Source organism: Rhodococcus sp. EPR-157 (assembly GCF_001647195.1).
Taxonomy (GTDB): Bacteria; Actinomycetota; Actinomycetes; order Mycobacteriales; family Mycobacteriaceae; genus Rhodococcoides.
The window spans coordinates 1-48,729 of record NZ_LVCV01000318.1 but is presented as its reverse complement, the minus strand read 5'-3'; the positions used below and the strand labels follow the sequence as shown (position 1 = coordinate 48,729).

The window sequence follows — 48,729 nt, the reverse complement described above, 5'->3', positions numbered from 1 at the left end:
CGGCGACCTCGAACTGGACGATCCGGCACGATTCACCGAATCCACCCCGTACAACCCGTCGAGCCCGTACTCCTCGACCAAGGCGTCGAGTGATCTGCTGGTGCGGGCGTGGGCGCGATCGTTCGGTGTGCGCGCGACAATCTCCAACTGCTCCAACAACTATGGCCCGTATCAGCACGTCGAGAAGTTCATTCCACGGCAGATCACCAACATCCTGTCGGGCCGTCGCCCCAAGCTCTACGGTGCCGGGCAGAACGTTCGTGACTGGATCCATGTCGACGACCACAACGGTGCCGTCTGGACCATCATCGACAAGGGTGCGCTCGGTGAGACCTACCTCATCGGCGCCGACGGCGAAAAGAACAACCGTGAGGTGCTCGAGACCATCCTCGAGGAGACCGGTCAGGCGGCCGACGCCTTCGACTTCGTCACCGACCGCCCCGGCCACGACCTTCGCTATGCGATCGACTCCACCAAGCTGCGCACCGAACTGGGCTGGACCCCGCAGTACGTCGACTTCCGCAGCGGAATGAAAGCGACCGTCGACTGGTACCGGGACAACGAGAATTGGTGGCGCCCGCAGAAGGATGCGACCGAAAGTGGTTACGCCCGAACGGAATCAGTGCTTTCCTAGTTCTTCGACATGCCTAGTTCTTCGACATTCGGTGACGTAGTAGCAGGTAGACTGCGCGGCGCATGAACGAGGTGGCGAGGGCCTTGCCGTTGCCGAGTCGAATGTCTGTCGCGGACAGGAGACCTGGCTCCAGAGCTCCGAGTGAACGATGGAAGTCGGCCGCTTGTCGCGCCTGCTGGGTCGCCAGTTCGACGCTCCACTGACCGGAGTTGATACGGAACGTGGCAAGCGGCCGTTCGATGGCGACGACGTCACCCTGTAGTGCGACGCCGATGAACGTAGCCTGGTCGATGAGGTACGGGTGGTTGTTGTCCCACAGACCGATCTCCCGTAGCGCCGACAACTTCATCATGACGCAGCCTGGTTCGCCGAAGATGTTGGCGCCCGCGCGTACTGCAGTCCGGGCAGCGACGCGCCCCGATACTAGTCCGGACAGTCCACCGAGTCCGCGGGCGGCGATCACCGTCTTGCCGTTCGCGTCGATCAAGGTGCGTTGTGACGCAACGAGAACGGCCGACGGGTGCTCGTCGAACGCTGCGACCTGAGCTTCGAGGGAGCTGGGAAAGATCGTGTCGTCCCCGCAGACGAGCTTGACCAATTCGCCTGTCGCCTCAGCGGTGACCCGATCCCAGTTCCGTTTCGCACCGCCGCCTGTCTCGGTCGTGAGCACTCGAATCCGCGAATCGTCGTACTTCTCCACTACGGCAAGCGTCTCGTCGGTCGAGGAGTGATCGGCGATGATGAGTTCGAAGTCCGTGAACGTCTGATCGAGAATGGATTCGATTGTCTCACCGATGTATTCCGCGTTGTTGTACGCGGGTACGACGACTGATACGCGAGGGCTCATGTGGTTGTCTTTCTACGAAACGAAAAATCCCGATAGCCGAAGAAGCTGGCGACTGCCATGATCGCGGTGACGACCAATTGCGATGGGATCGGTGGGAAGTGCAGAAGCGACACCGCGACGGTCATCAAGGAGATGTTCGCGACGAAGGCGCCGAAGTTGACGATGAAGAATCGCACCAGGTCTTTGAAGAAATGCCCTCGAACTCGGAATACCAGATACCGGTACAGTGCGAAGGCGCACAGCACATTACAGAGGTAGCCGAGCACGATTGCAGCGTGATAGCCGTACTGTTCACCGATCAGGAGCTGGAATACGATGAACCATCCGGTACCCAGCGCGGTATTGACGCCGCCTACGAGCAGAAACGCAAGTGCCTGATTCTTGACGATGCGCATCAGCGGGCCGGGCGAACCGGTCATCCCCGCCGGCGGCGGGGGAGTGTGCGATTCGGTCACCGCCCCGCCGCCAATGCCTGTCGAGTCGCGTGCAACGTCGACGCGATGCCAGCGGGCAATGTCCTGTGGGTTCGTCGATCGATGTCGGTCAACACAGTCGACCGCAGACGGAGATCGCGGCCCTGAAACGCGGCGAGGGGTGATGCGGCGAGGACGACGTTCGGGCGTCGACGAAACACGGTGCGGCAAGCCCCGAGGATCGATCCGATGGTGACGGCCGATCCCGAGGCGTAGATCTTCGTCGTCGGCGGCGATGATCGTCTGGATGATAATTCCAGTGTGTCAGCGACCATTTCGGCGGCGTCCGTGACGAAGAGATAGTCGCGGAGAGTGTCCATCGGCACGTAGATCGACACCGGTGATGCCATCAGATACCCGCGGCACAGATGCGAGATGAGTCCCTGCGGTTTCCCGAGATTCTGTCCCGGACCGTACAGGTTCGCGAAGCGTCCGATGACGACGTCGGTTCCTGTTCTGACGCCGAATTCCTGTGCGATCGACTCGGAGTCGAGCTTTGCACGGCCATAGTCACCGAGCGGAACCGGTTGCGTCGCTTCGTTGTGTGGCGCACCCGTCGAGCCTGCATAGACGCCGCCAGCCGACGATGCGAGAAAGAAGGTGCCGTTGCCGCGGCGTTCACCTGCCACGGCGCTTACCTTGGCCAGAATGTCGGCGACGAGTTCGTTCTCGAGTGCGAATTGGTCGGCCGTCGTTCCGTTGACGCCGGCGCCAGCGGCCCATACGATGTTCCACGTGTCGTCGCCGGTGGCGTCGAAGAAGTCGGTACATTCCCGCAGCAGAAGCGATTTCGCTGATCCGTGATCTGCCCACGGGACGATGCTCGTGCGGACTCGGTGACCCCGGCGGCGGAGTTCACGGGACACCGAGGAGCCGAGAAGCCCTCCGCTTCCGATGACCCAGGTGCAGTTCGTGCTCACGCGGGCGTCGTGGGTTCTGGTGGCCCGTCCCGAGTGTCTGTCCGACCGAGCGGCCCGTCGGCCGGGTCGGCGACGATGAGGTAGGGCGGCTTCCCCATGGCTGTCTTGACGTTGACGCCGACGTATTCCGCGACGACTCCCAGAGAGAACAGGGTTGCTCCGAAGCCGAACAGCAAGATGACCATCGTCGATGCCCAGCCTTGTACTTCCGTGCCGACGTCGAACACGAGATACGACGCAAGCACCCACAGCACGAGCACGAGACCGAGGATTGCGAATGCGACACCGATGAAGCTGACCAGTCGAAGACCTTTGGTGCCACTGGAGAGCACCATGCGCCAGAAGTGCGAGAGCAGTGTGCGTACGTTGTAGCCGGAGCGTCGGCCATGCTCCTCACGCAGTTCGACCGGACTCGTGGTGACCTCGCCCGCGATCCACCCGAGGGCGACGTCGAGGTAGGCCTCGGAACCCGCGTAGGCGGCGACGGATCGGCCTACCTCACCGAGGACGAGTCGGTAGCTCTGGTAACTGACTGTGCTGTCGGCGCCCATTGCCGTGGCGATGAGCCATTTCGATCCCCGTGATGCGGCGTTGCGCCATATGCCGTGCGGTGCGGCGTTGGTCGGCTTCGCGTAGACCACTGAGGACTGACGATCGAGGGCTGTGTCGAGCAGCCCGCCGATGTCGGCCGGGTCGTGCTGCCCGTCCTCGTCCATCGTGACGATCCACTCGCCGCCGCTCGATGCCATACCTGCGAGGGTCGCGGGATGCTGCCCGAAGTTTCGGCTCAGCCACACTCCCCGCACGAACGAGTGGTCACGCACGAGTTCGCGAATGACGTCGGCCGAGCCGTCGGGACCGTGATCGAACACGAGGAGTACTTCCTCGACGACGAGCGGCCGGCCGGACGGTGAGTACGTGCGTGTCGTCAGCGGAAGGATTTCGTCGATGAGGGCCCGCAGTGTCCGCTCACCCTGGTAGACCGGCACCACGATGGAGATGCGGTGCGCGGCGGGGACAGCGTCGGACGGGTGGGTCACGGGTTGCAAGCCTATCTGTTCGCTGCGGAACTACTCGATTCCATGGTCACATCTACGGCAGTGTCCTCGGCCGGAGGTGATTGTGCCGGGCGACGGCGTCGTACATCCAGAACCACCAATGCGAGCAGCAGCAGAACGCCGCCGGCCATCCCTGCCAATCCAAGCTTCTGGCCGGGGGGCCGGAACTCGATCGCCAGGTCTGCGTCCGTCGTGCCCGGCGGGAGGTCGACGTAGAGAAAGATGTCTGCCAGCCCCTTGGTCTGGAGCGGCTCACCGTTCAGAGTAGCGGTGTATCCAGGCCACGCCAGGCGGGCGAAGACGACGCTTCCACCGTCCACCGAGGTGACGCGAACGTGCTCGGAATCGGCGCTCGACGACTCCGGAACGGCCGTTGCGTCGACCGTCGCGACAACGCGGCCGATGTCGGCCGGTATCAGTCCGTCGACGCGTTCGAGGACGTAGGTCTGACGCGCGGAGTCGGCGGTCGGTGGGGTCACCCACTCCCAACCTGCGGGAGCCTCACGCGCGTCGGCCAGCGGGTACTGGTTCTTCTGGAGTACGACGCGGTCCAACCGCATCAGGTCGGCGAATGTCTTGCCGGTGTACGGCTCGATCAGGAACAGACGTCGGAACGCGTCGGAGCACGTCGAACCCTCGTGCTCGAAACAGAGCAGGTTGGAGAAGTCTTCGTAGCCGACCGGGGTGTAGGCGTTGACGTAGTCGAGGCCCATGATCTTTGCGGAATTTCCGTACACCTGGGAGTGCCAGGGGAGCCTGGGATCATCGGCGGTGTCTGCGCTGGTCTCCGTCAGTGTGCGATCACCGAGTTGGAGCGTCGCTCCCTGCCACTGAGGGAAGCCGGCGTCGGCTTGCGACTGCGAGGTCGGGAGCCACCACTTGTCGAACGGCGGATCGTAGGAGGCCACCTGGTACATCGCGACGGGGGCGATCGTGGCAATGAGAAGTGCGGCCGCAGCCCTCGTCGAGAAGCGGTAGGCAAGGAAGACCACGAGGCCGCCGACGGCGACGATCAGGAGTCCCGACACGACGTGACGACCGAACAGTTCGGGACCGGACGATCCGGCTCGAAGCACCAGAACGAACGTCAAGAGCGATGCGGCAAGTAGTCGCGGGCGAAGTCGATCGAGCGTCCCGTAGCGACTGAGAAGGACCACTACGAGTATCAGTGCCACGATCGCAACGAACGGCAGGATGCGTGCAGGCCATCGGATGGGCCCGATGTCGCTCGGCCCTGCAGTGAACACGAGCGCGAAAACGAGCAGGATCAGCGGCGCGGTGAGCTCACGCAGCGAATCGGGAACCCGCCGCCACGCGATGAACGCAAGCGCAGGGATCAGAAACCATGCGATGTACGTGACCGGGGAGGCAGTCGTCTCGCCCGTCCACGACTCGATGCTGGTCACGGACGACGGGATGCTGGCGGTCAGGGTCTCGGACCAGGGAGCCGTCAGGAAGTTGTCGTTGAAGGTGCCTTCGTCACCACTGCGCCAGGTGACCGACGAGGTCAGCACGCCGGGAAGGAACGTGATGGCGCCGCATGCGGCCGCTGCGATACCGACTGCCGCGACGCGGGCAGCTGGGCGCCACCTCCGCTGGTGAACGAATTCACCGATCACCACGGCCCCGATCATCACTCCCGCCATGACCGCGGCGTGCACGTAGCCGACGCTGATGGCCAGGTAGAGGAAAACGAAGGGCACGATCGGACCCGATCGACTGCGCGCGTAAGAGACCGAACTGGCCCACGCGTTCATGATCCACGCGGTGCCCATCAGCGCAGTGACCCACGAGGTGTTCTCGAAGAACAACGTGAAGCCGACGAAGGGAGCCGAGGCCGCGGCGACCGCCGCCCATGCTGGCCGGGCGCCGTAGACGAGTGCCACTCGGTAGACACCCCACGCGAGCGCGATCGAAAATGCCAGTTTGACGACTGTCGCGAGTAGGGCGAGGTTGTCGATCGACGGCGAGATGTAGTTGATCGCCATCTGAACCGGATTCCACAGACCCCCCTGGCCCTCCACCGGGTAGTTACCTGCCATCCACTGGTCGAGGACCAGCGACGGAAACTGACCCTCGCGCATGATCCGACCCAGCTGCAGCCAGTTGGGGACTGCGCCGGATTCTGTGTCGTCGATGTAGAAGAACCGCGGATCGACGGCGAGGACGAGGCCGTAACCGATCACTACGACGACGGCAATCAGGGCGCCCCACGCGAGACGCTCCCTGCGGCTGCCGAGCACGAAACCGTGCGTGCGCTCTGTTCGGCTGAGGGTCACTTCTGCTCCGTGAGTATGGATGAAGACACACGACTGTATCCCGCAGTGCCGTACAGATCCGAAACGACGCGGCGCTGCGTGCGTTGGGGCGTCTCGACGGCGGCCTGTGCGACCATGGATGGTGGCACGGAGTTCGCATGGGTTCGGCGCCACACTGCACACGGCTCGATTCGAGAAGAGACTCGAGCTCGAAAGATGGGGTATCTCCAAGTATGGACGGCACTGCACTCAATCGTCGGAACGCGCCGCAGAACGGGCTGACAGGTAGCGGTGCAGCCGGTTCCGACGCATTGACGGCTCAGCGCCTGCTGTTCGACGGGCCATCTCCGCTGGTCAGTGCCGATATGTACGCAAACGTTGTCAAGGGCAATGCGGAGCGGGCTCGGTATTTCGCAAAGCTCGCCAAGCGGACCGTGGTCGAGACCAACAGCTATTTCGGTCGTTTTCCGGCCAGCTATTGGCAGCGATGGACCGAGGTCACCGAGGTTCGGTTCGGCGCAACCGTCACCGGTTCTGCACGCATCGACATCGTTGCCACCGACTTCAAGGGTCGAAAGCGCACGGTCGCGAGCACCACCGTCGACACCGAGGGCCAGGCCAGCCGGATCGTCGTGCCCGCCAAGGTCCAGCAGTTCCTCGATGGTGGCGCACTGTTCGTGCGATTCACCACCGGTTCGGGTGAGCTGACGGTCGAGGATGCGGATTGGACCGTCGACGCGCCCGAGAAGCTACGTCCCACCTCTGTCGTCATCTGCACGTTCAATCGTGCCGACGACTGCGCCAACACTGTCGCGGCAATGGCCGACGATCCGATTGCACTGCACGGCGTCGACAACGTGTACGTCGTCGACCAGGGCACCGACCAGGTTCAGACGCGGCCGCTGTTCCAGCGCGTAGCCGCCGAACTCGGCACCAAGCTTGTCTACATCACCCAGCCCAACCTCGGTGGCGCAGGTGGCTTCACGCGCGGGTTGTTCGAGGTCCAGGGCAAGGGCGGAGATCCAGCCAACGTCGTGTTCATGGACGACGACGTCCTGTGCGAACCGGAAGCCATCGTCCGGATGAATGCCTTCGCCAACAAGACCGTCGAGCCTGCGATCGTCGGCGCGCAGATGCTGTATCTGCTGCATCCTGATCGCGTGCACGTCGGAGCAGAGGTAGCGAACCTGCAGAAGCTCGAAGCAGGCCTGCACGTCAAGAACGCGATCTCCGACAAGAGTGCATTCAAGAAGAAGCAGGACATCCGCGTCGACGCCGGCTACAACGGATGGTGGTCCTGCCTGATCCCGTCCGAAATCGTCGCGCAGATCGGGTATCCACTACCGCTGTTCTTCCAGTGGGACGACATCGAGTACGGCTATCGGGCTCGCGCCAACGGCTTTGCGACCGTCACGTTGCCGGGTGCTGCGGTGTGGCACGCGGACTTCGCGTGGAAGGACTGGGACGAATGGCACCGGTACTTCAACCTGCGCAACGGAATGATCACGGCGGCACTGCATGCCGGTCTCGACGGTAGGAAGCTGGCGCGCCAGCTGAGTACCGATCTGTTCCGCTACCTGGTGTCGATGCAGTACGGGATGGCGTTCACGTTGATCAAGGCCATCGAGGACTTCCTGGTCGGGCCGAGCAAATTGACCGACGGCGGTATGGATGCGGCGTCGTCGATTCGGCGTGACCGGGCTGCATACAACGAGACCAAGCGCTACAACGCGAACGCGGTGCCCGACATTCGGCCGGCGGACATGGTCATCACTACTGCGGGCCCGAATCCGAAGAAGAGTCTCGAATGGGCCGTGCTTGCCAAGCGGGTAGTCAATCAGTGGCGAGGCAGGCTGCATCCAGGTCCTGTTGCGATCTCTGCCGACGACGCGCACTGGTGGCATGTCTCGCTGTTCGCGCATGCCGTCGTTACCGATCGGTCACAAGAGGGTGTGCGAGTTCGTAAGCGCGACAAGGATGCTGCGATCGTTCTGCTCAAGCGCGGCTTGACTGCTCTGCGACGACTGCGCAACGAAACCGAGGTTGTCGCGGAGTCCTACCGGTTGGCGACGCCGGAGCTGACGAGTCGGGAGAACTGGGCGCGCCTGTACTCCGTCGACGAGTAACGTCTCGGTGGGTAGCGGTCGCGTAGGTACGGTCGGGGCGGCGAGTTCGGTCGGAGTGTTCGCTTTCGTCCTCGGTGTGCTGGGCAGTTGGGTTCCGTCCCTCTGGTACGACGAGGTCGCGACGGTGTATTCCAGCCGGAGGTCCATCGGCGAGCTCATCGACTTTCTGCGGTCCACCGACGCCGTTCACGGCGGCTACTACTTCGGTATCCATCTGTGGGGCAGTGTTTTCGGGTTTTCCGAGTTTTCGGTTCGATTGCCGAGTGCGATCGCCGTCGGGGTGGCCGCTGCGGGAGTGGTGACGCTCGCCGCCCGCTTTTCCGATCTCGATGTCGCGGTGTTCTCCGGCGTGGTCTTCGCGCTGCTCCCGAGGGTGACGTGGGCTGCGGTCGAAGCGCGTAGTTCCGCGCTCACGGCCGCGGCGGCGGTGTGGGCGACTGTTCTTCTGCTCGTGGCGTTGTCGTCACGAGCGCGCCTGTGGTGGGTTGCGTACGCGGTCGTGCTGACGGCGTCGATCGTATTGTTCGTCTATCTGGCGACGGTCGTCGTGGTTCATTTCGCAATTCTGCTCATCTGCAGGCGCTTTCGCGTGTCGGCACTGCCCTGGGCCTTGGCGGTTCTCGCTGCGCTGGTCGTTGCTCTGCCATTTCTGCGTGTGGTGCAACGCCAGGCGGGCCAGGTCGGGTGGATACCGCCGCTGGATGCGAACTTTGCGCGCATCGTGTTCGAGTACCAGTGGTTTCTCGATTCACCGGTGTTCGGTGTGGTGTTCGGGGTCGTTCTCGTCGTTGCATTGGTGTTCACCGTGCGCAGTCGTGAGCGGTTCCGGTCCGATGGTGGCGCATGCATCGCGATCGCACTCGTGTGGATAGCCGTACCGATGGCGGTCATGGTTGCGTACTCGCTCGTGAAGTCGCCGATATATCTGGACAGGTATCTGACGTTCACCACTCCCGCGGTTGCACTCCTGGGTGGGGTTGCCCTGGGACAACTTCGGGCGGTGCGCTGGCTGCCGTACGTCGCAATCGCCGCACTTGCACTCGCGCTGGTCCCTGGATACGCGAGTCAACGTCTGCCCGGGGCGAAGCCGCTCGGAATGGACTTCAGCGAGGTGAACGACTACGCGAGGGCGAGCATCGGACGGGGTGACTGCGTGCTCTTCGGCCGAGCCGCATGGAATCCGTCGTCTCAGCGACTGGTGGAAGACGTAGACCCGAGCGCATTCGCGAACGCGCGGGATATCGGGCTCGCAACCGACGCGGCCGAATCCGGCCAGCTCTGGGACGTCGAGAAGCCGTTGTCGGACGTGGACCTCGATATGTGCACCGTGCTCTGGTACTTCACCGATCGTGAACGCGACGAGGTCGAGAACCTCAGGTTGACGTCGAACGACAAATGGGCGCTGCAGCCCTATCACTTCGAAGACTCCAGTGAATACGCGCTGCTGTCCTCGCGTGGCCTACGAATCGACAGCCGAGTGACCTTCGATGGGACCCAGGTGGTTCGGCTGGTGCGGTAGGGGGCTCCGCCCCCAGTGGCCTGGTTGAGTGCACGCAGGTGCACTCAACCATGCCACTACAGCGACGGCGCTTTCCGAATCCGAACCACGACCTGCTCGTTGTCCGCGGTGTATCCGAGGTAATCGAACTCCGTTCCGGTGCGACCGACGAACTCGGTCCACGCGCGGTACTCGTGGTTTCGCCAACCCGGGAAATTGAAGTACTCGTCGAACACGATGACCGTACCCACGGCCAGACGATCCGCGACGAGGTCCAGGACCGTCACCGTCGACGAGTAGAGGTCGGCATCGAGGTGAAGAAACGCCAACTTGTCCTTGCGGCTCTTCAGGAACTGCGGCAGCGACTCCTCGAACATCCCCGGGACTATCTCAGCCCCAGGCACCTTCGGGACGCTCTCCTGCTCGAACAGACCCTTGGGAAACCCGGTACGCCATGTCTCCGGTAGCCCGGAGAAGACGTCGAACCCTGCGACGACCGTGATGTCCTTCTTCGACGCCATCTCCTCGGCGATGATCTCGAGAGTCGTGCCGCTGGCGACGCCGAACTCGAGGGCCATTCCAGGGACGGACACCTCGCCGAGCGCGAAGCGCAGCGTTGCGTGCGGGCGGAGAAATGTCGGGGCCTTGGGCATGACCTCTTCCGCGAACTCGGCGCTCTGCGCGGCAGCCTCGACATCCGACGCGTACGGGATGTCCCGACGCATACGCATTTCGAGTCCTCGAATGAACGCGTGCAGGTCATCGATCTCGCGTCGTTGGCGTTCGAGGATCTCGAGTAGCTTTTCCTGCTGGTGTCCGGTCTGCTCGGCGAGCTGCGCCGTTTGCTTGTCCAGAACCTCACCGATTGCGCGTTGCAACTTCTCCCGCGCCGAATGCCGAATTCGATCCGTCAGCTTCCGAGGTTCCGTCATGCGCACACGGTAGCCGAGGAGTCCGGTGCGCGTCTTGACGGCTCGTTGCGAGGGCTCGAACGGCAGGGTGCGCCTCCGGCGCACTGGCACGGTTGAGCGCACCAGAGGAACCTCAACCGCGCCACTGGGTGCGGAGCGCCCACCTCAGCCCTCGGTGCAAAGCCCACCTCAGCGGCGAAAGTGCTCCCGACGCCCGAGCCGGCGAAGCCGAAACCACTCCGCCAGACCCTTGGGGTTGTGAGTGGTCACAAGGAAGAACCAGCCGAACCGAATCCACTCCTGCGGGAGGAGCTTTCGCATCCCGGGCTGAGACATGAGATAGCCACGGTTGCGGTACGTGAAGTAGCGCTTGGTCGGATCGTCCGGATACTGGGTGTGCATCCGACCACCTAGGATCGGCTTGAACTCGTCGGCGCCGTTCGGGTGCACGTACGCCGCGGTCAGGCAGGTACCGAATTTAAGCCCCGAACGCTGCAGCCGGCGATGAACCTCGACCTCGTCGCCGCGCACGAACAGCCGCAGATCCGGCACCCCGACCGCATCGATAGTCGACGCCTTGAACAGGGCACCGTTGAACAACGACGCGATGCCTTCGAGTAGATCGTCGTCCGGATTGCGCGGATCGATCAGCTCGGATCGCAGCCGACGCCACTCGACGCCGCGGCGCAACGGAAACGCGAGTCGATCCGGGTCGTCGATGTCACAGACGACGGGGGACACCTCGTCGAGGCCGTGCTTCAGGGCGCAGGCATACAGCGTCGCAAGCACATCGGGACCTTCGGGACGCCCGTCGTCGTCGGCGAGAAAGACCCAGTCCGCACCGAGCGAGAGCGCATACAGAATGCCGAGCGCGAATCCGCCGGCGCCCCCGAGATTGTGATGCGACCCAAGATAAGTGGTCGGAAGGTCAGCCGATTCGACGAGGTCGCGAACGTCGTCCTCGTGCGCGTTGTCGACGACGACGAGGTGGTCGAGCGGGCGGCTCTGGTGCGTGATGACGTCGAGCGATCGAGCCAGCAATTCGCGACGCTTGTGCGTCACGATCACCCCGATTATTTTCTCACTCACCCGCGTCATCGCCCGGTCGTGCCGCATCCCGGGCGAGCTCTTTCAGAATCGTCGCCACATGATCGCCCGCATCGTCGCCCTCGTACGCGCGCACGACGTCTTCGATGCCGCCTTCCTGACGGATCTGGCCGTGGTCGATCCACATCGCACGGTCACACAGCTGTGCGAGGAACTCGTTGGAATGACTGGCGAAGACGAGGATGCCGGAACGCTTGACCAGCTCCTGCAGGCGAATACGCGCCTTCTTCATGAATTCGGCGTCGACCGCCCCGATGCCCTCGTCGAGAAGCAGGATCTCCGGATCGATGCTGGTGACGACGCCCATCGCGACGCGTACGCGCATACCCGTCGAGTAGGTCCGTAGCGGCATGTCGAGGTAGTCGCCGAGTTCGGTGAAGTCGGCGATCTCGTCCATCTTCGCGAGCATCTGCTTGCGGGTCTGCCCGAGGAACAAGCCGCGGATGATGATGTTCTCGTAGCCGGAGATCTCGGGGTCCATGCCGACGCCCAGATCGAACACCGGCGCGACGCGACCGCGAACCGAGGCACTGCCACGGGTCGGCTCGTAGATGCCCGACAGCAGACGCAGGAGCGTCGACTTGCCTGCGCCGTTGTGCCCGACGAGTCCGATGCGGTCGCCGTCCTTCAGGTTCATCGTGATGTCGCGGAGGGCTTCGACGACGACGACGTCGGAGCTGTTCCGGTCGATCGCTCCACCCGCTTTGCCGAGGAAAGCCTTCTTGAGCGAGCGCGTCTTGGCGTCGAAGATCGGGAAGTCGACGCACGCGTTGTGGGTGCTGATGCTGACGGACATGAGATGAGCCCCTAAACCCAGTAGGGCACGCGGGCCCGGTACTTCTTGAGAGCGAGAATTGTCAGCACCCATCCGACAACAGTGCAGCCGATGACGATGTACCAGTGATACAGCTGCTGCGGTTCACCGATCATCGGTGCGCGCACGATGTCCAGGTAGTGGAACAGTGGGTTGATCTCGACGAGCCTGGCCCGCTCGGCAGCCTGCCCGCCCTGATTGATCAGACCCTGAGTGGTCCAGACGATCGGCGTCATGAAGAACAGCAGCGTGACCATCGATCCAAGGATCGGCGCGATGTCGCGGTAACGGGTGGCGACGATGCCGAACAGCAGGGCGACCCACACCGCGTTGACGATGAGCAGCGCGAACGCCGGTATCGCGGACAAATCGGACCAGTGGAACGACGGCCGGAAGATCGCGATGATGATGACGTAGACGATCAGGTTGTGCGCAAACAGCAACACTTGACGCCACACCAGCCGGTACACGTGCACCGACAGCGCCGACGGCAGCTGCTTGATCAGACCCTCGTTGGCGACGAAGACGTCTCCACCTTCGAGGATCGCGGCACTGATGAAGTTCCAGATGATCAAGCCGACGGCAACGTGCGGCAGGAACGTCTTCAGGTCCATGTCCAGCAGGACGGAGTACAGCAGACCCATCGCCGTGGCCTGGACGGCTGTGGCGATGGTGATCCAGAACGGTCCGATCACCGACCGGCGGTAGCGCTGCTTGATGTCCTGCCAACCCAGGTGCAGCCACAACTCGCGCTGCGTGAAACCCGTCTTCAGGTCGCCGAATGCACGTTTGAAGGTGTACGAGTCCGAAACGGGAACGGTCACACGCTCTCCTGCTTCGTTCTCGGGATTCTTTGCTGGGGCCGACACGACGATCGACCTTACCCGCACCCAACACGTCGTTCCGCAGGCTCCACTCCAGAGCCGTCTGGGTCATTCCGCAGGCTCCGCTCCCGGCGCTACAGATACTGCCCGGTGCCGCTGCCGCCAGTGTGGCCCACACCACCGGGATTGAACGTGACGCCGGGAGGGAGAGCGCCCTGCCTCATCTGCTCCAGCTGGGCGCGGGCGGCCATCTGCTGGGCGAACAGCGCGGTTTGGATTCCGTGGAACACGCCTTCGAGCCAGCCGACGAGCTGGGCCTGCGCGATCCGAAGCTCGGCGTCCGACGGGATGGAGTCCTCGCCGAACGGAAGCGCGAGACGTTCCAACTCCTCCCGCAGCTCAGGTGCGAGCCCCTGCTCGAGTTCGCGGATCGAGGACTCATGGATGTTCTTCAACCGCGTCCGGCTCGCGTCGTCGAGCGGAGCTGCGCGCACCTCTTCGAGAAGCTGCTTGATCATCGTCCCGATGCGCATGACCTTCGCCGGCTGCTCGACCATGTCCGAAAGGGGAGTTTCGCCGCTTTCTTCTCCCTCGCTGGCCGTCGCACGTGCCGCGGCGGCGGTTGCCTCTTCACGGCTCAGTGCGAGAGGCTGTCCGTTCGGGCCGATCACAACGACATGGTCACCGGCTTCGGGATTCGACTGCGAGTCCGATTGCGTCATACCGCCATCCTTACGTGTTGTGCGGGATTGCGCGACGAGCGGGGCCGATTATCCTGTTCAGGGCCGGGTATGGAGGGAAGTTTCGCGTGCTAGACAGCAATACAGTCGAGCCCAATAGGGGATGTGGAACACACGCTTACGAAATCGGCGCTTAGAGTGTCCGGCATGGGGTACGACGTCGCACGGGTCCGAGGGTCTATTCCCTCTCTTGGCGACGGCTGGATCCACCTCGATCCGCAGAACGGGATGCAGATTCCCGATCGTGTGTCGACTGCCGTGTCCACAGCGTTTCGCGGAAGTGCGCCGACTCACACGTCGGGCCACATGTCTTCTCGACGCAGCGCAGGGCTACTCGACGCGGCGCGGGCAGCCATCGCCGATCTCGTCGGTGGAGATCCTGCCGGTGTGGTACTCGGCCCCGACCGCGGGACGTTGCTCGCATGGCTTGCGGAGTCGCTGTCATCGCGTCTCGGCCTCGGAACCGGCCTCGTGCTGTCGAGGCTCGACGAGGAAGCGAACGTGGCCCCGTGGCTTCGCATCGCCAGCCGCTACGGCGCACAGGTCCGGTGGGCCGAAGTCGAGATCGATACGTGTGAACTTCCGAGCTGGCAGTTCGAGGAACTGATCACCGCCACGACGCGGCTCGTCGCCATGACTGCCGCGTCCTCGATCGTCGGCTCGGCCCCCGATGTGCGCGTGGCGGCAGATCGAGTGCACGCGGTCGGCGGCCTCATCGTCGTCGACGCTGCGGGCGCGGCGCCGTACGCGCATGTCGACATCGAAGAACTGGCTGCCGACGTCGTGGCCGTCCAGGCATCGGCATGGGGTGGGCCCCAGGTGGGTGCATTGGTCTTCCGCGATCCGAGCCTGCTCAACCGGATTCCGTCGATGTCGCTCAATCCGCTCGCCAAGGGCGCCGAGAGGCTGGAGATGGCGGGGCACCAGTACGCGTTGCTGGCCGGGGTCGTGTCATCGATCGACTATCTTGCCAATCTGGACGACGCCGCGACGGGCACGCGACGCGAGCGTCTGCAGCTGTCCATCGGGTCGCTGCAGGATTACCACGATCGACTGTTCGACTACCTGCTGCGTTCGCTCGGCAAGCTCGACCACGTCATGGTCCTCGGTGACGCGCCGAGTCGAATTCCGACCCTCAGCTTCACCGTCGCCGACACGTCGGCCGAGAAGGTCGCCGAGCATCTCGCACAGAACCGTATCGGCGTAGTCAGCGGAATTCACAGTGGCAGCAGGCTTCTCGACGCCTTGGGCGTCAACGAGGAGGGCGGTGCCGTCACCATCGGACTTGCTCCGTCCACGACGCGGTACGAAATCGATCAGCTGGTGAAGTGCCTCGCTTCTCTGACGTAGCGGCTACTGCACCCTCAGGATGACCTTGCCGATTGCATCGGCGTCGAGCATTCGATGTGCCTCTGCCGCTTCGGTTATCGGAAGTTCGGCGTGAACGATCGGGCTCACGACGCCTTCCTCGATCATCGGCCAGAGCCGCGCCGTCATGTCCGCGACGATGTCCGCTTTGCTCGACGGTCCCGTCTCGGGGCGTCCGCGTAGACCCGCGGCATGGATGGTTCCGCGTTTGCCGAGCAGTGCGCCGAAGTCCAATTCACCCTTCAATCCACCCTGCATACCGATGGTGATGAGGGTGCCGTCCATCGCCAATGCTTCGACGTTGCGCGGCAGGTACTTTGCGCCCATGTTGTCCAGAATCAGGTCTGCGCCGTGGGTGCTGTCGCGCAGAACTTCGACGAAGTCCTGCTCCTTGTAGCCGATCAGAATGTCGGCTCCGAGCGACGCGCAGAAGTCGAGCTTGGCTTTCGAGCCCGCGGTGACGGCAACGGTTGCCCCGAGTGCTTTCGCGACCTGGATTGCGTGCGTGCCGATTCCGCTTCCGCCGCCGTGCAGCAGCACTACATGCCCGGAGCGAAGGCCGCCGTACATGACGAGGTTGGACCATACCGTCGATGCGACCTCCGGAAGTGCTGCTGCCGCATGGAGATCCAGGGCGCCCGGAATCGGAAAGAGCTGTGTTGCCGGGACGGCCACTTGCTCGGCGTAGCCGCCTCCGGAGAGTAGTGCGCACACTCGATCGCCGACTTTCCAGTCGTACACACCCTCACCGAGTTCGGAGATGATGCCGGAGCATTCGAGCCCGAGGGTCTCGCTTGCTCCAGGCGGTGGGGGATAGAAGCCCTGACGCTGCATCAGGTCGGCTCGGTTGACCCCCGCGGCGGCGACGTCGACGATGACCTGTCCACGTTCAGGGCGCAGATCCGGCACCTGGGTCCACTGCATCACGTCGGGGGATCCAAACTCGGTCAAAGTGATTGCGTGCATACGACCACCCTATGCGGCGCAGCGGTTAGATATCCCAGAGGTTGATCCCGAAGTCCCTGGCGTGCTCGTCGATGGCCGTGAGCTCTTCGGCGGTGAAGTCGAGGTTCTCCAGCGCACCGACGTTGTTCTCGAGCTGCCGGACGCTCGACGCACCGATCAGCACCGAGGTCACCCGTGGATCGCGCAGCGCCCAGCTGAGGGCGAGTTGTGCGAGCGACTGGCCGCGGGCGGAGGCAATGGAGTTCAATTCCCGCAGGTGCTCGACGTGCTCGTCGGTGAACCAGTCGGGGTTCAAGGACTTGCCCTGCGTGGCGCGTGAGCCTTCGGGGATTCCGTCGAGGTACTTGTCGGTGAGCATTCCCTGCGCCAACGGAGAGAACGCGATCGCGCCCGCGCCGACCTGCTCGAGAGTCTCCAGCAAGCCGTCCTCGATCCACCGGTTGACCATCGAGTAACTGGGCTGGTGGATGAGCAGCGGAACGCCTGCAGCTGTCAAGAGTTCAGCCATCTTCGCGGTGTTCTCCGGCGTGTACGAGCTGATGCCGACGTAGAGAGCCTTGCCCTGCTGCACCGCGCTGATCAATGCGCCCGCGGTCTCCTCGAGTGGGGTGTCGTGGTCGGGGCGGTGGCTGTAGAAGATGTCGACGTAGTCCAGCCCCATCCGTCCGAGCGACTGGTCGAGCGAGGACAGCAGGTACTTCCGTGAGCCGCCGAATCCGTAGGGGCCGGGCCACATGTCCCATCCGGCCTTGCTCGAGATGACCAGTTCGTCGCGGTATCCGGCGAAGTCCTCGCGCAGGATCCGACCGAAATTCTGCTCCGCACTGCCATAGGGCGGGCCGTAGTTGTTGGCTAGATCGAAGTGGGTGATTCCAAGGTCGAACGCGCGTCTGAGTACGGCACGCTGGCCATCGAGGGGTGCGTCGTCACCGAAGTTGTGCCACAGGCCGAGCGAGATCGCCGGCAACTTCAGGCCACTGCGGCCGGTGCGGCGATACGGCATCGACTCGTAGCGGTCTTCGGATGCAACGTACGGGGTATCGATGTGTGGTTCGGGCATCTATCGAGACTATGCCGAGTCCGGCGAACGGACGTCGAGCACGCAGAGCTACTCATCGGTAAGTCGAGTGCCTAATATGATCGGGTGACGGCCGAACGATCCTTTGGTCCAGGGGGGGACCCGCAGTGGCTCGATACTGCGGAAATGAGAGCGTGGCGCGCCTATGTCGACGGCGGCCAACGATTGATGGGGGTACTCAACAAGGATCTGCAGGATGCGCACAACCTGACGATGGCCGAATATCGCATCCTGGTGATGCTGTCGGAGTCGCCGGACGGATCGTTGCGAATGAGCGAGCTGGCCGACGGTGTTCTGTCGTCCCGTAGCCGCCTGACACATCAGATTCGACGAATGGAATCCGACGGGATGGTCGAGCGCAGCACGTGCGTCGACGACGGGCGTGGCGTGCTGGCGGTCATCACCGACGAGGGCAGGCGTCGCCTGACGGAAGCAGCTCCGACGCATGTGGACAGCGTCAGGAAGCATCTGGTCGACCTGCTGACGGAACAAGAGCTTGCGGTTCTCGGCGACATCTTCGAGAAAGTCGACGCCGCGATGGAAAGATCCGACGTCAAGGGCTGATTGGCCTCGCCGTGCGCGGAGCGTTTAGTATCTCCACGTACGAGTGAGACCAGGAAGCGTGGCAGAGCGGCCTAATGCACTCGCCTTGAAAGCGAGAGACGTGTAAAAGCGTCCGTGGGTTCAAATCCCTCCGCTTCCGCCAAATGTTCGTTACTCAAACCCGACCCACCCGCAAGGGTGGGTCGGGTTTGTTTGTGCCGGTCGAAGCTGAGCAGCGTTGCTAGGTCGTTGGCCTCGATGTCTCACCAAACGCGAGGCCGAGCTGCAGCGCATCGAAGAGCAGAAATCGACGCCAACCGCGTTCGAACCAGCCGGGAGCGAACGGGCACGAATCCGGTCTTACCTGCCTGATCACGCATTCTCAGTCTGTGCTTTCGGAACCGCAGTTTCGGTCCGAGGGCGCAGGACGATCGCGGCGAGGACTGCCCCTGCGAGGGTGAGCGCAGCTGCGACCAATCCCGCGAGACGGAGGCCGGCGACGATGGAGTCGGAGGTCGCATCCGGACCGACCCCAGCTGTGGCCACCGCGACCAGGGCTGCGAGACCGACGGCCGATCCCAGATATTGGGCTGTCGAGGCGAGCGCGGAGGCGATACCCTGCCGTTCCAGCGCCACTCCGGTCGAGACCGACACAAACAACGCGGGAAAGGCGAGCCCGGCGGACGTTCCCCAGAGGAGCACACCCGGTAGCACTGCCCAATAGGAACCGTCGACGGACATGCCGAGCGCCAACACGACCATCGACACGGTCACCCCTGTCATGCCAATGACCAGGGTGGATCGAATACCGAGCCTGCCGAGAAGGAGGGGTACCAGCTTCATCGACGCCAGCAGGCTGCACACGCTGAGTGGCAGGAACGCGAATCCGGCCGTGAGCGGGGTGTAGCCCAGCACTGTTTGAAGATAGGTTGTGAACAGGTGGTACTGCGTTCCGACAGTACCCATGAACAAGAAAGCCCCCGTCGTCGCGGCGCCCACGTTGCGGTTGCGGAAGATGCTCAGCGGCAACAGCGGATCGAGGGTACGGGATTCCACCAACACGAACAGGCCGACCAGCACGACGCCGAGCACGACCGCTGCTAAGCCGCGCACCGTCAGCCAGCCGATTTCAGGGCCGGATACCAACCCGAGTACGACGAGGGTGAAGCCGGCGGTGGCGAGCACCGCGCCCGGCAGGTCGAAGCCACCGGGTCCCGTAGCGGCGTCCTTGCCGAGCAGAGCTGGTGCTGAAGCCAGCGCGATCACCATGAGCGGCACGTTGACGAAAAAGACCCATTCCCAGCCGAGCAGGCTGGTGAGGACTCCACCTCCGAGCGCGCCGACCGCGGCGCCGCTCGCGCCTGCGGCACCCCAGATCGCGAGTGCCTTGTTGCGCGCCGCCCCTTCGGCGAAGTGCGTGGTGACGAGCTTCAACGTGGAGGGGGTGAGCAGTGCCGCGCCTAAACCTTGCACCGCCCTGGCGAGCACCAGCGCAGTGGGACCCTCCGCCAGCCCGGCGGCAAGTGACGACAGACCGAACACTGCGAGGCCGGCGAAGAACGTGCGGCGCGCGCCCAGTCGATCTGCGGCCCTGCCACCGAGGAGCAGGAAGCCGCCGAGGACGACGGTGTAAGCGCTGACGACCGTCTGCAGCGACTGCTCCGAGAATTCGAGGTCCCGGCCGATCTGCGGAAGGGCGACGAAGACTATGTCGAAGTCGACCGCTGTCATGAACTGGGCGAAGGCGAGCAAGGCCAGGGTGAGCCCCGGCCGGGGGACTGAGCGGGGCGTGGGGCCTGACACGGGGTCCCTTTCGTCGTTATGATTTCCGACCACCCACCATCGTCTGTGCCGCCGATGAGCTGAAGAGGGAACATTTGCATTCACCGAGGAACAGCGATGTGACCGTCCTGCTAGTGCCGGCAGACAGAACAGCGGTATGGCGTAGATCACCGTGCGGAGTCGGTGACAATCGGAGGACCCTCCGATGGGCCGTTCGGGTCCATCCTGGTCACGCCCCATGACACCCACGCCCCATGACACCGTCGTACGGTGGCCCGCTTCGTCGAACAGGTCGAGGGATACCGGATCTGGCCGAAGTGACCGCCGAGCAGGTCGCAGAGTTATCTCGCCCGGAGCATCTACTTCTCGAGGTGCGGTCGGCCGCTTACGAGGGAGCGGCATCTCAGGCCCGTTACGTATGATAACAAGGGTGACTGATGGTAACGAAGGTATGGTCCGCCCGGAGAAAATCCACAAGGGGGCGACCGCCGCCCATGAGGCCGTCCGGCAGGTCTGCCCGCTCAACGAAGTCCTGGATCGGGTGAGTGGGAAATGGGCCATCGGCGTGCTCACGCTGACCGGTGCGGAAGAGGTCGTACGATTTACCGAGTACGAACGTGCCATCCCGGGCATCAGTAGGCGGATGCTAACTCTCACACTGCGAAATTTGGAGCGGGACGGTTTGCTGCACCGCACGATCTACGCGACGGTTCCGCCCAAGACGGAGTATCGACTCACCGATGCGGCTCGGGAACTCGCTCAGACCCTCTCATTGATCACCGATTGGGCGAAACGCCATCAGGCCCATATTCATACTTCCCGCGTCGATTACGACGACGCCCGCTGACATACCGGATTGGCCTATCAGAAGTTCGTTTGCTCGAATGTCGCGATCATCCGGTCAGGATCGGGATTGAGAGGCACTGATGGACTGTCGGCAGGCGTCGCGTTGAAAGTAATCGAGTAGCTCGCCGCACCACCACCAACTCTCGCCTACTTGTCCGGACTCACTCGCTGGTAGACAGCTGCAAACCAACGATCTGGTTTCGAAGCGATTGAAACGCGCATGATCTGGCCATGACCCGGCGGTGTTGTCGCCATGACAACATCCAGCCCCGTCACCGTGTACACCTCCGCGCGTGCTCGTGGATTCGCTAACGCCATCGTCGCTGGACTCGCGGCACGAACACACTTCGACTCGCAGACCATGGATCGTCGACTCCTCGCGCAGCACGTCGCAACCCGCAGCACAGCGGTCGTTCTCCTGTCGCGCGGAGACATCGCGTGGGATCACACAGAGCTTTCGGCGATTAGGGATGCGATCCTGATCGGCGGTCTCGATAGCAGCGCATCATTGATTCGCGGCCTCGCAGGCGGCGCCCAGACGGCGATCAGTGCTCACCTGCCGTTCGAAGCGCTGCTCGATGAACTGCACACCGCTCTCGACCCACGTGACAGTCGTGCACGGCGAGACAATTTTGCACTGATGCGGCGCATTCGGATCCGCGCCGAGGAAGCTACGCGCATCGATGACCTGACCGACCGCGAGTTCGAAATCCTGGGACTCGTGTACACCGGCCACAACGCCGACACCGTTGCGCGGATAGCGCATGTCTCACTGACCACAGTCCGAGCCCACGTCCGACACATCCTGCACAAGCTCGATGTCCACTCCCAGGTCGAGGCGTGCGCGATGCTCCGTCGGTCTGGTCGCGGTACTCGCAGAGACCGGCTGGAAACCCAGATCGGCCGTTACTAGCCATCGCCTGTGCCCGGCACGCAACCAGCACACGCCGGGTTCCGGGCGTTCGGATCGGACTTCCCGTCCGTGAAAGTCGTCAATGGTGACGATTCGCAGACCAACAAGGACGTCGAGAATTGGAGCTCGCACGCCACCGAAGCAGCGTGGCGATTCCGAAAGGTCCGCTACTTCAATGGAATACGTAAGAACTGTCCCGCGCCACCTGGTTCACCGGCATGCTGTCGCAGAAGTGTTCGTGACGGACTACCGTTTCGAACCCGAAGCGGCGTACGAGGTAGGCATACAGCTGCCACCCGCTCACCGAATCTTCGATACATCCAGCGGGCACCACGACCCGCTCAGCGTGGCAGAGGCATTCCGGCAAGCTGTAGTGCTCCTCTGCCACACTCGGTACCACATCCCTTCGCACCACAGCTTACTCATGGAGACATTCAGCCTGAACATGCTCGGATCGCATGGCATCCCGACGACATCCGCCCCGCTGGCATTCGATCTGACCGTCAACAAGCTGAGCTACCGCGACGATGCAGTCTCGGGAGTCGACGTGTCCGGCACCCTGAGCGATGGATCGAAGGACATTGCCAGGTGCAATGCCGTCGCACGAGGGGTGAGCCCCGACGGGTATCGACGCATCCGGCGTGGCCGCGAGAATCAGTACCCGAGCCGGCGCACGACCCCGCCAGGGTCTGTCACCGTCCGCCCCGGCCGGGTAGGACGCCTGTCGGAACCTGATGTGCTGATCAGTGCCAACGATGCTCGACGAGTCATGTTCTGCGACCCGGACCCCCAGAACTCCGCCCTCCTGGACCACCCCGTCGACCACATTCCCGGCATGGTGGTCTTCGAGGCCGCCCGGCAGGCTGTGCGGTATCGCTCCGGCAACCCCGCAGCTCAGATCCACACCCTTTCCGCAGTGTTCCCCCAATTCACCGAATGGGAGACCCCTTGTGAGATCTCCACGTCTGTCCTCGCCGCATCGGCGCAGGAGCCGACTCGGTACTGCATCCGGTTCACTCAGGATGATGCACTTACGGCAGAACTGGAACTCTCCGTTGAAGACAGGTCATGAATGTCCTTGGTGGTCGGTCGATATCAAGCGGTCAGCGGCTCCCACTTGCGCGGGGGAAGTGCTGCCAGCTGCAAGACGTGAGCCAATCTGTTCTTATCGACGATCGTGGGCAACACCAAGGCCCACAGCTGGCTCAGCCGCTCGTACAAATCAGCTCTGCCCGTCAGCATCTCCGAGAGGATCTGCACGCCGGTGAACGACCCGACGATGAACCGGGCCAGCGCATCGATGTCCGTACCTTGGACGATATCGCCGTCCGAAGCAGCTTGTTCCGCCACCTGTCGGATGGAGTCGATCCAGTCCAAGTACGTTTTTTCGATCGGACCTTGGATACTGCCGATCTCCATCGTCAGACGCATGCCGCCTCGCGCGATGGGCTCGGTCACAAGCTGTCGTGCCATTTCCTGGGAGACGAACACCAATGTCTCGATCGCGGAATCGGAATGCGCCGCCACGAGTTGGGCGCCCTCCATCGCCATGCCGTGCTGCGCATCTATGACTGCGTGCGCCAGCTCTTCCTTCGACGAGAAGTGAAAATACATCGCGCCCTTGGTGACACCGGCGTGTTGCAAGATCGTAGTCAGGCTGGCGGAGTAACCGAACTTCTCGAAACTCTTTGCAGCTCCCAAGATCACGGCCTGGCGCGTGAGAACAGCACGCTCCTGCATTTGTTACCCAACTCTCTTCACCGATGGCTTGTCTCGCAACGATACGTTGGGAGACATCCCAACAGGACCTTCAACACGGACACACCGTGGTAACACTCGTGCTCGGAGCTACTGGGTTCATCGGATCTGCCGTCATACGGCAGTTCGCCGCTCGCGATTATCGCCGTGTGATCGGCTTCGTGCGGACAAAGCGCGACGCCCAGGAGCTGGCGGCCGCTGGAGTGGCCGCATGGATCGGAGACGTCAGTGACGTCGATTCCCTGCGACGTGTCATGGCTCAGGTAGAGACTGTCATCAGCTGCGTGTCCTACGTCGGCCACGATGAACAGCGATGCATAGACGTCAATCAGCGAGGTACGCAGAACATAGCGACCATCTCGGCGGAAGCCGGCGTCGATCGGTTGCTGTACGTGAGTACCGCCGCCGTATATGGGCCCGGCCCATTTCGAGACCTACCCGTAGACGGTGTGCCAATCCGACCTCGGTCACCCGCTAGCCGAACGAGAGCGGCAGCAGAGGTGTACGTGCGTGACGCAGGAGGACTGGTCATCAGACCCCATCTCGTCTACGGGCCTGGCGACAAGTGGTTCTGGCCCGGTCTGCGGAACATGACGGACAGGATGGGTTTCATGATCGACGACGGATCCGCGCTGCACTCCACGATCCATGTTGACCATCTCGCCAAAATCATTGCGGATCTGTCCGAGAAGGGCCCAGTCGACCACGGTCGGACTATGCACGTGAATGAGTCACGGCCGTCGCACGTAATTGAGATTTTGAAGCAGATCGGCAGAGCGACAGGATGGGATTTCCCGAGACACTCGATCACGCGAGAGTCAGCACTCTTGCGCGCTGAGGAGCTAGGAATCGATACCAAAATGATCAACCTTATTAGCCGAGATCATTGGTTCCGCTCGTTGGATGATGTCTGACGCTTGGCAGGCTGGGTCATGAGACGGCGACGAACTCATTCATCAACGCAAGTCTCAAAGTCTCTGCGCGAGTGAGGTTATGTCCGTCTACGCTGGCAGGCGACAATGCTCACTCCCCGGAGTGCGCTCGCACAGAAACCGCTATTGCAGTAGGCCTCGCGCAGGCGCGGCGGGCGTTCCACTACGGAGTAGCCCCATTCTGGTGACCTCTGGTAGCAACTGCGTGCTATTCCCTCACGGTCCGACGTCCGAAGGTTCGACACGTCTTCGACGCGGTCGGTCGGCAAGCGAGTTCGCCGTCGGACGTCGAGAATGTTCGTCATGGCGCAGCGACTCCGTGGTCCGGTGAGCAACCTGAAGACCCGGCTGTGGACCAATCCGCCCTTTGCCAACGTCACGTCGCTGGCCGCTGCGGTCGTCGCTGCCAGCGGCGTCCTCGACGCTGTCACGTCGGACCCGGGCGTACTCGGGAGTGCGTGGACGTGGTTGTGGACAGGCGTTGCTGCTGTGGCTGTGTCGATCCCGGCTGTGTTGGGAAGCAGGTTCCCGCCGGTCTGCGCCCTGGCCGGGGGCTACCTGTTCATTGCGGTCACGGCCGTACAGATGGCTGTTTCCACGCAAGGATTCGTCGCGATCAACAATCTGATCTTCTACCCCATGCTTGCGTGCTATCTGGGGTGGTTCTTCAGCCGTCTGACTGCGAGATCGGCGACGGGCGTCGCCATCACGGCATCGGGTGTAGCGCTCGCGTTCAACCCGACCAGCGCACTCGTGGTGACATGGCTCAACTTGATGCTCGCGTCTCTGTTCTGTCTCGAGGCCGCGAGCTACCTGCATCGGCGGCTACAGCGACAGGTCGAAACGGATCCCCTCACCGGTGCGCTCAACCGCATCGGGTTCCGTCGGATCATCGCCAAACAACTGCGCGATTTCGAGAGGACGACGGTGCCGCTTGCACTGGTGATAGTCGACTTGGATCACTTCAAACAAGTCAACGATCAGCACGGACACCACGTCGGCGATCAGGTACTGACTCAACTCGTCGCCGAGGTGCGCGCCAATGTCCGATCCACCGATGTGGTCGCCCGAATCGGCGGCGACGAATTCGTCATCGTCTTGCCAGGTATCGACGAACATGATGCACGGGTGATCGTCGACCGACTTCACGCCACTACGACGAGTTCCTGGTCGTCGGGAATGGCCTTCAGTCAACACGGCGACACCGTCGACACTGTTCTTGCGCGCGCGGACCTGCAACTGCTCGTCGCCAAGCGTGCGTCACGTTCTCTCGACTGAGGTTCGCAACCGGCGACGGCGAAAACGAACCCGGCAGGAAAGATACTTTGTGTTCATTCCAGCTGGCACGCAAATCGGTGCATTGTTCGCTACGATCCACACAATTGAGTAGCGACGAGCAACTCCAGCAGAGAAACCATGGTGAACCGCGTTGGCGCCTGGAACGGACTCCGAATACTCTGCACGTGCCCGGTCATCTACTCGAAAGCGATTGCTGTCGGCGGGAATTCAGTCGAAGCTGTTGGTGATGCTCCTCAGTGTGAGTGTGGTGTCCGTAGTGGTGGTGGGGGCCGTCGGTTACGTTGCCGGCACCACTTCGCTCCGCGACGCTGCTTTCGACCGAATGACGGAACTTCGCGAATCACGAGCTCGGGAAATAACCGCCAAGTTCGATGCGATCCGCAATTCCGCGGCCGTGATCACGCACAGCCGGACAACAATAGATGCTGCCGACGAATTCGGCTCAGCATTCGATGAATTGGCAGAACGAACTTCGACTCCGGCGCAAGATGCCGGACTCGATACCTATTATTCGGATGTATTCGCGCCGGCGCTCGAAGAAAACACCGGAAAACCGGTCGATCCCGCTCTTTTCATTCCTCGCGACCCGGCCGCACGCTACTTGCAGAGCCTCTACACAGTGCCCGCGAACGGTGATTTCGACCAGGCGATCACCGTGGACACGGCGGGCGACGACAGTGCGTGGTCGGCGACGAATGCGCGCTACCAGGGCTTTTTCGAGGATCTCACCGTCAGGTTCGGATTCGACGATTCGATCATTCTCGATCCAGCAGGCAACGTCGTGTACAGCGCCTACAAGGGCGTCGACCTCGGCACGAACGTGCGCACCGGGCCGTACTCCGCAACGAATCTCGCCACCGGGTTCGAACAGACTATGCGGGCGAGTTCGGTCGACGACACGCTCGTCACCGACTTCGAACGCTATGCACCGTCGTACGACAAGCCGACTTCGTGGGTGATGACACCTATCGGTCAGGACGGCGTCATCTCGGGGGTGCTCGCGCTGCAGTTGCCGATCGAATCCATCAACAAGGTCATGACGGCGGACAACGGCTGGGCCGACGACGGTCTCGGCGAGACAGGTGAGACGTACCTGGCCGGCCCCGACCGGCTGATGCGTTCGGTGTCTCGGCTACTGACCACCGACCCCGAGGAATTCCTCGACACCGTCGTCGAGGCAGGCACCTCACCCACCGTGGCCGAACGAGAAGTCGAACGCGGCGGCAGTATTCTCCTGCAACCGGTCGACACCCTCGCGGTGAACAAGGCGTTGGCCGGGGAGACGGGCGTCCAAGTTGCGGACGACTACACCGGCGACGACGCTTTGGTTGCCTACACTCCGCTGGATATCCCCGGAATCGACTGGGTCCTGGTGGCGAAGATCGATTCGGACGAGGCTCTCGCGCCGGTGGATCGCTTTGCCCGCAATCTCGCGCTGTCCACTGCAGCGATCGTCTTGCTCGTGTGCGTGTTGTCATTGCTACTCGCCCGGGTGTTCACGCGTCCGCTCAAGCAGCTGGCGGGCGCAGTTCGCGAAGTCAGCGCAGGCAACCTCGGCATCGGCGTTCCGGTGACCAGTGACGACGAACTCGGCGATCTGGCCGCGGCATTCAACGATATGAGCCGCAGCCTCGCCACCAAACAGCAGCTTCTCCAGGCGCAGCAAGAGGAGAACGAAAAGCTGCTGCACAGCTTGATGCCCGAACCGGTGGCCAAACGCTACCGCGAGGGAGAGGAGAACATCAGCGCTGAGCACCAGAACGTCTCGGTCATATTCGCAGAGGTCGCCGGGTTCAGTGACTACGAAGCTACGATCTCCACCGATCAATCCGCCGCAGCGTTCAACGCCCTGATCCACAGCTTCGAAGAAGCGGCCGAGCGCCATGGCGTCGAACAGGTGCGCAGCTTGCGCAATGGATTCCTGGCCAGTTGTGGGCTGGTTGTTCCGAGGGTCGACCACGCCGAACGGGTCGTTCGATTCGCGATCGAACTCGGCGAGATCGTGACGCGGTTCAATCTGCAGAACGGCACACGGTTGACGTTGAGGTCCGGCATCGACAGTGGGCCCGTGTCGAGCGGTCTCGTGGGACAGAGGTCGATGGTCTACGACTTGTGGGGTGACGCACTCGACCTTGCGCACCGCGTGCACCAGGTTGCTGGGACGCCAGGGGTATTCGTGAGCCAACGTGTTCGTGACGCACTGTCCGGCGCATACAACTTCACCGCGGCGGGCACTGTCACGAGTACGGCCGGCACTGAGCAGGTCTGGTCGTTGGACGGAGGCCGCATCGATGTCTGATCTGCTTTCCCAATCCTGGTTCTGGCCGGCGGTACTGGTCGTCGCCGTGTTCCCCGTCGCGTTGTTGATCCTGACCGAGGTTCACGCGTCATTGCAGCGACGCGGCAGCAGCTTCGCCAAACCGGTTGTACTGCTGCGGAATTACGTGTTGCCCGCGCTCGCTCTTCTGCTGCTGATCAGTCAGGTGGAGAGTGCGTCGGTCGAAGCCAGTTGGTCTCGAATCATCGCGACCGCCCTGGGATTCCTGATCATATTGTTCGTTCTGTCCGGGGCGAATGCGGTGCTGTTCTCCAACGCATCGTCGGGAACGTGGCGCAGCCGCTTACCGTCCATCTTCGTGGATCTCGGCCGCCTCGTTGTCATCGTCATCAGCCTCGGGGTGTTGTTCTCGGTTGTGTGGGGCGCTGACGTAGGTGGGTTGTTCGCGGCGCTGGGTGTCACGTCGATCGTGATCGGGTTGGCTCTGCAGAACGCGGTCGGGTCGATCATCGCTGGACTGCTGCTACTTTTCGAGCAGCCCTTTCAGCTCGGGGACTGGCTCGATACCGCACCAGCCAAAGGCCGGATTGTCGAGGTGAATTGGCGTGCAGTGCATATCGATACCGGAAACGGACTGCAGATCGTGCCCAACGCGTTGCTTGCGACCGGGTCGTTCAAGAATCTCAGTCGGGTGCAGGGTGCGTCTTACAAGGCCTCGTGCACAGTGACGTTCTCGGCAGATGATCCGCCGGACCGCGTCGTCGAAGTGTTGCTGGCGACCGCGCGCGACGTCCCGACGCGAGCGCCACTGCTCGAGCCGAGCGCAGCGCCCATCGGTGAGGCGCAGTATCGGGTTGCTATCCCCCTGTCTTCGCCCGCAGATGAGTCGGCGGCGAAAACAATACTGTTGCAGCGTCTCTGGTACTCGTCGCGGCGCGCCGGCCTTCATCTCGACGATGCCGCGACACCCGACTCCGGTGACGAAGTCGAAGCAGAGGTGGCGCGAGTCGCGAGCGCGTTACACATCCCGGCGGGAGACATTCAGCTTGCGCGGGGCGAAGCTCGGTTGGTGTCCTACGCCTCTGGTGAAGTGGTGCAGCGCGTCGGCGACGTCCCGAAGGCGCTGCGTTTCATCAGCCGCGGCCACGTCTCCCTCGTCGTGAACACCCCTGACGGACATGTCCTGTCGATCGGAGAACTCGGTCCGGGCGAGTACTTCGGACTGACCGCTTTGACCCGTCAGAAGGTCATTTCGGGTGTGGTCGCGTCGAGTGAGACGACGATACTCGAGGTCTCGCGCGAGACGATGGACGTCATCGTTCGTGCCCATCCGCACTTGGCCCGGCGCCTCGGTGAGGCCATCGATGTCCGACGCCGGCAGGCGAGCGCTGCGCTCAACCAGCACCCCGACACGGTGGACTCCGCGTAATCGACCTCCGCTAGTGCCACCGCTCGAGGGTTCGTCGCGAATCGAACCGGCGAACGGCGCCCGAGAGCGGGTCGGTGAATTCGAGTGTCGAAGCCAGGAGTTGGAGTGGGGCTGTGAAGTCGTCGACGGGCCGCTCGGTCGGCTGTGGGTAGAGGTCGTCGCCGAGAATCGGGATGCCGAGCGAATTCATGTGCAGCCGCAGCTGATGGGTGCGCCCGGTCCGCGGGTGCAAGCGGTAACGCCCGAGGTCGCGGTGTTGGTCGATCAGTTCGATCCGCGTTTCCGCATTCGGTTCGCCGTCGACCTCCCGCGCAGCGAAGTCGAACTTCTCCTTGACGATACGACTGCTTACCATGAGCGGAAACTGCAGCGTCGGATCGTTGGGTGCGATCGCTTCGTACACTTTGTTCACTTTTCGGTCCTGGAACAGTGTCTGATACGCGCCTCGGAGCGCCGGATCGACGACGAACAGCACCAGCCCGGCGGTCACGCGGTCCAGTCGATGGGCCGGGATCAGATCGGGCAGATCCAGCTCGAGGCGCAGACGTACGAGTGCCGTCTGCAGAATGTGGCCACCCCGCGGAATGGTCGGCAGGAAGTGTGGCTTGTCGATCACGAGAATGGCGTCGTCGCGGTGGACGATGGAAATATCGAACGGCACAACGGATTCCACGGGTAGGTCTCGGTGGAACCACACCGCGTCACCGGGCACGTACGGAGAAGTGGACGTGACAGGCCCCTGCATGTCGACGACGACGCCCTCGTCGAGCATCTCGTCGATGCGAGTCACGGACATGCGGGGGAGGGTGTCGATCAGGAACTCGCGGACGGTGTTCCACTCGCCGTCCTCGGGCATCCGAATTCTCGCGGGATCGAGGCCGTGCCTCTTCGGCAGCGGCGGTTGCTGCCGTCGTCTCACCGAGTGAGCTTATCCGGCCGCCGAGTTCGCACTTGTGCAGGGAAAAACCCCGATTTCTCCTGCACAAGTGCGAAGTCGAGGACTACTCGCAGCCGATTCCGTCGTTGTCGCGATCCAGGTGCTGACCGTAGCCGTATTCTCCGCGGTACACGGGTGCAGCGCCGGCATCGCGAGCCTCGGTGCAATTCTTGTACTCGAACGCACTCGGCGCCGGAGCAGGTCGCGGGGCCGCCTGGGGTGCCGGCGCAACCTGAGGTGCAGGCGCGATCACGGCCGGGCAGAACTGCGACGATCCGGAGTTGCAGAGGAAGTCGGTGACGGGATCGGCCGCGGCGACGGCGGGCATGGTCGCCATGGCTGCAGCGACGACGAAACCGCCGAGGCCGACGCGAACGAGGGAGGACGAGCGAATCATGTGGAGCTCCTGACAATGTTCTCGGGTCGCGGAAAAACCCCGGATCCGAGGAGGGGTGAGGTTCGATCTTGCGTCCGCGGTCATTGAACAGTCAATTGATGTCATTCGTCCGAATTAGCGGGTTTGGAACGCACTGCATGGGCGTATACGAACGTATGAGCGAAAATGAGCAGGTAAACCAGAACGCCGAGAAGGATCCCGAGAAGTGGGTCACCGGCGACGAGCCGATCACCGGACCGCAGGAGAGCTACCTGAACACCCTCGCGCAGGAGGCCGACAAAAAGGTCCCCGACGGCCTGACGAAGGCGGAAGCGTCGGAGCTGATCGGCGAACTGCAGGGCAAGACGGGTCGGGGATAACCATCCTCGACGGGTGACGACGGGGTCGTCCGGCTAGCCGACAATCGGTGTATGACGTCCGCTCTCGACCGTGACTCCCGACGTAAGCGCGGCAAGTCGGCCAGGCGATCTACGCCGCTCGAGTCGCTGGCCGCGCTCACAGTTACTTCGCGCGATCCGGTGGCACTGCTCGAGACGCAGGCGGCGACGCGTGTGCCCGAGTTGGTGCCTATTCGGTACGGCAGGATGGCGGCCTCGGAGTTTCCGTTCTTCCGCGGGGCCGCCTTGGTGATGGCCGACGACCTGTCGCGGTCGCCATCGTCGGGCATCACCACTCAGCTCTGTGGCGACGCCCATCTGAGCAACTTCGGTGTCTACGCAACGCCGGAGCGCCGAATGGCGTTCGATATCAACGACTTCGACGAGACCTATCGTGGCCCGTTCGAGTGGGACGTCAAACGCCTCGTCGCGAGCCTGGCCGTGGCAGCGATCTCCCGCGAATTCACCGCTAAGCAGCGAAGGCGCATCACCGCATCGTGTGCAATGGCATATCGGGAGACAATCAGGCGCCAATCGGAACTGGGCAACCTCGAGGTCTGGTACTCGCACGTCGAAATCACCGACGAACTCGAAACCATTCAGCACGAGCTCGATGCCACGATGCGTAAGCGGACGAAAGATCTTATCCGGAAAGCGCGCTCCAAGAACAATATTCAGGCGCTCGACAAGCTCACGGCGGTGATGGACGGCCGAAGACGCATCATCGCGAACCCGCCATTGATCGTGCCGGTGGAAGACCTCGTCGACGATGTCGCCGGAACCTATCGGCAGCTCGATCGCAGGTTGCAGTCCTACCGCGAGACCTTCCAACACGACAAGCAGCTTCTGTTCGACTCCTACCGACCGATTCAGCTCGCCCGCAAGGTCGTCGGAGTCGGCAGCGTGGGCACACGTGCGTGGATCATCCTGATGGAGGGCGCCGACGAAACCGACCCATTGTTCCTTCAGGCCAAGGAAGCGCAGGCGTCGGTCATCGCGTCGTACGTGGACGGGGAGACCTTCGACAACCAGGGTCGACGCGTCGTCGAGGGGCAACGGCTCATGCAGGCGTCGAGCGATATCTTTCTCGGGTGGGCTCGAGGTATGGATCCCGACGGTGCAAAACGGGATCTCTATCTACGGCAATTACGCGACGGCAAAGGTTCCGCGGTGATCGAGGTGATGTCGCCGAAGGGGATGGAGTTGTACGGACGGCTGTGCGGGAGGGTCCTGGCCTACGCTCACGCGAGGGCGGGAGATCGCGTCGAGATCGCGGGCTATCTCGGTTCGAGTTCCGCGTTCGAGAACGCGATGAGCGAGTTCGCCGACGCCTATGCCGTCCAGAACACGTCCGACCACCGCGCGCTGGTCGACGCGATCGACAGCGGCCGGGTGATTGCGCAGGCCGGAGTCTGAGTGCGCTGGAGTGAATCGGTCGGCATCAGGCGTGAGTCCGGCGGTTTCGTGGTCGGCTCCCTGTTGTTCGGGCTTGCAGCGGTACCTGGATACGGGCAGTGGGTCGGAACCGACCTCGACAACATCACGTACTTCGTCGGATCGCTGTTCTTCACCGCCGCAGGATTCATCGCCTTGCGGTTGAGTGGCCGCCCGGTACCGGACAGCGAATCGGAACGAGTCGAGCTGTACGACTGGTGGGCTGCTGCACTCCAGTTCGTCGGCACGCTGCTCTTCAACGTCAGCACCGGAATCGCGATGGTCAGTGGTCTGACGTCGTCCGAGGCGGACAGATGGGTATGGCGGCCCGACGTCTTCGGTTCGACGGCGTTCCTGGTCGCAAGTGCTCTGGCCGTCGTCGCGACGACCGAGACCGACAAATTGTGGGATCCGCACGCGCGAGATTGGCGCAGCACGTGGCTCAATATGATCGGCTCGGTCGCATTCGGGGTATCCGCGGTCGGAGCCTTCGTTCGTCCCTCGACCGGTCAACTTGCGGACGCCGAAGTCGCGAATGTGGGCACATTCGTCGGTGCGCTGTGTTTTCTCGCTGCAGCCCTGCTCATGCGGCCTTTGGTACGAGTCCCAAACATTCGATAGAACTTTTGGTACGTCATTCGTTGCGACTACTGTGAGCGGTTCCACAGCTTGCGGGGGTCAACCTACTCGTGAGTTAGGTTGGGAAACGCATGTTGTTCGTGTTGCGCCGGGAATCGGCGCGGCGGGGGAGGATGGATAAGTAATGCACCGTCGAGTTATTGCAGCGCTGGGGACCAGCCTTGCGCTGTCGATACTGGGAACCGGTGTGGTGTCGGCCCAGCCGCTCCCCGGTACAGGCAGTTCGGATGGTGCCGCGTCGCCGTCTGCGCAGGCTGCGCCGTTCAGGCCGGCCCGCATCGATCATGTCGACATGCTCACGGACCGACGTGCAGCCGTATTCGTCGAGTCTCCTGCGATGAACAAGATCATCCAGGTTCAGGTTCTTCTCCCGGCCGCGCAGGCAGTGTCCCGGCCGACTTTGTACATGCTCGATGGCGTCAGTGCAGGTAAAGAGTCGAACTACCTCGAGAGCACGTGGACGCAGAAGACCGACATCGTCGACTTCTTCGCTGACAAGAACGTCAACGTGGTTCTTCCCGTCGGTGGTTCCAGTAGCTACTACACCGATTGGAACGTCCCGGATCCGATCCTGGGCGTCAACAAGTGGGAAACGTTCCTGACCTCAGAGCTGCCTCCTCTGATCGACGCCCGGTTCTCCGGAAACGGCACCAATGCCATCGCTGGTGTCTCCATGGGCGCTCAGGGCGCGATGGACCTCATCACCCGTCACCCGAATTTGTACACCGGTGTTGCGGGGCTGAGCGGGTGCTACGACAACTCCCAGAACAATCTCAAGGACGCGGTGCGCGCAACCGTCGCCATGAACGGCGGCAACGCAACCAACATGTGGGGCGAGAACGCAGACTTCGGGTGGGTGGCACACGACCCGTCGCGCAACGCCGAGGCGCTCCGCGGCAAGGACGTCTACATCTCCGTCGGAACCGGGTTGCCCGGTCCCTACGAGCTCGGACCTGGTGGAACTGGCTTGCAGGAAGCAGCCCAGGGCGGCCCGCTCGAGGCTGCGGCGTTGTACTGCACCACGCTGTTCGACACGCGGCTGCGCTCACTCGACATCGATGCCACCGTCGTCTACCGGCCCTACGGCATCCACCAGTGGCCCTACTGGCAGGACGATCTGCGCGAGTCCTGGCCGACGCTCGAACGGGCCCTCGGCCTCTAGCCCTGGCTTCCTACCGTCGACTCGACGCCGGCGAAGTGTGCGAGCACATGGTTCGCAACCGTGTCCGGCTGTTCGAGTGAGACGGAGTGGCCGGCAGCGTCGACTCTTCGGTGTTCTCCGCCGCAGGCGGTAGCGATGTTGACGTCGGAAATCGGTGGTGGGTAGGCGTGATCCTCCGTTCCGGAGATTGCCAGCACGGGCACGGTGCACCCGTGCAGCTCCTCGACGATCCGCTCGCGGTGAATGACTTGGTACGCCGATCCGCCGATGGTCCGGTCGAGCGCAACCATGCGCTCCCGCCAGTCCTGGACGGACGGCGTGTCTGTCGACAAGCTCGTGTCACCGAACATGATGTACATCAGGGTGTCGATCGAATCCGATGCGCCATGCTCGCTCAGTCGATCGACCAGCGGTGCGAATGCCTCCAGCTGATGTTCCTCCTCGGCGGACGATCCGACCGCGACTGCGGAGAGCAGTAGCTCCGGTCTGCGTGCGGCCAGTCGCAGCGCAACGAAGCCGCCGAGGGAGTTTCCGAGAAAGTGCACCCGCCCGAGCTGTAGTTGCTCGATCAGCGCGGCGGCGTCTTCGGTGAGGGTATCGACGCTGACCTCGTTCTGCTGGTGGACCGAACTCTGTCCGTGATTGCGGTGGTCGTACGTCACGACCCGGTGGCCGGCGGCCACCAGAAGCGATGCCAGCTCGTCGAACATGCGGTGGTCGAAGAACAGGGAATGACTCAGCACAACGGTCGAGCCGTCGGCCGGTGCTGAGATTTCGTACCAAATGGATGCGGTGCCGATGGCTAGGGTGCCGACTGCGGTGGTGGCCATGACTGTCTCGATTCTGCCCGAGGCTCCGACTGTGATGCGGAACACGTGTACCGTACGAACGGTAGGGCGCAGCGGAGGTGCCGGTCTGCCGGTTGCGCGCACGGAATCGGCCATCGCGCGCACAGGCCCGACTCCTGCGTGGGAGGTACGTATCGATGAAGGCATCGACCGGTTACGACGTGTCGGAGACCGACACCGCAGTGCTGCCGGCCTCCGATCGTCGCGACTTCTGGTGTGACCATGTTCGTGCCAACCACGGTGGCCTCGAATCACGCTTCGATCGAGCCGAGGGGTTCACCGGCAAGACGGTCGTTCAGCGATCCTTCGGTTTTCAGTTGATGGAGTTCTCCTCCGACGCAGTCGAATACGAACGTCGCCAGTTGGATGTGCGGCGAGACGACGATCGAAGCCTGAGAGTCCTGATTCCCCGCGCCGGGCTTTTTCGCATCGGGCATGGCCAGGATCGGGACGTGATCGGACCGGGTTCTGCAGTGGCATTGTCGATGTCGTCGCCATTCACGCTGGGGCATGGTGGTGATGCGCGAGCGTGGGTCGTCAGTGTCCCGGAATCGTCGTCGACGACGCTTTCGTGTTCGCCGCGGATGCTCGACATGACTTCCGGCGTCGGGGCAGTCGCTTCGGCAATGTTGCGGCAGCTGTCGATCCAGCGGAACTCTCTGTCCACGAACGATTTCCGCGAGATCGGAAAGTCCGTCACGATCTTGATTGCGACGCTCGGTTCCGACGTCGGTCGGTGGCCGGGAGTGGCGCAGTCGGCGTTCGAATACGTGCGTGCGCAGTCCGACGATCCGACTCTGACGCCGGTCACTCTTGCCCGACGGCTTGGATGGTCGGTGCGCCACATACAAGCTGTTCTGGCCTCGGTCGAGACCACTCCGTCGGACTTGATCAGGACCAGCCGTCTGAATCGAGCCAAGGCACGCTTGGACGATCCGGCACAGCGGCACCGCTCGATCACCGAGGTCGCATACGCGTCAGGATTCGGCTCGGTCAGTACCTTCAACTCGGCATTCCGTGCCGAGTTCGGGTTCAGTCCGAGCGAGTCTCGCTCGGCGAGGGTGCGGCGGTAGCGGCGTACTTCAGGAAGGCGTCGTTCTCGTCCGGATCACCGATGGTGATCCGCACTCCGTCGCCGGTGAAGGCGCGCAGAAGGACTCCTGCTTCGGCTGCGCCCTCGGCGAAGGGCGCAGAACGATCACCGAGCGGCATGAAGACGAAGTTCGAGTCGGACTGCGCGACGTCGTAACCCAGTTCGATGAGGGCCTCACGTACCCGCTCTCGCTCGATGACGAGCGCGTCGGTGCGGGCCAATAGTTCGTCTTTCGCCGCGAGTGACGCCAGGGCAGCCCGCTGGGCAACGGAGTTGACGGCGAACGCGATGCGCACCTTGCCGAGAGCGGTGATGATCGACGGATCGCCGACGGCGTATCCCACCCGCAGCCCGGCGAGTCCGTAGGCCTTCGAGAACGTCCGAAGGACCAGAACATTACGACGCCCGCGTGCGAGCTCGACGCCGTCGGTGTACTCACCCGCGGGGTTCTCACGGGCGTATTCGAAGTAGGCCTCGTCCAGTACGACGAGTACATGCGCGGGAACCGCGTCGAGAAACTTCTCGAGTGCGGATCGCCTGACGACCGTGCCGCTCGGGTTGTTGGGGTTGCACACGAACACGACGCGGGTGCGCTCGGTGATCGCGGCGAGCATGGCGTCGAGATCGTGCACGTGGTTGTCGTCGAGTGGGACCTCGACGGGAGTGGCGCCCGCGACGCGGGTGATGATCGGGTAGGCCTCGAACGAGCGCCACGCGTACACGACCTCGTCGCCGGGGCCACACGTGATCTGCACGACCTCCTGGCACAGCGCGACGGATCCGTTACCGGCAGCGACGTTCTCGGGTTGGACCTTCAACATCGCGGCGATCTCGGCGACCAACTCGGTGGCGCGAATATCCGGGTAGCGATTGACGGTCGAAACCGCTTCGGCGATCTTCTCGCGCACGCTCGGCAGCGGTCCCTGGGTGGTCTCGTTGCTGGCCAGCTTGATCACTCCGGGGAAACTGCGGCCCGGAACGTAGGCGGGGATGGCGTCGAGGTCGGTGCGGATACGAGCAGTCACGGCTCACATTATGCGCTTCCCTTCATGTGGGATTTCTGTGCGTCCGGCGGTATTGGAGCGGGGGGCGCTCGACAGCACTATTTTGGATTCATGTCGGGAATCTTCACGGATGTGGCAGTGCTCCGAATCGATGTGGAACCGGGGGTCGACCCGGACGACACCGACCAACCTCGTGCGGTTCAACAGAAGGTGCCGCTCACCGCAGTCGCACCCGAGGGCAGTGTCCGGGGCGGGATCGTCGTGCTTCACGAGTCCCGGGAGATTCCGCCGTCGCTCTTGGCCCTGCTGCACGCGCTTGCGCTGGAAGGCTGGCTCGCGGTTGCGCCCGATCTTTTTCATCGCGACTCGGTCGTGGACGGCGAAGAGGTGTTCGGTGAGAATCTGTTCGCCGATTTCGACGCCACGTTCGACTGGCTCACCTCCCGCGGCGTGTATCCGGATTGTGTCGGGGTCATCGGGTTCGACGACGCGGGAACCGCGGCTCTGATCGTCGCCACCAATCGGCCGATCGGGGCGGCAGTGAGTGTCGCTGCGGCGGGGATCACCGAACCGCTGAACGCCGACGCCGTCGCGTTGGTCGAGGCCGCGCCGTCGCTCCAAGCGCCCTGGCTCGGTCTGTACGGCGAGGATGACCCTCGGGCCCCAGCAGAGCACATAGAGAGGCTTCGTGAGGCAGCCACACGGGCGTCCGTGGCTACCAACGTCGTCAGCTACAGCGGTCGTCATCACCGAGCGGACGCGCCGCCGTCGCCAGGCAGCGCCGAGGACGGGGATCCGGGGACAGCTGCTCTGATCGAAGCGCAGACGAGGATCTTCGACTGGTTCGACTCATTCCTCAGGTGAACAGAAGGTTGACCAGCCGTTTTGCGCTGACGGCTTCGGCGTGTGTAATCTCTTTCCTCGGCGGTCCGAGAGGGCCGGCAGCCTAGGAGGCGTGCCAGAGCGGCCGAATGGGAGTCACTGCTAATGACTTGACCCTTCACCGGGTCCGGAGGTTCAAATCCTCTCGCCTCCGCCACGGTCGGTAGAGTTTTACCGGCCAGCTAGATGCTCGACCACAACAGAACATGCGCCCGTAGCTCAACGGATAGAGCACTTGACTACGGATCAAGAGGTTAGGGGTTCGAATCCCTTCGGGCGCACAGGAAAAAGCCCCCGATCTGCGAACATTCGCAGATCGGGGGTTTTTTGTTTGTGTTGGATGTGCCATCTGCTCAATAGAAACGACCTGTGCGGTAGCGAATGTGTTGAGCGTTTCGGTCGCGTGTGGATGTCGGTGGCCGATCAGGGGATTTCCTCGTCTGATGCCACTTCGCTTCCAATATCGGATTCGAGTGTCCAGAGGCGTCCGTACGGTGCCAGCTAACTCTGTGTGGAAACACGGCTTCGGAACGAAAGTGTTGACAACTGCACTCTGCACGATCGTCGGCCTCGAGCTGGAGGTCCCGCCGGCCGTCGCCAACGTTCGGTACTTGGATGGCGGCGATCAACCACCAGCACCGCACCACCGGGCATTGGTCTCCGTCTGCGCACGAACTCGTCACCGCGACCCTGTCGGTGATGAGTCGAGACGCGTCGTGTGCCAAGGTCTTCGACCCCCTCTTCCGGGGGTAACGAACTATGACACCGATCACATAGCGTCTGGATTCGTCCCCACATCACATGTGTCGGCATCGATCCCAATGGAGAACCCATGACTTCAATTTCACCCGACGACGCGGTAACTCGTACGTCTTCGGCGCCTTCTGCGGCACCCGGCACCAGCGTTCGCAAAGTAGCGATCGCGAGTGGAATCGGCACGACGATCGAGTTCTACGATTTCTTCATCTACGGAACTGCCGCAGCACTGGTGTTCCCGACGGTCTTCTTCCCCGCCCTGGGAGCGACTGCGGGAACCGTCGCCTCCTTCGCCACGTTCGCCGTCGCCTTCATCGCCCGTCCCGCGGGCGCGGTGCTGTTCGGCCACTTCGGCGATCGAATTGGGCGTAAGAAGACGCTGATCTCCACGCTGCTGCTGATGGGTATCTCGACGTTCGCCATCGGCCTGCTTCCGGGTGCGGAGACTATTGGTGTTGCCGCCCCGATCATCCTGGTGCTGTTGCGGTTCGGGCAAGGCTTCGCAGTCGGAGGAGAGTGGGCTGGAGCGACCCTGCTGACGGCGGAGTACGCGCCCGCGAAAAAGCGTGGTTTCTACGGAATGTTCCCGCAGCTGGGACCGTCGGCCGCGTTCATTCTGTCGAGCGCGACGTTCCTGGTGACCGGAGCGGTCTTTGGCGATACCAACGAGGTGTTCCTCGACTTCGGCTGGCGAATTCCGTTCCTGTTCAGTGCGGTTCTGGTTCTCATCGGCCTCTACATGCGGTTGGCGATCGAAGAGACGCCGATCTTCCGTGCAAACAAAGAGGTCGAGAATCGCTCCGCTGCGCCTGACAGGCTCCCCATCCTCGAAGCCTGGAAGGTCCAGAAGAAGGAAATCCTCCTCGCCGCAGGCGCACTGGCATCGCTGTTCTCCCTGTTCTACATGGGCACTGCGTACCTGACCAGTTACGGCACCAAGACTCTCGGGTTCGACCGGCCGTTCGTGCTGTGGACAGGCATCATCGCCGCGGTCGTGTTCGGAATTGCGATAGGCATTTCCGCGACGTACTCCGACCGGGTCGGTCGACGGCGAGTCATCATGACCTCCTGCGCAATTGCTGTTCCGTGGGCACTGGCTCTGTTCCCGTTGCTCGATACCGGCAACGAAGTTGTCTATGTCGTGTCGATGTGCATCACGCTGGGAATCTTCGGGATTGCCTACGGCCCAACCGGTGCTCTGCTGCCGGAGCTGTTCCAGACACGCTTCCGTTACACCGGAGCCGGGTTGGGCTACAACCTCGCCGGCGTTCTCGGTGGCGCGATTCCGCCGCTGCTCGCGGCGCCGTTGACCGCGCAGTATGGAAGCATCGCAGTCGGCGTCATGCTCGCTCTCTTGTCGGTTCTAAGCCTCGGATGCACCAAGGCTCTGGTCGAGACCAGAGAAGTGAGCCTGGCCTGACATTTTCGGACCAGCGGCTCGGGAAGGTGTCTCTCACACTGCCCGAGCCGCTGTTCACTACCCAACTGTTCGACCTCCGCGCCCGATCTCACTGCGGGTGGCTGGGTGCTAGTCGTAGATGACATCGGCTCCCGTTCGCCTCAGTTCTTCCAGGCCTGCCCGGAACTGGTCGAGGTATTCGGGGGAGTGCCCGACCCAGTCGAGCATCTCTCCGACTATCTTCACCGGGTTCGGGCTTTGGAAGGACTGAGTCGGGTTGCCGGGGAACTTCTTGTCGGTGACGTTCGGGTCGTCTTCGACATCGCCGTCCGGCTCGACGATGTACACACGGGGACGTCCCGGTCCGGCCGCCATCTCTGCCGCGAGAACCGCGTTGTCCAACACTTTCGTCATGTAGACGTTGTTCGAGATGAGCTCGGAACGGTAGTTGGAGCGATACCCCGGGGCGAGGAAGTCCCCGACCCGCAGGTCCGCTTTGGTGCCGTGAAAATACGCACCCGATTCGTGTACCTGGAACTGCGGTGGTGTCTCCGTTGTGTCTGCCATCGATAGCCCCTTCGTGTGCTGATGTGCCGGGCGGAGAAGAGCAGCGCGTGGTGCGCGTCGACACGTCGGTGCTGACACCTCTGGGGCGCATAACGGGCCGTACTTCGGAGATAGGTGCGGCTCCGGGCGGAAGGCGGACTCGTTCCGTCAGATCAGACCTGCCCGGTGGGCGACGATCGCCGCCTGAACACGATTGTCTGCGTGGAGCTTGACCAGGATCGCGCTCACATGGGCCTTGACGGTGCCCTCCACCAGGTGCAGCCGCCGTGCGATCTGGCCATTGGACAGGCCTTCCCCCAGCAGTGTGAGGACGTCCCGCTCGCGGCTCGTCAGTCGTTCGACTCTCGACTCGATCTGCCCGAGGCCGGCCAGGTCGTCACGTACCTGGCCGATGACCCACTGGGCAACAGACGGGGAGAGGTAGGCACCACCCGCCGCCAACGCGTGCACCCCGGCCAGCAGTTCACGGGGGTCGCCCGACTTCAGCATGAAACCCTGGACCCCCTCGCCGAGCGCCCGCGCGACGTACTGGTCCTCTCCGAATGTGGTGAGGATGCATGCTGCCGTCTGCGGGACTGTTCGCCCGATCTCTGCGGCAGCGGAAATTCCGTCGAGGGCTGGCATGCGGATGTCGAGTAGGGCCACGTTCGGCTGATGGGCCTGAGCCAGCGCAATTGCCTCCCGACCGTCCAGGGCCTGCGCCACGACCGTTACGGCGGGATCAGTTGAGAGCACAGCACGCACGCCCGCGAGAATCATCGGCTCGTCGTCGGCGAGCAGAACGCGGATCATCGTGCGTCTGCATGAGGGACGCGCGCTATGAGTCGAAACCCTCCGTAGTGAGGCCCGGCGGACAGAGTGCCGCCGCACGCCTGCAGTCGTTCCTGTAGGGCCACGAATCCTGTCCGTGAGCCGGGAGTGCGACGGAGCGACGTGTTGGGCGGTGTGTTGGTGACCGTGACCTTGGTTTCCTGGGCGCTGCTATCGATCGTCACGGTGACGGCAGATCCGGGGGCGTGGCGTGCGGCGTTTGTGATGCCTTCCTGGATCACGCGGTGGATGCAGCGGGCCGCGGGGAGAGCCGCGTCCTCCGGACCGTTGCGCACGAGAGTTACATCCATGCCGGCGTCAGCCGCTCGTCGGACCAACTCGGCTATGTCGGGTCTAGTCGGTCCCCAGTCCACCGGCCCGTCGCCGCGCAGCATTCCGATGACCGCGGCGAGCTGAGTGATCGCCGCGGAGGCGCCGACCCGGAGCTCCGAAGCCGCAGCGTGATGCGTCGTCGTCAGGGTGGTGTCCATTTCGATTGCACCGGCGCGCAAGGAGAGCAGGTTGAGCTCATGACCCAGCGAGTCGTGCATGTCCTGCGCGATGCGACTGCGTTCCTCCACGCGAGCTCGCTGGGCCGCCTCATCGGCCAGCGCGTCCTGCTGGTGCAGGTACCGACCGCCGAGCCAAGGGGCGCCGCACGACAGGCCGACGACGAGCAGGGTCACGCTCCAGGACGACCCGGTGACCACGCTGAGCGCGATTGCACTGACAGCCCCCGCTCCGAGGATCGCCGCCGCACCGCCGACGTGCCTGGCCCGTCGTCCGGCGACGCCGGCAACGGCCGCGGCGACGACGCACAGCGCGACGGTCCATGGCGGGACCACACCTTTCATGCTCTGCCCAGCGCCAAGACCGAGTGTCACGCTTGCCACCAGCCACACCTGTGGGTAGACCCCGGCCGCGAGCACCCGCGTCGGCTGACTGTCATGCCCGCTCATGGCGACGATCCTAGGCCCCACGACGGCCGATCATCTGAAGAGAGCGGAGTCTCACCGCCACCACTACTACGCCGGTCATGGTCGCGACCCCGAACCAGATCACCAGGGCCGGTGAGTACAAGAGCAGCTGCTCGTGCGTGAGGTCTCGACCCCCACCGATCCACGATCCCAGCAGCCGGGGCAGCGCGATCAGCAGCAGCAACGGTACGAACCACGCGGCGAGCCGCAGCGCGGTCGTCCACCACTGGCGGCGGGAGGCCCTGGCAGCCCACGTCCCGGCACGTCCTACCGTGTACACCCCAATTCCGATGCTGATCAGTGTCAGGGCGGCCAGTGCCAGGTCGATGTAGAGACGCGTCGCGGCAATCTGTTGCGGCTCTTTGCCTTCCAGGATCGTGGCGACCCCGTCAGCCAGGAGGTACGGACTCTCGTTGCCCAGGCCTAGACCACTGTTGCTCATGATCGCGATGCCGTGCCCCGATGGCAGCAGCATCTGGTACGCCGTATACGTGAACCAGACGCCGCTGTGGCCCCATCGACCCTTCTGATCCCGATCCCACCCCAGGCCGTACGGCTGATCGTTCGGCGTCGAGCGCATGAGGTCGATGCTCTCCGTCGTCGCGAGACGTTCGCCATCGGTGGCTATCCCCTCGTTGTTCTGCATTATCAGCCACTTCGCCATGTCGTCAGCGGTCGTGATCACGCCGTCGGAGCCGCTGACGAACCTCTCGGGCTCGGTCGCAGCGACGGACATGCCGTACAGATAGGTGTGTCCGTCTCTCACCCCTTCTGGCAGGTCGTCGGGCGTCGTGTCGATGGAGGTGCTGTCGTTCATGGCGAGCGGATCGAGCACCTTTTCGCGAAGGTAGTCGGTGAACGGCTGCTGGCTCACCACCTCGACCAGACGGGCGGCCAGGTGATAGTTCGTGTTCGTGTAATGGCGACGCGTCCCAGGGGCCTCAGCGAGGGTCGCGTCGCGGGCCCGCTGCTCCGCAGCCTCGAGACTGTGCGGTTGCGGCAAGCTCTTCTCGCGCAGGGTCTCGTCGCTGATGCCTGACGTCTGGCTCAGCAGTTCTCGGACAGTGATCTTCGAGCTGCGGGGGTCGTCCACCTGGAAGTCAGGCAGGTACGACCGCACCGGTTCGTCCAGCGCCACGTCCCCAGACTCGACCAGCTGCATGACGGCGAGCGCTGTGAAGGACTTGCTCACCGACGCCACCGGCATCGGGGTGTGCGCCGTCATGTCCGCGCCGGTGGAGTCGTGCCCGTAGCCCGCAGCCAGGAGAACTTCTTCACCCTGGGTGATCGCGATCGAGACCCCTGGGTACCCGGCCCGGTCCATGTAGTCGGTTACGTACTGCTCGATCTCGGACGGATCGAGCTGGGTGGGCGCTGCCTGCGCCGATTGCGTCGGCAGCAGGACCGTGGCTACCGCCAGGGTCGCTCCGAGTAATCCTCGGACGAGTCGAAGTCGCATCCTTGAACGCTACGAATTCGGTACCGCCCGCACCTGACCCGAAAGTCGGTCGGCACCCCCGACCTTCGTCAGGGTTCGGTCGACGATCGCCGCTTCCAGCAGCGTCTTGGCCCGGCACCTCAACTCGGCCCGACACCCTGGAAACTCATGAGCTGACACCCCACCGCGATGAGGGAAACGACCGCGCCGCACACTGCTTCCGCAGCTGGGATGACTCTTCGTTCTATGTGAGACAGATCATTTGGACGCGAAAAGGACCTGGTAGGGCGCGCGTTCGGTCGCTCACCGACGCACATTGGATATTTTCCGGTGGTACATTCCTCGCGTTGTGACCGAGCACAATTGGTTTCGACATTCGCAGGTCCATCGGTATCCCGTCGGGGGGTACTTCACATCAGGGAGACAGACTATGGGCTTCATCGCATCGATCATTGCTGACGTCATCTTTCAGCTGATCACCTCCGGTAGCGCCGAGAGTGGAACCACCGCTGCAAGTTCCGTTCTCGGAGCCTGAGAAGAGGGGCTGCGCCGGATGTGTATGCCGGCGTAGCCCGTTCCGGCCTTCACGCGAAGAACGCCGACGTGTCGAGGTCGAGATTTCAGTCGCAGACGACACTATTCATATGAGGTCTACGCCATGGTCGCCTGCGGGTAAATGTTCGGCAATTGATCGGCAGTGACGTGGAGCCCCTGGAATCTGGTGTGAGGCATCGAAACCTACAGCCGTTACGATCTTTTGGCCGAATTCGTCGAAAGTATTGGGTCCGATGTCGATGTCCCGCGTCGGGTGAACTGCCGCGCTCTTCTTCGCAGTGCCTGTGGAGCGCAGCGCCGCAGACGGTGGGGCTAGATCTACTCCGAGTACACGGGTCTGGCCTATGCCTTCGTCGTCGTGCTCCGGGTGGAATGGAACTATGAAAAACCACCTTCGAGCAAGTGTCGCCGGAATTCTACTGGCAGCTGTAATTCCAATGTCAGGGTGTTCGGTCAATTCGGAGCAGCGAGTCGAGTCGTTCGAGTTCAGCGGACCACGTTTGGACGTCGTGAATTCGAATGCACACATGCCGGTCATCGCCGCCGAGCAGCCAGGCAGTGACGAGGTCGTCGTCACGGTGCAGACCGAATCGATGGTCAAGAGCGCAACTACGCCGGCGTGGTCACTCGACGGAACCAGCCTGAACCTGGGGACGCCATGCGGCGAGGGCATTGTCGGGTACTGCGAGGGCAGCTATTCGATCGTGGTACCGGCTGGGACCGAGGTTTACGTCAATGGTGCGCCCGTGACTTCTCGCTAGTCAGCCTCGTTCCTGCGCACGAAGGTAAGCCAGAACTGCTGATACTCTTCGGTTCTGGTCGCTGTTCGGGGGAATGTCGAGCTTCATCATGATGTTTCCGATGTGTTTGACGACGGCGGCCTCGCTGATGAACAGCGCTCGCGCGATAGCAGCGTTGGAGTGTCCTTCCGCGACCACCACGAGTACGTTGCGTTCACGTGGTGTGAGGCGCTGCAGCGGATCGCGACGTCGACTGATCATCTGGGTGATGACAGCGGGATCGATCACGGTGGCACCGGAGTGAATTCGGTGAAGCGTATCTGCGAAGTCTCGGACATCGCTGACACGATCCTTCAGGAGGTAGCCGATCCCGGTCGCGCCCGTCCCGTCGAGCAACTCGGCGACATAGCTCTGCTCGATGTACTGGCTGAGTACGACGATCGGCAGATTCGGCTTCTCCTGTCGAAGCTGCGAGGCTGCCGCGAGACCTTCGGAGCCGAAACTCGGTGGCATCCGGACATCGGTAATGACGAGGTCAGGGTCGTGCAGTCGGCAGGCTGCCAACAGTTCCTCCGCTGATCCGACCGCTGCGACGGTAACGAATCCGTTGCGCTCCAACAACATCTGTAGTCCCTCGCGCAGCAGAGCGTTGTCCTCGGCAAGTACGACACGCAGCTTTGTTGCGGTATCGGAGTTGGAGCCGGTCATTTCGTTCTCGGGTTCGGAAGTTCGACAGTGATAGTCGTCGGCCCACCGAATGGTGAGTCGACGGCCAGAATTCCGCCCAGGGATGCGAGACGGTCGGTGATCCCGCTCAGCCCGCCGTCGTCACGGCCTCGCGCGCCAGCTCCGCCGCGTCCATCGTCGTGAACGCACACGCGAATCAGGTTCGGTGTGGGACGGTGCAACATGACTTCGGCGCGGGTGGCGGCGCTGTGCTTGACCACATTCGAGAGCAGTTCGGATACACAGAAGTAGAGATTGGTTTCGATGTCGGGAGGCAACCGAGGATCGAGCTGGTCGTCCACTGTGACAGGGATCGAGAAGTTGTCTCCGATCTCTCGCACAGCTGAACCCAGGCCGTGGTCGATCAGCACCTGGGGATGGATGTTTCGCACGACCCGGCGCAGGTCGTCGAGGGAATTGCGGGCTTGCAGTTGCGCGCGGACGACGTCGTCACGTCCGGGGGCGTCTTCCGGGAACGCAGCGAGCGCGAGGCCCAATGTCATGCTCACCGATAGCAGCTGCGGTTGGACCGCATCGTGCAGGTCACGCTCGATACGGCGGCGCTCGACATCGAAGGAACGGACCAGTCGGGCGCGGGAGTGCGCGGTTGCGGCGAGATCGTGCCGAAGCCATTGCTCCGGTCTCGGCAGCACCTGCTGCACGAGTCGGACATGTGCGCGGGCAATGACAGGCGATGACCACACCAACAATGAAAGAAGAGCGGCCCCCACCGCGGCAGCGACAAGGCTCTGCGTCACCGTCGTGATAGTCACTGGGCCGAGGACAGCGGTGTCGCCGGTGACCGCGAGGTAGGGGCTGAACAGTGCGACCAGCGAACCGATCATGACCAGCCATCCCGACACCGCTAGTGCGCCACCTAGCGTGAGCATGACGACACTGTAGGCAAGCGGGCGTACGAGCGTTTTCGGCTCGCGCAGGTGAATTTGAGGTCGATTGGGCATTGCTCCGTCTTGCAATGCTGCCGCGCCGGCCCAATCGGTTCGAGCCAGTACAGCTGAGACGATGGGAAGTCCGATTCCCAGCAATGCAAGTCCTGCCGTACAGAGCGCGGCTGTGCGTTCTGGACCAAGGGATCCGTCGGTAGCCGTTATCAGGATCGGCCCTGCAAGCAGCGCTGACGCAGCCACTGCGAGCAATGTTCGAGTCGCGACTGCGGTTACGTACGATGCTGCACGCCAACGCGCAATGGTCTTCGGCTCAGAAGCTACCGACAATGGGCTCACACGTTCACTTTAGGTTCCGGCCTCGAACTGAACAGTAGAGCCAGCTCTACTGTGGTTTCGCTGTTCAGGTCGACTGACGCGAGCGGCGCGGCGAGGTGAGGTAGAGGAATGATCTCACCGGAACGGTCCTCTACTGTCCTGCAGCTTCAGGAAGTCACACGCACGTTTGTTTCTGGTGCGAGTGCATTCGTCGCACTCGACAGCGTCACGCTCGGATGTCGCCGAGGGACGTGGACAGCGATCATGGGTCCGTCAGGTTCCGGAAAGTCCACGTTGATGAGCTGTGCCGCAGGACTCGAGAGTAAGGACTCGGGCCGAGTGTTTCTGAACGGCACTGACATCAGCACACTGAGCGACGACCAGCTGACCCGCCTGCGACGTAGCGACATCGGCTTCGTATTCCAACAGTTCAATTTGGTTGCCGCACTGACTGCACAACAGAATGTCAGCCTTCCACTGCGGTTGGCCGGCGACTCACGCGCGGACTCGGCGGCGCGAGACGCGTTGAAGATAATGGGTTTGGCCGAACACATCGACCGGAAGCCTCGGGAGTTGTCGGGCGGTCAGCAGCAGCGGGTAGCGATTGCGCGAGCGCTGGCGACACAGCCAAGCATAGTGTTCGCGGACGAGCCCACTGGAGCTCTCGACAGCTCCTCGGCCGCAGTCGTTCTCGCCCTCCTTCGCGAGCTCGTCGATCGAGGGCAGACCATCCTCATGGTCACGCATGACCCGCGAGCGGCTTCTCGCGCCGACCACGTAGCGTTCCTGCGCGACGGCCGTCTGGTCCGCACACTGAACGCTCCTGACGCGGCACAGATTGCCTCCGCCCTTACCGACTTGGAGCTTGCTCCGTGACCGCGATGGCGGCTCGTACCTTGCTCGATCGTTGGTCTCTGTTCGTGGGGACAACGGTTGCAGTCGCCCTCGGTGTGGGAATCGTGCATGCCGGGATGACGATCATTCTTGGTGTGGAGAACGCAACGCCACCGGTTGGCGCAACGCCGGCCGCGGCCGAGGCCTTCCGTCAGGCAGCCAGCGGCGCAAATACCCTCACCGGAATGACCGTCATGCTGGGAGCATTCTTGACGGTGTTCGTGGTCGCATCGACGATCGGCTTCGCCGTGGACCAACGTCGCCACGATCTCGCAACTCTGCGCATCGCGGGAGTTACCGCAGGGCAAATCCGGCGATTGCTGCTCGGTGAAGCACTGTTGGTCGCAGTAGTGGGGGCCGTTCTCGGCGCAGTGTTGGGACTCGGGCTCACACAGCTTCAACGCGTGATCCTTACCGGTGCGCATGTGCTACCGGCCGAAATCGAAACCCCCGTGGCGCCCGCTGTACT

47 protein-coding genes and 3 tRNA genes are annotated in these 48,729 nt (G+C 62.9%); 26 read left to right on the top strand and 24 right to left on the bottom strand.

Annotated elements, in window-relative coordinates; translation table 11 throughout:
• Window positions 1-634: dTDP-glucose 4,6-dehydratase (locus A2J03_RS14885; RefSeq protein WP_156520401.1), on the top strand; the 634-nt coding region annotated here is incomplete at its 5' end.
• A gap of 13 nt (window positions 635-647) precedes the next feature.
• On the opposite strand, the gene A2J03_RS14880 is transcribed toward A2J03_RS14885, so the two are convergent.
• From A2J03_RS14880 to A2J03_RS14860, 5 genes are read right to left on the bottom strand one after another with little or no spacing between them, the layout of a single operon-like run.
• Window positions 648-1,481, bottom strand: coding sequence for a glycosyltransferase family 2 protein (locus tag A2J03_RS14880; RefSeq protein WP_068375296.1), 834 nt, complete (start codon window positions 1,479-1,481; stop codon window positions 648-650).
• Window positions 1,478-1,936, bottom strand: a complete 459-nt coding sequence (locus A2J03_RS14875) for a GtrA family protein (RefSeq protein ID WP_231912545.1) — start codon at window positions 1,934-1,936, stop codon at window positions 1,478-1,480. The genes A2J03_RS14880 and A2J03_RS14875 overlap by 4 nt, the downstream gene beginning before the upstream one ends.
• The gene (locus A2J03_RS14870) at window positions 1,933-2,874 is read right to left on the bottom strand and encodes an NAD-dependent epimerase/dehydratase family protein (RefSeq protein WP_068375292.1); all 942 of its coding nucleotides are present in this window, start codon (window positions 2,872-2,874) and stop codon (window positions 1,933-1,935) included. Before A2J03_RS14870 ends, A2J03_RS14875 begins: the two co-directional genes overlap by 4 nt.
• A complete protein-coding gene (locus tag A2J03_RS14865) occupies window positions 2,871-3,875 on the bottom strand; it encodes a glycosyltransferase (RefSeq protein WP_068375327.1) in 1,005 nt (334 codons plus the stop codon). The genes A2J03_RS14870 and A2J03_RS14865 overlap by 4 nt, the downstream gene beginning before the upstream one ends.
• 50 nt (window positions 3,876-3,925) lie before the next feature.
• Entirely contained in the window at window positions 3,926-6,211 is a 2,286-nt protein-coding gene (locus A2J03_RS14860) for a hypothetical protein (RefSeq protein WP_231912544.1), read from the bottom strand.
• 212 nt (window positions 6,212-6,423) lie between these two features.
• On the opposite strand from A2J03_RS14860, the gene A2J03_RS14855 reads away from it, so the two are divergent.
• Together A2J03_RS14855 and A2J03_RS14850 are read left to right on the top strand one after the other, a co-directional pair.
• Window positions 6,424-8,316, top strand: a complete 1,893-nt coding sequence (locus A2J03_RS14855; protein ID WP_156520400.1) for a glycosyltransferase — start codon at window positions 6,424-6,426, stop codon at window positions 8,314-8,316.
• Between the two features lie 7 nt (window positions 8,317-8,323).
• A complete protein-coding gene (locus tag A2J03_RS14850) occupies window positions 8,324-9,835 on the top strand; it encodes a glycosyltransferase family 39 protein (protein WP_068375289.1) in 1,512 nt (503 codons plus the stop codon).
• A 56-nt stretch (window positions 9,836-9,891) separates the two neighbouring features.
• Here A2J03_RS14850 and A2J03_RS14845 read toward each other — a convergent pair whose 3' ends face one another.
• From A2J03_RS14845 to A2J03_RS14825, 5 genes are all read right to left on the bottom strand, one after another.
• On the bottom strand, window positions 9,892-10,746 hold the full coding sequence (locus tag A2J03_RS14845; protein WP_068375315.1) for a TylF/MycF/NovP-related O-methyltransferase: 855 nt from the start codon (window positions 10,744-10,746) through the stop codon (window positions 9,892-9,894).
• Window positions 10,747-10,914: 168 nt separating this feature from the next.
• On the bottom strand, window positions 10,915-11,823 hold the full coding sequence (gene glfT1 / locus A2J03_RS14840; protein ID WP_068375286.1) for a galactofuranosyltransferase GlfT1: 909 nt from the start codon (window positions 11,821-11,823) through the stop codon (window positions 10,915-10,917).
• Entirely contained in the window at window positions 11,807-12,628 is an 822-nt protein-coding gene (wzt, locus tag A2J03_RS14835; protein ID WP_068375282.1) for a galactan export ABC transporter ATP-binding subunit Wzt/RfbE, read from the bottom strand. The genes glfT1 and wzt overlap by 17 nt, the downstream gene beginning before the upstream one ends.
• A gap of 11 nt (window positions 12,629-12,639) precedes the next feature.
• The gene (gene wzm / locus A2J03_RS14830) at window positions 12,640-13,515 is read right to left on the bottom strand and encodes a galactan export ABC transporter permease subunit Wzm/RfbD (RefSeq protein ID WP_068375278.1); all 876 of its coding nucleotides are present in this window, start codon (window positions 13,513-13,515) and stop codon (window positions 12,640-12,642) included.
• An 89-nt stretch (window positions 13,516-13,604) separates the two neighbouring features.
• Window positions 13,605-14,192, bottom strand: a complete 588-nt coding sequence (locus tag A2J03_RS14825; protein ID WP_068375275.1) for a bacterial proteasome activator family protein — start codon at window positions 14,190-14,192, stop codon at window positions 13,605-13,607.
• 165 nt (window positions 14,193-14,357) lie between these two features.
• On the opposite strand from A2J03_RS14825, the gene A2J03_RS14820 reads away from it, so the two are divergent.
• A complete protein-coding gene (locus A2J03_RS14820; protein ID WP_068375272.1) occupies window positions 14,358-15,560 on the top strand; it encodes a cysteine desulfurase-like protein in 1,203 nt (400 codons plus the stop codon).
• A gap of 3 nt (window positions 15,561-15,563) precedes the next feature.
• Here A2J03_RS14820 and A2J03_RS14815 read toward each other — a convergent pair whose 3' ends face one another.
• Window positions 15,564-16,544, bottom strand: a complete 981-nt coding sequence (locus tag A2J03_RS14815; protein ID WP_068375269.1) for an NAD(P)H-quinone oxidoreductase — start codon at window positions 16,542-16,544, stop codon at window positions 15,564-15,566.
• 25 nt (window positions 16,545-16,569) lie between these two features.
• Entirely contained in the window at window positions 16,570-17,604 is a 1,035-nt protein-coding gene (mgrA, locus tag A2J03_RS14810) for an L-glyceraldehyde 3-phosphate reductase (RefSeq protein ID WP_068375265.1), read from the bottom strand.
• A gap of 84 nt (window positions 17,605-17,688) precedes the next feature.
• Here mgrA and A2J03_RS14805 point away from each other — a divergent pair, with 84 nt between their 5' ends.
• Complete coding sequence (locus A2J03_RS14805) at window positions 17,689-18,186, top strand: MarR family winged helix-turn-helix transcriptional regulator (RefSeq protein WP_442971356.1); 498 nt, start codon at window positions 17,689-17,691, stop codon at window positions 18,184-18,186.
• 52 nt (window positions 18,187-18,238) lie between these two features.
• Window positions 18,239-18,328 (top strand) — tRNA-Ser (locus tag A2J03_RS14800).
• A 209-nt stretch (window positions 18,329-18,537) separates the two neighbouring features.
• Here A2J03_RS14800 and A2J03_RS14795 read toward each other — a convergent pair.
• Window positions 18,538-19,968 (bottom strand): MFS transporter, encoded by a 1,431-nt coding sequence (locus A2J03_RS14795; RefSeq protein WP_197480780.1) that lies wholly within the window; start codon window positions 19,966-19,968, stop codon window positions 18,538-18,540.
• Between the two features lie 233 nt (window positions 19,969-20,201).
• Between A2J03_RS14795 and A2J03_RS31115 the strand changes: the two genes are divergently transcribed.
• The 4 genes from A2J03_RS31115 (at window position 20,202) to A2J03_RS14780 (ending at window position 22,778) form a co-directional block, all read left to right on the top strand.
• Entirely contained in the window at window positions 20,202-20,369 is a 168-nt protein-coding gene (locus A2J03_RS31115; protein ID WP_197480779.1) for a hypothetical protein, read from the top strand.
• Window positions 20,370-20,377: 8 nt separating this feature from the next.
• Window positions 20,378-20,794, top strand: a complete 417-nt coding sequence (locus A2J03_RS14790; RefSeq protein ID WP_231912543.1) for a winged helix-turn-helix transcriptional regulator — start codon at window positions 20,378-20,380, stop codon at window positions 20,792-20,794.
• A gap of 252 nt (window positions 20,795-21,046) precedes the next feature.
• Window positions 21,047-21,706, top strand: coding sequence for a response regulator transcription factor (locus A2J03_RS14785; protein WP_068375256.1), 660 nt, complete (start codon window positions 21,047-21,049; stop codon window positions 21,704-21,706).
• An 82-nt stretch (window positions 21,707-21,788) separates the two neighbouring features.
• The gene (locus A2J03_RS14780; RefSeq protein ID WP_331712378.1) at window positions 21,789-22,778 is read left to right on the top strand and encodes a ScbA/BarX family gamma-butyrolactone biosynthesis protein; all 990 of its coding nucleotides are present in this window, start codon (window positions 21,789-21,791) and stop codon (window positions 22,776-22,778) included.
• Window positions 22,779-22,801: 23 nt separating this feature from the next.
• Here the strand turns inward: A2J03_RS14780 and A2J03_RS14775 are convergent, their stop codons facing one another.
• Window positions 22,802-23,446, bottom strand: coding sequence for a ScbR family autoregulator-binding transcription factor (locus tag A2J03_RS14775; RefSeq protein ID WP_068375250.1), 645 nt, complete (start codon window positions 23,444-23,446; stop codon window positions 22,802-22,804).
• A gap of 86 nt (window positions 23,447-23,532) precedes the next feature.
• Between A2J03_RS14775 and A2J03_RS14770 the strand changes: the two genes are divergently transcribed.
• The 4 genes from A2J03_RS14770 (at window position 23,533) to A2J03_RS14755 (ending at window position 29,402) form a co-directional block, all read left to right on the top strand.
• The gene (locus A2J03_RS14770; protein ID WP_068375307.1) at window positions 23,533-24,378 is read left to right on the top strand and encodes an NAD-dependent epimerase/dehydratase family protein; all 846 of its coding nucleotides are present in this window, start codon (window positions 23,533-23,535) and stop codon (window positions 24,376-24,378) included.
• A 321-nt stretch (window positions 24,379-24,699) separates the two neighbouring features.
• On the top strand, window positions 24,700-25,674 hold the full coding sequence (locus A2J03_RS14765; RefSeq protein ID WP_197480778.1) for a GGDEF domain-containing protein: 975 nt from the start codon (window positions 24,700-24,702) through the stop codon (window positions 25,672-25,674).
• 259 nt (window positions 25,675-25,933) lie between these two features.
• The gene (locus tag A2J03_RS14760; RefSeq protein ID WP_231912542.1) at window positions 25,934-27,994 is read left to right on the top strand and encodes an adenylate/guanylate cyclase domain-containing protein; all 2,061 of its coding nucleotides are present in this window, start codon (window positions 25,934-25,936) and stop codon (window positions 27,992-27,994) included.
• Entirely contained in the window at window positions 27,987-29,402 is a 1,416-nt protein-coding gene (locus A2J03_RS14755) for a mechanosensitive ion channel domain-containing protein (protein WP_068375240.1), read from the top strand. Before A2J03_RS14760 ends, A2J03_RS14755 begins: the two co-directional genes overlap by 8 nt.
• Window positions 29,403-29,412: 10 nt before the next feature.
• On the opposite strand, the gene A2J03_RS14750 is transcribed toward A2J03_RS14755, so the two are convergent.
• Together A2J03_RS14750 and A2J03_RS14745 are read right to left on the bottom strand one after the other, a co-directional pair.
• The gene (locus A2J03_RS14750; protein WP_197480777.1) at window positions 29,413-30,321 is read right to left on the bottom strand and encodes a pseudouridine synthase; all 909 of its coding nucleotides are present in this window, start codon (window positions 30,319-30,321) and stop codon (window positions 29,413-29,415) included.
• Window positions 30,322-30,403: 82 nt separating this feature from the next.
• The gene (locus A2J03_RS14745) at window positions 30,404-30,736 is read right to left on the bottom strand and encodes an excalibur calcium-binding domain-containing protein (protein ID WP_068375234.1); all 333 of its coding nucleotides are present in this window, start codon (window positions 30,734-30,736) and stop codon (window positions 30,404-30,406) included.
• A 155-nt stretch (window positions 30,737-30,891) separates the two neighbouring features.
• Between A2J03_RS14745 and A2J03_RS14740 the strand changes: the two genes are divergently transcribed.
• The 4 genes from A2J03_RS14740 (at window position 30,892) to A2J03_RS14725 (ending at window position 34,348) form a co-directional block, all read left to right on the top strand.
• Window positions 30,892-31,095: a DUF3072 domain-containing protein gene (locus A2J03_RS14740; protein ID WP_068375303.1), complete on the top strand. Its 204-nt coding sequence runs from the start codon at window positions 30,892-30,894 to the stop codon at window positions 31,093-31,095.
• Window positions 31,096-31,146: 51 nt separating this feature from the next.
• Window positions 31,147-32,529 carry a DUF2252 domain-containing protein gene (locus A2J03_RS14735; protein WP_068375231.1) on the top strand — a complete coding sequence of 461 codons (1,383 nt, stop codon included), beginning with the start codon at window positions 31,147-31,149 and terminating at the stop codon, window positions 32,527-32,529.
• The gene (locus A2J03_RS14730) at window positions 32,530-33,168 is read left to right on the top strand and encodes a YrhK family protein (protein WP_068375229.1); all 639 of its coding nucleotides are present in this window, start codon (window positions 32,530-32,532) and stop codon (window positions 33,166-33,168) included.
• 142 nt (window positions 33,169-33,310) lie between these two features.
• Complete coding sequence (locus A2J03_RS14725) at window positions 33,311-34,348, top strand: alpha/beta hydrolase (RefSeq protein WP_068375226.1); 1,038 nt, start codon at window positions 33,311-33,313, stop codon at window positions 34,346-34,348.
• Here the strand turns inward: A2J03_RS14725 and A2J03_RS14720 are convergent.
• The gene (locus A2J03_RS14720) at window positions 34,345-35,178 is read right to left on the bottom strand and encodes an alpha/beta fold hydrolase (protein ID WP_068375300.1); all 834 of its coding nucleotides are present in this window, start codon (window positions 35,176-35,178) and stop codon (window positions 34,345-34,347) included. The genes A2J03_RS14725 and A2J03_RS14720 overlap by 4 nt on opposite strands.
• A 155-nt stretch (window positions 35,179-35,333) precedes the next feature.
• Between A2J03_RS14720 and A2J03_RS14715 the strand changes: the two genes are divergently transcribed.
• Complete coding sequence (locus A2J03_RS14715; RefSeq protein WP_068375223.1) at window positions 35,334-36,269, top strand: AraC family transcriptional regulator; 936 nt, start codon at window positions 35,334-35,336, stop codon at window positions 36,267-36,269.
• Here the strand turns inward: A2J03_RS14715 and hisC are convergent.
• Window positions 36,229-37,314 (bottom strand): histidinol-phosphate transaminase, encoded by a 1,086-nt coding sequence (gene hisC / locus A2J03_RS14710; RefSeq protein WP_068375220.1) that lies wholly within the window; start codon window positions 37,312-37,314, stop codon window positions 36,229-36,231. The genes A2J03_RS14715 and hisC overlap by 41 nt on opposite strands.
• Before the next feature lie 90 nt (window positions 37,315-37,404).
• Here hisC and A2J03_RS14705 point away from each other — a divergent pair, with 90 nt between their 5' ends.
• The 4 genes from A2J03_RS14705 to A2J03_RS14690 all read left to right on the top strand — a co-directional run bounded on the left by A2J03_RS14705 (window position 37,405) and on the right by A2J03_RS14690 (window position 40,351).
• Window positions 37,405-38,157, top strand: a complete 753-nt coding sequence (locus A2J03_RS14705; RefSeq protein ID WP_068375217.1) for a dienelactone hydrolase family protein — start codon at window positions 37,405-37,407, stop codon at window positions 38,155-38,157.
• Window positions 38,158-38,242: 85 nt separating this feature from the next.
• A tRNA-Ser gene (locus A2J03_RS14700) sits at window positions 38,243-38,332 on the top strand.
• Between the two features lie 51 nt (window positions 38,333-38,383).
• Window positions 38,384-38,456, top strand: a tRNA-Arg gene (locus A2J03_RS14695).
• Between the two features lie 551 nt (window positions 38,457-39,007).
• Window positions 39,008-40,351 carry an MFS transporter gene (locus tag A2J03_RS14690; protein WP_068375214.1) on the top strand — a complete coding sequence of 448 codons (1,344 nt, stop codon included), beginning with the start codon at window positions 39,008-39,010 and terminating at the stop codon, window positions 40,349-40,351.
• A gap of 108 nt (window positions 40,352-40,459) precedes the next feature.
• On the opposite strand, the gene arr is transcribed toward A2J03_RS14690, so the two are convergent.
• From arr to A2J03_RS14670, 4 genes are all read right to left on the bottom strand, one after another.
• On the bottom strand, window positions 40,460-40,897 hold the full coding sequence (gene arr / locus A2J03_RS14685) for an NAD(+)--rifampin ADP-ribosyltransferase (protein WP_068375210.1): 438 nt from the start codon (window positions 40,895-40,897) through the stop codon (window positions 40,460-40,462).
• 147 nt (window positions 40,898-41,044) lie between these two features.
• A complete protein-coding gene (locus A2J03_RS14680) occupies window positions 41,045-41,689 on the bottom strand; it encodes a response regulator (RefSeq protein WP_068375207.1) in 645 nt (214 codons plus the stop codon).
• Complete coding sequence (locus tag A2J03_RS14675) at window positions 41,686-42,666, bottom strand: sensor histidine kinase (RefSeq protein WP_082897841.1); 981 nt, start codon at window positions 42,664-42,666, stop codon at window positions 41,686-41,688. The genes A2J03_RS14680 and A2J03_RS14675 overlap by 4 nt, the downstream gene beginning before the upstream one ends.
• A gap of 10 nt (window positions 42,667-42,676) precedes the next feature.
• Window positions 42,677-44,143 carry a serine hydrolase domain-containing protein gene (locus A2J03_RS14670; RefSeq protein WP_068375201.1) on the bottom strand — a complete coding sequence of 489 codons (1,467 nt, stop codon included), beginning with the start codon at window positions 44,141-44,143 and terminating at the stop codon, window positions 42,677-42,679.
• A gap of 1,043 nt (window positions 44,144-45,186) precedes the next feature.
• Between A2J03_RS14670 and A2J03_RS14665 the strand changes: the two genes are divergently transcribed.
• Entirely contained in the window at window positions 45,187-45,438 is a 252-nt protein-coding gene (locus A2J03_RS14665; RefSeq protein ID WP_156520398.1) for a hypothetical protein, read from the top strand.
• Here A2J03_RS14665 and A2J03_RS14660 read toward each other — a convergent pair whose 3' ends face one another.
• Both A2J03_RS14660 and A2J03_RS14655 read right to left on the bottom strand, forming a co-directional pair.
• Window positions 45,439-46,125 carry a response regulator transcription factor gene (locus A2J03_RS14660; RefSeq protein WP_068375195.1) on the bottom strand — a complete coding sequence of 229 codons (687 nt, stop codon included), beginning with the start codon at window positions 46,123-46,125 and terminating at the stop codon, window positions 45,439-45,441.
• Window positions 46,122-47,387 carry a sensor histidine kinase gene (locus A2J03_RS14655; RefSeq protein ID WP_068375192.1) on the bottom strand — a complete coding sequence of 422 codons (1,266 nt, stop codon included), beginning with the start codon at window positions 47,385-47,387 and terminating at the stop codon, window positions 46,122-46,124. The genes A2J03_RS14660 and A2J03_RS14655 overlap by 4 nt, the downstream gene beginning before the upstream one ends.
• Before the next feature lie 108 nt (window positions 47,388-47,495).
• Between A2J03_RS14655 and A2J03_RS14650 the strand changes: the two genes are divergently transcribed.
• Together A2J03_RS14650 and A2J03_RS14645 are read left to right on the top strand one after the other, a co-directional pair.
• A complete protein-coding gene (locus tag A2J03_RS14650) occupies window positions 47,496-48,242 on the top strand; it encodes an ABC transporter ATP-binding protein (RefSeq protein ID WP_068375190.1) in 747 nt (248 codons plus the stop codon).
• 5 nt (window positions 48,243-48,247) lie between these two features.
• On the top strand, window positions 48,248-48,729 hold a 482-nt coding region (locus A2J03_RS14645), incomplete at its 3' end, for an FtsX-like permease family protein (protein WP_156520402.1).

What these genes read in the sequence shown, in the direction of transcription:
- A2J03_RS14670 (WP_068375201.1), bottom strand. Translation starts at nt 44,143, where the DNA reads ATGCGACTTCGACTCGTCCGAGGATTACTCGGAGCGACCCTGGCGGTA.
- A2J03_RS14675 (WP_082897841.1), bottom strand. Translation starts at nt 42,666, where the DNA reads ATGAGCGGGCATGACAGTCAGCCGACGCGGGTGCTCGCGGCCGGGGTC.
- A2J03_RS14755 (WP_068375240.1), top strand. Translation starts at nt 27,987, where the DNA reads ATGTCTGATCTGCTTTCCCAATCCTGGTTCTGGCCGGCGGTACTGGTC.
- A2J03_RS14825 (WP_068375275.1), bottom strand. Translation starts at nt 14,192, where the DNA reads ATGACGCAATCGGACTCGCAGTCGAATCCCGAAGCCGGTGACCATGTC.
- A2J03_RS14725 (WP_068375226.1), top strand. Translation starts at nt 33,311, where the DNA reads ATGCACCGTCGAGTTATTGCAGCGCTGGGGACCAGCCTTGCGCTGTCG.
- A2J03_RS14715 (WP_068375223.1), top strand. Translation starts at nt 35,334, where the DNA reads ATGAAGGCATCGACCGGTTACGACGTGTCGGAGACCGACACCGCAGTG.
- A2J03_RS14845 (WP_068375315.1), bottom strand. Translation starts at nt 10,746, where the DNA reads ATGACGGAACCTCGGAAGCTGACGGATCGAATTCGGCATTCGGCGCGG.
- A2J03_RS14660 (WP_068375195.1), bottom strand. Translation starts at nt 46,125, where the DNA reads ATGACCGGCTCCAACTCCGATACCGCAACAAAGCTGCGTGTCGTACTT.
- A2J03_RS14680 (WP_068375207.1), bottom strand. Translation starts at nt 41,689, where the DNA reads ATGATCCGCGTTCTGCTCGCCGACGACGAGCCGATGATTCTCGCGGGC.
- A2J03_RS31115 (WP_197480779.1), top strand. Translation starts at nt 20,202, where the DNA reads ATGACACCGTCGTACGGTGGCCCGCTTCGTCGAACAGGTCGAGGGATA.
- A2J03_RS14650 (WP_068375190.1), top strand. Translation starts at nt 47,496, where the DNA reads ATGATCTCACCGGAACGGTCCTCTACTGTCCTGCAGCTTCAGGAAGTC.
- A2J03_RS14780 (WP_331712378.1), top strand. Translation starts at nt 21,789, where the DNA reads ATGGTGACGATTCGCAGACCAACAAGGACGTCGAGAATTGGAGCTCGC.
- A2J03_RS14880 (WP_068375296.1), bottom strand. Translation starts at nt 1,481, where the DNA reads ATGAGCCCTCGCGTATCAGTCGTCGTACCCGCGTACAACAACGCGGAA.
- A2J03_RS14775 (WP_068375250.1), bottom strand. Translation starts at nt 23,446, where the DNA reads ATGCAGGAGCGTGCTGTTCTCACGCGCCAGGCCGTGATCTTGGGAGCT.
- mgrA (WP_068375265.1), bottom strand. Translation starts at nt 17,604, where the DNA reads ATGCCCGAACCACACATCGATACCCCGTACGTTGCATCCGAAGACCGC.
- A2J03_RS14735 (WP_068375231.1), top strand. Translation starts at nt 31,147, where the DNA reads ATGACGTCCGCTCTCGACCGTGACTCCCGACGTAAGCGCGGCAAGTCG.
- A2J03_RS14815 (WP_068375269.1), bottom strand. Translation starts at nt 16,544, where the DNA reads ATGCACGCAATCACTTTGACCGAGTTTGGATCCCCCGACGTGATGCAG.
- A2J03_RS14720 (WP_068375300.1), bottom strand. Translation starts at nt 35,178, where the DNA reads ATGGCCACCACCGCAGTCGGCACCCTAGCCATCGGCACCGCATCCATT.
- A2J03_RS14740 (WP_068375303.1), top strand. Translation starts at nt 30,892, where the DNA reads ATGAGCGAAAATGAGCAGGTAAACCAGAACGCCGAGAAGGATCCCGAG.
- A2J03_RS14690 (WP_068375214.1), top strand. Translation starts at nt 39,008, where the DNA reads ATGACTTCAATTTCACCCGACGACGCGGTAACTCGTACGTCTTCGGCG.
- arr (WP_068375210.1), bottom strand. Translation starts at nt 40,897, where the DNA reads ATGGCAGACACAACGGAGACACCACCGCAGTTCCAGGTACACGAATCG.
- A2J03_RS14820 (WP_068375272.1), top strand. Translation starts at nt 14,358, where the DNA reads ATGGGGTACGACGTCGCACGGGTCCGAGGGTCTATTCCCTCTCTTGGC.
- glfT1 (WP_068375286.1), bottom strand. Translation starts at nt 11,823, where the DNA reads ATGACGCGGGTGAGTGAGAAAATAATCGGGGTGATCGTGACGCACAAG.
- A2J03_RS14705 (WP_068375217.1), top strand. Translation starts at nt 37,405, where the DNA reads ATGTCGGGAATCTTCACGGATGTGGCAGTGCTCCGAATCGATGTGGAA.
- A2J03_RS14855 (WP_156520400.1), top strand. Translation starts at nt 6,424, where the DNA reads ATGGACGGCACTGCACTCAATCGTCGGAACGCGCCGCAGAACGGGCTG.
- A2J03_RS14785 (WP_068375256.1), top strand. Translation starts at nt 21,047, where the DNA reads ATGACAACATCCAGCCCCGTCACCGTGTACACCTCCGCGCGTGCTCGT.
- wzt (WP_068375282.1), bottom strand. Translation starts at nt 12,628, where the DNA reads ATGTCCGTCAGCATCAGCACCCACAACGCGTGCGTCGACTTCCCGATC.
- A2J03_RS14765 (WP_197480778.1), top strand. Translation starts at nt 24,700, where the DNA reads ATGGCGCAGCGACTCCGTGGTCCGGTGAGCAACCTGAAGACCCGGCTG.
- A2J03_RS14745 (WP_068375234.1), bottom strand. Translation starts at nt 30,736, where the DNA reads ATGATTCGCTCGTCCTCCCTCGTTCGCGTCGGCCTCGGCGGTTTCGTC.